Raw genomic sequence first — 57,671 nt, forward strand, 5'->3', positions numbered from 1 at the left:
CCCGGGACACGTGCGAGCCCGTCCGGCACCTCTGAATGCCTACGCGGGCGCAGCTGAGCCCGTCCGGCGATCGAGTGCCGGGGTCCGGGGCAGCGCCCCGGTTCCGGGAAGGGGCGGGCTGGGGACGAGCCCCGCGCAGCGGCCGGCCCCCACCCGCACGACTACGACTACGGCTGCGCCGGCGGCACCGACGCCCCGCCTCCGGGCGCACCGGGCGCACCGGGCGCACCCGGGAACACCCCCCACTCCGGCTCCGGATCCCGCGGCCCGAACAACGCGGTCAGCCCCAGATGCACCGCCATCGCCCCCAGCGGCCACGCCAGCAGTGCCCCCTTCGCCCGCAGCTGGAGCGGCGCGTCGAAGACCACGCCCTTGCCGACCGCCCGCGCGTGCGCGACCACGTCCTGGGTCGGCCCGAGCCACACCCCCAGCCGCCAGGCCAGCAGCGAACCGAGCAGCCCGCCCAGCGCGAGCCCCACCACCAGCGCGATCCCGCCGCGCCGCTGGAACCAGAAGACCAGCGCCGCGGAGACCGCCCCGAAGGCCAGGCCCAGCAGCACGAACGTACCGTCGGCGCCGATCGCCTCCTCGCCCTCGCTGTCCTGCAGGAAGACGGCGGTGCTGTCGGAGATCAGGGGGACCTTCGGTGCCAGCCACACCCAGAGCAGCCCGAGCGCGACACCGGCGACGACGAGGAGCAGGGCGACGACCGCGGCCCGCCGCAGTTCCGGCGCGAGAGCCTTCTCCCCGGGCGCTCCCGGCAGCCCCTTCGGCTGGTGCGCACCGATCAGGTGGGAGCCCCCCGGGCCGCCCCAGTTCGGCGGTGTCTGCCAGGGATCGTTGGACGAGGGCTGGTGAGGCGGTGTCAGAGGTGCGGTCACCGTGCCATCGTGCCAGGCGCCCCCGTACCGCGCCTCACCGGACCGCTGCCCTGCGGTACGCCCAGGTCGCCACGGCCAGCGAGAGGACGCCGACGACGGCACAGACGGCGAGGTCCAGGGCGACGACCGCCCAGTCCGGGTGGGCGTCGAAGGACCGCGAGAGCGCCTCGACACCGTAGGTCGAGGGCAGCAGGTCGCGCGCCCAGTCCACCGGCGCGGGCAGCCGGTCGGCCGGGAGCACACCGAGCAGCAGCGCCGCCGACATGCCCAGCTGGCCCAGGAGCGTGGCCAGCTCCTGCCGGGGGGCGAGCAGCCCCAGCGCCGCGCCCAGCCCGGAGAGCGCCGCCCCGGAGAGCGGGATGACGGCGACGAGCACCCACAGATGCGTCAGCGGCAGCCCGAACAGCGCACTGCCGGCCACGGCCGTGACGATCGTGCCGGGCACGGTGAAGGAGGCGTACGCCCCGGCCGCGCCGAGCACCACCGCGGCGGGCGGCACCGGCAGGGTGGCGTAGTGGTCGAGTCCGCCACCGGCCCGCAGCTGCCCGAAGTACTGGGCGAGGAGATTGAGCGCCACGAAGGCCACGACGAGGACGCTGGAGCCGGCCACGACGGCCCGCGCCTCGGAGCCGCCGTCGACGACCCCGCGCATCAGCACCATGATCCCGACGGACTGGAACGTCGCGACGAAGAGCAGCGGGATACGGGCGACCCTGGCCCTGGAGAGCTGGGCCCGGTAGACGGCCGCGAGCGCCGGGAACAGCCGGGCCCGCGGCGCGAGCGGCGCGGGCGGCGCCCCCTCGTCGGCGGCGCCGTCGCCGGAGGTACCGGCGCGGCCGTCCTCCGCGGCCCGGACGGGTCCGGTCACCGCGTGCGCGGGAACGATGCTCGTCACCTGGCGCTGCTCCTGTTCGCTCCCTGTCCGGCCGCGTGCCCGCACCCGGTCGTCCCGCTCACCGCGGTCATGACTTCACCAGTCCCTTGGTCGCGTCCCCGCCGAGCGCGAGATAGACGTCCTCCAGGCTGGGCGTCGCCAGCGTGAAGTCGTCGAGGGCGGCGAAGGCCGCGCCGCCGGTCACCGCGGCGACCGCCGCCCGTGCCTCGTCGGGGCCGAGCCGCAGCACCCAGCGCCGCCCGGACTCCTGGGCCGAGGCGCGCAGCGCGGCCACCTCGGGTACGTCCAGGGGCGCCCGTTCGCGCCACAGCAGTTCGACCCGGACCTCGCCCGCGACGCGTTCCTTGAGCCCGGCCGGGGTGTCGCAGGCGATGACCCTGCCGCGTTCGATCACGGCGACCCGGTCGAGGACCGTCTCGGCCTCGATGACGTTGTGGGTGACGAGCAGGACCGTCGTACCGCGCTCGGCCCGGCGCCGGTCCACGGCGGCCCAGACGGCACGCCGCGCGACGGGGTCCATACCGGTCGTCGGCTCGTCCAGCACCAGCAGCGGCCGCTCGCCGACCAGCGCGGCCGCGAAGCAGGCGAGCCGCCGCTGTCCCCCGGAGAGCTTCTTCAGCGGGCGCCCCGCGATCTCGGTGAGGCCGAGTTCGTCGAGCACGGCGTCGCGCTCGGCGCGGGCGTCCGCCACCGTGAGGCCGCGCAGCCGCCCGGTGGTCTCGGCGGCGAGCGACACGGTCAGTTCGTCGAGGGCGGTGGACTCCTGCCCGAGGTAGCCGATCAGCCGGGAGGCCCGCTCCGGGTGGCGTACCAGGTCGTGGCCCAGCACGGTGACGCTGCCGGAGTCGGGGCGCATCAGCCCGGTGAGCTGCCGTACGAGGGTGGACTTGCCGGCGCCGTTGGGGCCGAGGAGTCCGAAGATCTCGCCGCGCCGCACGTCCAGGCAGATCCCGTCGGTGGCGCGCACCTCGGGTGTGGCGGGTGCTCCGCGACGGCCGCGGGCGGCGGGATAGGTCCTGACCAGATCCCGCACCGCGCACACGGTCCCGGTCGCCGGCTGCGCCTGTGCTGTGCCCGTACTCACGAGGTACGAGGGTACGGGGTCGGATGCCCCGTAATGCGCCCGGGGCCACCCCGGCCGGCCGGCCGGGGCGTCCGGCGGTCAGCCGGCGGACGGGGTCGTGCGCTCCGCCGCGGGGGTGTGCTCGGCCGCGGCGCGCACATCGATCTCCCGCCAGAACCCCGCCCGGATCGCGTAGCGGTCGTGCTCGTCGATCTGGTCGTCCTTGTGGGCGAGCAGGCCGAACCGTGCCGCGTAACGCAGCAGTTCGCCGTCGATCCGGTGCGGGATGCGCGGATACATGGTCGACAGCTTCTGCAGGTGGACGGTCTCCGGAAGCCGCTCCATCCAGCGACGGGCGAAGACCTGACCCACCTCGAAGGGGTCGCCGCCGACGGTGGTGATGTCCTCCTCGCGGTCCGCCCAGCGCTGCTCGGCGCTGGTGAGCTGGGCCAGCGTCGGCAGGGAGGCCGTCTCGGCGGGCTCGCCCAGCGGTCCGCCGCGGTCCGTCCAGCTCTTGTCGGAGGACCAGCGCAGGGTCGCGCCGGGCTGCGGGAGGTGCCGGTCGGGCTGGATGCCGGGGCCGCGCAGGCTGCCCGCCAGGTCCTTGGGGGTGGGGACGCCCTTGGCGGCGTGCACGGGGCGGTCGGTGGCGGCGCTCTGCCCGGACGGCGGGGCCGCGTCGTCGTCGGCTTCCGCCCGGGCCTCGGCGGCCCGCTCGGCGGAGGCGGCGAGGGCGGCCTCGGGCAGCGGCGCGGAGAGGATCGCGGCGATCTCCGGGCCGGGCGCGGGCGGCGGGGCGCAGACGCCGCCGGTCTCCTTGGGCCGTACGGCCTGGGTGATCCAGGCCCGGTCGAGCACCCTTCGTTCGTCGGCCTCGGCCACCAGGTCCTCGGACTGGTTGTAGTCGCCGTCGGCGGCCTGGACGGCCCACAGGTGGACGGCGACGCCGTGTTCCTTGGCGGACATCAGACCGGGCAGCAGGTCGCCGTCGCCGGTCACCAGCACCACGTCGGAGCAGGCCCGGTTCCTGGCGAGCTCGGTGAGCTCGGCGTGCATCGCGGCGTCGACGCCCTTCTGCGCCCAGCGCCCGTCGCTGCGGGTCAGGGCGCCGAGCCGGACGGTCACCCGGGGCATCACCCGCAGTCTGCGGTGCTCGGGCTGCGGCACGCGGTCGGGGGCGCCGTCGAACCAGTAGATCCGCAGCAGCGGCTGCTGCGTATCGGCCTCGGCGCGCTCGCGCAGGCCCCGGATGAGGGCCGCGTGGTCGACCGTGATGCGGGAACGGGCGGGCTCCCCGGCCAGCAGGCTCGCCGCTGCGCCCAGCAGGTACCCGGCGTCCACCAGAACGACGCAACGGTCCACGCGATCCACCCTCTTCCGGAAGTTCGGGTGCGGTCTTTGCAAAGGGTTTCCTTCGAGTCTGCCCGACCGCGCAGAGGTTGACGTCCGGAACTCGATCATCGGCGTGGCGGATCGGGAAAACGACGCGTCCCGGCCCCTCACTACGCACGGTAATGATCCAAAATGCACGGGTTACCCCGCTATGTGAATCTGAACGCGGTCCTGGCCCCGAGAGTCCCCGTAGGAGGAACACCATGGCCAAGAACAAGAACCGCAAGCAGGGCAGCCGGCAGAACCGCGCGTCCGGTCCGGAGCGCGGCGCGGAAGAGACCAAGACGACCGCGTACGAGTCGCAGATACAGCCTCAGTCGCAGGCCCAGGGCAGCCCTGCCGACGTTGCCCGTAAGCACCAGCGGCGCTTCGGCCACAACTGACCGGAGCCGTCCGCGGTCCGGGCGGTGGCCCGATGACCGAGAGGGGCGCTCCCGCTTTCGCGGGGCGCCCCTCTCGTACGTCCGTGCGGGAGAGCCGGCTCAGCCGGCCAGGCAGGACGGGCCGAGCAGCACCTTCAGGTCACCGAAGAGCGCCGGGTCGGGCTTGACCCGGTGCCGGTCGAGCCGGAGCACCGTGGTCTTGCGGGGGCCCTGGAGCCTGATCCGTACCTCGGTGTCGCCCCGGTGGCTGCTGAGGACCTCGCCGAGGCGGCTGACCATCGGCGGGGTGATCTTGACGGTGGGGATGGTGAGGACCACGGGGGCGTTGGTGCCCGCGTTCGAGATGTCGGGGACCTGCATCTCCATGGCGACCAGCCGGGGCACGTCCTCGCGCTTGTCGAGGCGTCCCTTGACGAAGACGACGGTGTCCTCGACGAGCTGGGTGGAGACCAGCTGGTAGGTGGCGGGGAAGAACATGCACTCGATGGAACCGGCCAGGTCCTCGACGGTGGCGATGGCCCAGGCGTTGCCCTGCTTGGTCATCTTGCGCTGGAGGCCGGAGATGATGCCGCCGACGGTGACGATGGCGCCGTCGGCGTGCTCGCCGCCGGTCAGCTGGGAGATCGAGGAGTCGGCCTTGTCGGACAGCACGTGTTCCAGACCGAAGAGCGGGTGGTCGGAGACGTACAGCCCGAGCATCTCGCGCTCCTGGGCCAGCAGGTAGGACTTCTCCCACTCGATGTCGGAGAACTCCACGTCGAGCCCGAAGCCCGGCTCGTCGCTCTCCTCCTCGCCCATGCCGCCGAAGAGGTCGAACTGCCCCTCGGCCTCCTTGCGCTTGACCTGCACCACGTTGTCGATCATCGGCTCGTGGTGGGCGACCAGGCCCTTGCGGGTGTGGCCCATCTCGTCGAAGGCGCCGGCCTTGATCAGCGATTCGACGGTGCGCTTGTTGCAGACGACCGCTTCGACCTTGTCCAGGAAGTCGGGGAAGGTGCTGTACTTCCCCTTCGCCTTGCGGCACCGGATGATCGAGTCGACGACGTTCTGGCCGACGTTGCGCACGGCGGTGAGGCCGAAGAGGATCACGTCGTCGCCCTGGGCGGCGAAGTTCGACAGGGACTCGTTCACATTGGGCGGCAGCACCTTGATGCCCATGCGGCGGCACTCGTTGAGGTAGACGGCCGACTTGTCCTTGTCGTCCTTGACCGAGGTCAGCAGCGCCGCCATGTACTCGGCGGGATAGTTCGCCTTGAGGTACGCGGTCCAGTAGGTGACCAGGCCGTACGCGGAGGAGTGCGCCTTGTTGAACGCGTATCCGGCGAACGGGACCAGCACGTCCCACAGGGCCTTGATCGCGGCGTCGGAGAAGTCCTTCTTCTTGGCTCCCGCCTCGAAGAGGACGAAGTTCTTCGCCAGCTCCTCGGGCTTCTTCTTGCCCATCACGCGGCGCAGGATGTCGGCCTCGCCGAGCGAGTAGCCGGCGACGATCTGGGCGGCCTTCTGCACCTGCTCCTGGTACACGATCAGGCCGTAGGTGAGGCCGAGTACCTCCTTGAGGGGCTCCTCCAGCTCCGGGTGGATCGGGGTGATCTCCTGGCGGCCGTTCTTGCGCTCGGCGTAGTTCGTGTGCGAGTTCATGCCCATCGGGCCCGGCCGGTACAGGGCCGAGACGGCGGAAATGTCCTCGAAGTTGTCGGGCTGCATCTGGCGCAGCAGGGAGCGCATCGGGCCGCCGTCGAACTGGAACACGCCGAGCGTGTCACCGCGGCAGAGCATCTCGTACGTCTTGGGGTCGTCCAGCGGGAGGCCGAGCAGGTCCAGCTTGACGCCCTTGTTGGACTCCACCATCTTCACGGCGTCGTCCATGATGGTGAGGTTGCGCAGGCCCAGGAAGTCCATCTTCAGCAGGCCGAGCGACTCGCACTGGGGGTAGTCCCACTGCGTGATGGTGACGCCGTCGGTGTGCCGCACCCAGATCGGGGCGTGGTCGACGATCGGCTCGCTGGACATGATGACGCCGGCGGCGTGCACGCCCATCTGCCGGACCAGGCCCTCGACGCCCTTGGCGGTGTCGATGACCTTCTTGACGTCCGGCTCGTTCTCGTACATCCCCCGGATCTCGCCCGCCTCGCTGTAGCGGGGGTGCTTGGGGTCGGTGATGCCGTTGAGGTCGATGCCCTTGCCGAGGACGTCGGCGGGCATGGCCTTGGTGAGCCGGTCGCCCATCGCGTAGGGGTAGCCGAGGACCCGGGCGGAGTCCTTGATGGCGTTCTTCGCCTTGATCTTTCCGTACGTGCCGATCATGGCGACCTTGTCGGCGCCGTACTTCTCCGTCACGTACCTGATCACCTCGACGCGCCGGCGCTCGTCGAAGTCGATGTCGACGTCGGGCATGGAGACGCGCTCGGGGTTGAGGAACCGCTCGAAGATCAGCCCGTGCTCGATCGGGTCGAGGTCGGTGATGCCCATCGCGTACGCCACGATCGAACCGGCGGCGGAGCCGCGGCCGGGGCCGACCGCGATGCCGTTGTTCTTCGCCCACATGATGAAGTCGGCGACGACCAGGAAGTACCCCGGGAACCCCATCTGGATGATGATGTCCATCTCGTACTCGACCTGCTTCTGCCGGTCCTCGGGGACGCCGCCCGGGAAGCGCCGGTCCATGCCGACGCGGACCTCTTCCTGGAACCAGGTGATCTCCGTGTAGCCGTCCGGGATGTCGAACTTCGGCATCAGGTCGCGCTTCTCGAACATGCCGGCGGTGTCGATCTGCTGCGCGACCAGCAGGGTGTTGGCGCAGCCCTCCTGCCAGGCGTCGGAGGAGTCGACGGCGTACATCTCGTCGGTCGTCTTGAGGTAGTAGCCGGTGCCGTCGAAGCGGAAGCGGTCCGGGTCGGAGAGGTTCTTGCCGGTCTGGATGCAGAGCAGGGCGTCGTGCGCGGTGGCCTCGTGCGCGTAGGTGTAGTGCGAGTCGTTGGTAACCAGCGGCGGGATGTTCAGCTTCTTGCCGATTTCGAGGAGCCCGTCACGGACCCGGCGCTCGATCTCGATGCCGTGGTCCATCAGCTCCAGGAAGTACTTGCCCTCGCCGAAGATGTCCTTGTAGTCGGAGGCGGCCTGGACGGCCTCGTCGAACTGGCCGAGCCGCAGCCGGGTCTGCACCTCGCCCGAGGGGCAGCCGGTGGACGCGATCAGGCCCTCGGACCACTGGGCGATGGTCTCCTTGTCCATGCGCGGCCACTTCTGGAGCCAGCCCTCGGCGTACGCGTCGGAGGAGAGCCGGAAGAGGTTGTGCAGCCCGGTGCTGTTCGCCGCCCAGATCGTCTTGTGGGTGTAACCACCCGAACCCGACACGTCGTCGCGCTTCTGGTGCGGCTGGCCCCACTGGATCTTCCGCTTGTGCTTGCGCGACTCCGGGGCGACGTAGGCCTCGATGCCGATGATCGGTGTGACGCCCGCCTTCTGCGCCGAGTGGAAGAAGTCGTACGCCCCGTGCAGGTTGCCGTGGTCCGTCATCGCGATGTGCGACATGCCCATCTCATTACAGGCAGCGAACATGTCCTTGAGCCGCGCGGCACCGTCCAGCAGCGAGTACTGGGTGTGGACGTGAAGGTGCGTGAAAGGCGGCTTGGTCACGGCGCTGTGCCTCCGGGAAACGGACGATGGCGGGCTGGGGGGACAGCGTGGAAGTCTACGTCTTCGAGGTGACGGACGGCGGGCACTCCCGGGTACGGTCGCGCGTTGGAGGGGCGAGGAAGCCCGTCCCATTTGTCATGTACTTCGTCATGCACGCCAGGTACCAGGAGGCACCCAGAGATGTCGGAAGCGCAGACCGGCGCGGCACAGCGCGGAGAGCGGATCCTTGAGGTCTTCGACACCGCGTTCGGGGAGCTGCTGGCCGCCGACCCGGCTGCCTTCCGGGTCAAGTTCCGCAAGATGGCGGGCTCTGCCTTCGCCTTCTACCGGGGCACGGCGTGCCTGTTCTACGACGACCTGGCGCGGGAGCGGCGCGGCGGCCCGTACCTGGACGAGCGGACCGGCCGGGTGTGGATCCACGGCGATCTGCACGCGGAGAATTTCGGCACGTACATGGACGCCAACGGCCGGCTGATCTTCAACGTGAACGACTTCGACGAGGCCTACGTCGGCCCGTTCACCTGGGACCTCAAGCGGTTCGCCGCCTCCGTCGCCCTGATCGGGTACGCGAAGGCGCTCAGCGACGACCAGATCACCGAGCTGGTCCGGGTCTACGCGGCGGCCTACCGCGAGCGGATCCACGCGCTGGCGACGGGCGCCAAGAACGACGAGCTGCCGCCCTTCACGCTGGACACGGCCGAGGGCCCGCTGCTGGGCGCGCTGCGCGACGCCCGGTCGCTGACCCGGTTCTCGCTGCTGGACTCGATGACGGAGATCAGGGACTTCGAGCGCCGGTTCGCCCCGGGCGGCGGCTCGATCGATCTGGACGCGGCGACGCGCTACAAGGTGCTGGCCGCCTTCGACGGCTATCTGGAGACGCTGCCGGAGTCGAGCCTGACCCGCCCCGACTCGTACCGGGTGAAGGACGTCGTCGGCCGTCGCGGCATCGGCATCGGTTCGGCCGGGCTCCCCTCGTACAACATCCTTCTGGAGGGCAACAGCGACGCCCTGGAGAACGATGTGGTGATCTACCTCAAGCAGGCGCAGACCCCCGCCGTCTCCCGGCACATCACGGACGCGGCGGTGCGCGGGTACTTCCAGCACGAGGGCCACCGCACCGTGATCTCGCAGCGCGCCCTGCAGGCGCACGCCGACCCGTGGCTCGGCTGGACCGAGCTGGACGGGGCGGGCCAGCTGGTCGCCGAGGTGTCGCCGTACGCGGTCGATCTGGACTGGTCCGACATCGACGAGCCGGAGGAGATCGCGGCGGTCGTCGCCGATCTGGGCCGGGCGACGGCGACGATGCACTCCGCGGCGGACGACGAGAGCGGCCACTCGCTGGTGCCGTTCTCCACCGAGCGGGCGATCGACGCGGCGATCGCGGCCGACGAGGAGGGCTTCGCCGGTCTGCTGGTGGACTTCGCCCACAGCTACGGCGCCCGGGCCCGCGCCGACCACCAGATCTTCGTGGATCTCTTCCGCAACGGCCGTATTCCGGGGCTGTAGCCCCCTGTTGTCCGTCCCTTTAGGGGTCACTTACAGGTTGGCATGCGACACTCCTCGGCGATGGACATATCCGGGACGCAGCTCAGAGTCGTTCGCGCGGCGCTTTTCACAGCGCTCGTCGTGACGCTCTCCGTCGCGTCCCATGTGCTGCTCTCCCGGGTCCCGCTGCCCCTGACCGCCGTCGCCCTGCTGGCCGGCGCGGTCTTCGCCGTGGCGTACGCGCTGGCCGGCCGGGAGCGCGGCTTCGGGGCGATCGCCGGACTGCTGGTCCCGCTGGAGCTGGCCGCCGACACCTTCCTCACCACCGGTCAGCACGTCTGTTACGGCGCGGCCGGCGGCCCGATAGCGGGGCCGCTGCGCTCGGTCGGCGTCGATGTGCTGTGCGGCGGCGCGATCGGCACCGGGGCGGCCCGGGCGGGTGCCGATGTCACCCCGTTCGCCTCGGTGGCCGACGCCGGACACACCACGGCCGCGCTGCTGGCCTCGCCCGGACCCGCGGTGCCGTGGCTGCTGCTCGCCGCCCATGTGTCGGTCGGGCTGCTCGCCGCGGCCTGGCTCCGGCGGGGCGAGTCCGCGGTGGCCCGTCTGCTGGAGGCGGCCGCCGCCCTGGCGTTCCGGCCGCTGCTGGTCGCGGTCGCCGTGGTCGGGACGGCCCGCCGTCCGGTACGCCGCCGGGTGCGGCCCGCCGGACCCGGCCCGCACCTGCTCGTACACGCCCGTCTGCTCGTGCACTCCGTGGGACGGAGGGGACCGCCGCGCTCGGCCCATGCCTTCGCCTGAGCACGCGGTTCCCCTACGAACACCCCTCACACCATGGAGATACGGACATGAGCAAGCGCAACACCCAGGCCAACAAGGCAGCGGCCCGCGAGCGGCTGCGCGCCGAGCGCGAGCGCCAGGCCAGGAAGGACAAGGCCCGCCGGCAGATCGTCGTCGGCGTCTCGATCGTCGGCGTCCTGGCGGTCGTGGGCCTCGGCACCTGGGGCGTCATGCAGCTGAACAAGCCGTCCCACTGGGAGGCGGCCAAGGACGCGAAGAACGTGACCGAGCCCAAGAACACCTCGGGCGAGGACGGCACCACGGTCGTCATCGGCAAGTCGAGCGCCAAGAAGACCCTGGAGCTGTACGAGGACTCGCGCTGCCCGATCTGCGCCACGTTCGAGCAGGCCGTCGGCGAGACGGTCCACAAGGACGTCGACGCCGGCAAGTACAAGATCCAGTACATCGGCGCCACGTTCATCGACAACGCGTCCAACGGCGAGGGCTCGAAGAACGCGCTGAGCGCGCTCGGCGCCGCGCTCGATGTCAACCCCGAGGCCTTCCTCGACTACAAGTACGCGCTCTACTCCGCGAAGTACCACCCGGAGGAGACCGACGACAAGTTCAAGGACGACTCCTACCTGATCAAGATCGCCGACTCGGTGGACTCGCTCAAGGGCAACGCCGCCTTCCAGAAGAACGTCAAGGACGGCACGTTCGACAACTGGGCCATGAAGATGTCGGCGAAGTTCGACGACAGCGGCGTGAAGGGCACCCCGACCCTGAAGATGAACGGCAAGGCGCTCACCGACGGGCAGAGCGAGAACGCTCCGATGACGGCGGACGCCTTCAACACCGCGATCACGGCCGCGCTGAAGGGCTGACCGGCCGGCGGCCTCACGGCGGCGGCCCCCCGACGGGCAGGCGAACTTCCTTCGTTCGCCTGCCCGTTCGCTTTACCCGCCAGTAGGATTTTTGACCGTGACCAGTCGACAGCGCCTCTCACCGTTCTCCTCCCCCAGCCGCCGCACGGTCGTCAAGGCCGCTGCCGCGACCGTCGTCGCGGCTCCCGTGCTGGGTTCCGCCGCGAGCGCACGCGCCGCGGACGGGCCCGCCTTCCTGCACGGCGTCGCCTCCGGCGACCCCCTTCCCGACGGCGTCCTCCTCTGGACCCGCGTCACCCCGACCCCCGACGCGGTGCCCGGCTCGGGCCGCGGCGCCGATACGGCGGTGCGCTGGGAGGTCGCCGAGGACAAGGAGTTCACCCGGGTGGTGGCCCGGGGCACGACCGTCGCGAAGGCCGCCTCCGATCACACCGTCAAGGCCGATGTGCGGGGCCTGGCCCCCGCCACCGCGTACTGGTTCCGCTTCACGGCGGGCGAGGGCACACCGGCCGTCTCACCGGCCGGGCGCACCCGGACGGCGCCCGCGGCGGGCGCGGCCACGCCCGGTGTGCGGTTCGGGGTGGTGTCGTGCGCCAACTGGGAGGCCGGGTACTTCTCCCCGTACCGCCACCTCGCCGCCCGCGCCGATCTCGACGCGGTGCTGCATCTCGGCGACTACATCTACGAGTACGCCTCGGGCAGTTACCCGGACGCGAAGTACGTCGTACGGCCGCACGAGCCGAAGCACGAGATCCTCACCCTCGCCGACTACCGCACCCGGCACGCCACGTACAAGACGGACACCGACCTCCAGGCCCTGCACGCCACGCACCCGGTGATCGCGATCTGGGACGACCACGAGTTCGCCAACGACGCCTGGTCGGGCGGGGCCGAGAACCACACCCCGGGCACGGAGGGCTCCTGGGCCGACCGGGCCGCGGGCGCCAAGCAGGCGTACTTCGAGTGGATGCCGGTCCGCGCCGCCACCGAGGGCACCGTCTACCGGCGGCTGCGCTTCGGCAGCCTCGCCGATCTCCATCTCCTCGACCTGCGCAGCTTCCGCTCCCGGCAGGCGTCGATCGGCAGCGGGGCGGTCGACGACCCGGAGCGCACCATCACCGGCCGCGCCCAGCTGGACTGGCTGAAGTCGGGGCTGGCCGGCTCGGACGCCACCTGGCAGCTGGTCGGCACCTCGGTGATGATCTCGCCGGTCGCGTTCGGCTCCGTACCCGCCCATCTGCTGGAGCCGCTGGCCGAGTTGCTGGGGCTGCCCAAGGAAGGACTCGCCGTCAACGTCGACCAGTGGGACGGCTACACGGACGACCGCAAGGAGCTGATCTCGCACCTGCGGGACCGGTCGATCACCAACACGGTCTTCCTGACCGGCGACATCCACATGGCGTGGGCCAATGACGTGCCGGTGAAGGCCGCGACGTATCCGCTCTCCGCCTCGGCCGCCACCGAGTTCGTGGTGACGTCGGTGACCTCGGACAACATCGACGACATCCTGCACGTGGCGCCGCAGACGGTCTCGGTGGTCGCGGCCGCCGCGGTCAGGGCCGCCAACCGCCATGTGAAGTGGGTGGACATGGACTCGCACGGCTACGGCGTCCTCGACGTGACCGCCGAGCGCTCCCAGATGGACTACTACGCGGTCTCCGACCGGACGAAGCGGGACGCGACCTCCGCCTGGACGCGTTCGTACCGGACGCTCAGCGGAACGCAGAAGGTCGAGCGGGTGGACAGCCCGGTGCGCTGAGGGATCTTTTTCAGCCACCCCCGCATATGTTGACGGTGCATGACATCGCTACGGCGGGTGGTGTGTCCCACGGCTCGAATGGGGACACACCACCCGCCGGGGTAACGCTTACGTTTACGTCGCCGTCTCAAACTCTGGAATGCGAAGAAAGATTCCTCCCGATTTCCGCCCTTTGGCGAATATCTGATTGGGCCTGATCATTCCTCCTCCAGGGATGACATGCCCACGTAATCTCCCGGCGGCGGGTGAGGAAATACCTCCCCCACACATCCGCGAGGAGTCCCCGTGCGCACTCTTGCCCGTATATCGCCACGTATGCGTAACCGTGCGATCGGCACCGCCGTTCTGGCCGGAACTCTGGCCCTGGCACCGCTCTCCGCTCCCTCCGGCTCCGCCGCTTCCGCCGCCTCCAAGGTCTCCGCCTCGTCCGCCCAGAAGTGCGGGGACGACGCGGGCACCAACGCCACGGCACGGGAGGCCCGCCCCTCGGGCGCCGCCCACACCGACGACCCCAATGAGCTGACCGCGGCCCAGGCCAAGTCCATGGACGCGCAGTTGAAGCAGAGACTCGCGGACCGCCGTCTCAGCGGCCCCTCGCTCGCCGCCGGCGCGACGATCCCGGTCTACTTCCACGTCGTGCACTCCGGGACGACCGGCAAGCTCAGCGCCTCCGCGATCACCAGCCAGATGAACGTCCTGAACGCCGCCTACAGCGGACAGGGCTCGGGCAACACGAACTCCGGCTTCCAGTACACGCTGGCCGGCACGGACTACACGGACAACAGCTCCTGGTACAACGGCGTCTCCCCGGGCTCCGCCGCCGAGACGGCCATGAAGTCCTCGCTGCGCAAGGGCGGCGCCAACGCCCTCAACATCTACACCGCCAACCTCGGCGGCGGGCTGCTGGGCTGGGCCACGTTCCCCAGCTCGTACAAGTCCAACCCCTCGGACGACGGCGTCGTCATCCTCGACGCCTCGCTGCCCGGCGGCTCCGCCACCAACTACAACGAGGGCGACACCGCCACCCACGAGGTCGGCCACTGGATGGGGCTGTACCACACCTTCCAGGGCGGCTGCAATGGAAACGGTGACTACGTCGCCGACACCCCGGCCGAGAAGAGCGCCGCCTACGAGTGCCCGACCGGGCGCGACACCTGCACCAACAAGACCGGGGTCGACCCGATCCACAACTTCATGGACTACACCTACGACTCGTGCATGACCCAGTTCACCGCGGGCCAGGTGCAGCGGATGAGCGACAGCTGGACCGCGTACCGGGGCTGATCCGCCCGAGGGGCCCTGCTCGGTGCGGGGCCCCTGACCGCGTCACAGCGTGGCGAGGAAACCGAGCGCGACCTTCCAGGCCAGCTCGGCCGACGCCCGGTCGAAGTCGGGCAGTTCGGCGTCCGTGAAGAGATGGCCCGCGCCCGGGTAGCGGTAGACCTCGACATCGGCACCGGTCCGCTGCATCTGCAGATACCAGGAGTTCAGCCAGTCGTGCGTCTCGAACGGGTCCGGATCGGCGACATGCAGCTGTACGGGCAGCTCGTCCACGGAGGCGTTCTCGGCGATGTCCGAGGTGCCGTGGAACATCAGCAGGCCGCGGGCCTTCTCGTCGCCGAGCGCCAGGGTCTGCGCGGTGGCGGCGCCGAACGAGAAGCCCGCGTAGACCAGGCCCCGGTCGGAGTAGGGGGCGGCGGCCAGCACGGCCCGCTTGAGCAGCTCGTCCTTGCCGATCTCCTCCTTGAAGGCCAGGCCTTCCTCGACGGTCTCGAACGTGCGCCCCTCGAAGAGGTCGGGCACCTGCACCTCGTGCCCGGCGGCGCGGAGCCGGTCGGCAGCGGCGTGCACCGCGGGGCGCAGACCGTACGTCGAGTGGAAAAGCATGATGTTCATGGGTCCCATGGTGCCAGCTACGGTCAGGGGCATGGAGAACGACGGGATGGAGAACATACTGCGCCCGCTGATCGTCGTCGGCGGCTCGGTCGTGATCACGCTGGTGGTCGGCGCGCTGGTGGATCTGCTGCTCAGACGGGCCGACGGCCGGCACCACGACACCCCGCTGTGGGGGCTGCTGCGGCGCTGCCGGATACCGCTCCAGCTGACGCTCTGCACGGCGCTGCTGCGGGGCTCGTACACCCACACCCGGCTCGAAGTGATCCGGGACCAGCAGGCGGGAATCGGTCAGGTCCTGACACTGGTGCTGATCGGGGCCTCGGCCTGGCTGGTGGTGCGGATCGCGACGGCCGTCGTCGACTCCCTGTTCGCGCGGTACGCCGCGAACACCGCCGACCCGGCGCGGGTGCGGCGGGTCCGCACCCAGGTGACGCTGATCCAGCGGGTGGTCACCGCGATCGTGGCGACGGTCGCCTTCGGTGCGATGCTGCTGACGTTCCCGGCGATGCGGACCTTCGGCACCTCGATGCTGGCCTCGGCGGGTGTGCTCGGCATCGTCGCGGGGGTGGCCGCCCAGTCGACGCTCGGCAATCTCTTCGCGGGGCTGCAGATCGCGTTCGGCGACATGGTGCGCATCGGTGACACCGTGGTGGTGGACGGCGAGTGGGGCACGATCGAGGAGATCACCCTGACCTTCCTCGCGGTACGGACCTGGGACGAGCGGCGGATCACGATGCCGGTCTCGTACTTCACCAGCAAGCCGTTCGAGAACTGGTCGCGCGGCAGCGCCCAGATGACCGGCTCGGTCTTCTTCCACCTCGACCACTCGGCCCCGGTCGCCGCGATGCGCGAGCGGCTGCGGGACGTCCTGGGCGAGTGCGCCGCCTGGGACGGCCGCGACTGGTCCCTCGCCGTCACGGACACCACACCGTCGACGATCCTGGTCCGCGCGGTGGTCACGGCGAAGGACCCGAGCGACATCTGGACGGTGCGCTGTGCCGTGCGGGAGCAGCTCATCTGCTGGCTGCGGGACCATCATCCGTACGCGCTGCCGAGGGTCGCGACGGCGCCCGCGGCACCGCCGCCGCACAGCGAGTGGCCGCATCCGCCCGGCCCCGGGCACGAGAAGCCTTCGGACCGGGTCAGGTCCCCGCGCACGGGACGCGGCTGACCGGGAGGGCGGGGGCGGCGCTCCCCCGCCTCACCGCAGACTGCGGACGTCCAGCTGCCGCAGGACCCGGTCGACGATCTCCGGGTCCGCCCCCGCCTCGTTGCGGGCCGAGAGCACCGCGTGGCGGGCGGCGGACATCATCTCCCGCTGGATGCGGCTGACCGCCTTGAAGCGCTCGGCCCGCTGCGCGTAGGCCTCGCGGCGCTCGTCGTCGACCATGTCGGGGCTGATCCGTGCCCCCACGTCGTACGCCAGCCGGTGCAGCCGCTCGGCGACCTCGTCCGGGAACTCCTCGACCTCCTGGATCTCCTTGAGGCGCTGCTTCGCGGCCTTCGCGGCACGGATCGCGAGGTCCTTCTCCAGCGCCTCCTCGGCGTCCGTGTCCGCCTTGACGCGGAGCCTGCGGACCAGCCAGGGCAGGGTGAGTCCCTGGATGACGAGCGTGGCCATGATCACCGCGAAGGCGATGAAGACGATCTCGTCACGGCCCGGGAACGGCTTCCCGTCGTCCGTCTTCAGCGGGATCGCGAGCGCCAGCGCGACCGAGGCCACCCCGCGCATCCCGGCCCACCACATGACGACGGTCTCCCGCCAGCTGGTGGGGATCTCCTCGCTGACGTCGCGCCGGGTGTGCAGCCTCTTCGCCAGCCAGGTGGCGGGCAGCAGATACAGCAGCCGTACGCCGACGACCACCGCGACCACCGCGAGTCCCCAGCCCAGCATCCGGAGTTCGCGCCCGTCCGCCGTGCCGAAGACGTTGTGCAGTTCGAGGCCGATCAGCCCGAAGGCGACTCCGGTGACGAGCGTGTCGACGATCTCCCAGAAGGTGCGGCCGGTGAGCCGCCCGAGGACGTCGTCGGCGTCGGCGGTGTGCTCGGCGAGGAAGAGCGCGGTGGTGAGGACGGCGAGGACGCCCGACCCCATCAGCTCCTCCGCGAGCACATAGCTCACGAACGGCACCAGCAGGGTGAGGCCGACCTGGAGCGTGGCGTCGCCGAGCAGGCCCATGAGCTTGATGGTGAGCCAGCCGAGCACCAGGCCCACCACCACGGCCACCACCGCGGAGAGGATCAGCAGCCCGAACGCCTCCGGCAGCGAGAAGCTCCCGCTCACCGCGGCGGCGATCGCCACGTGGTACAGCACGATCGCGGTCACGTCGTTGAACAGCCCCTCGCCCTCCAGGATGGAGACGAGCCTGCGCGGCAGCCCGACCGAGCCGGCGACGGCCGTCGCCGCGACCGGGTCGGGCGGGGCGACGAGCGCGCCGAGCGCCACGGCCGCGGCGATGGGCAGCCCCGGGACGATCGCGTTGGCGACCGCGGCGACGGCGGCCGTCGTGATGAAGACCAGCGCGACGGCCAGCAGAAAGATCGGTCGTTTATTGGCGGCGAACTGTCGCCAGGACGTTCGCTGCACGGAGGCGTAGAGCAGCGGCGGCAGCAGCGCCGGAAGAATGATCTCGGGCGGGATCTCCACGTTCGGTACGAAGCTGAGGAACGCCATGCCGACCCCGGCGAGGGTCATCAGCACCGGCGCAGGCAGTCCGAGACGCTCCCCCAGTGGCACCGTGACCACAGCCCCGAGCAACAGCAGGAGGAGCAGTGCCATTTGGTCCACGAGGTGCCTTCCGGAGCGGGCGTCGCCGACGTCCGTGATCGGCGGATCTGGGGTCAAAGCCTGCCACGCAAGGCCCGCAATCCAGACAACACCCCCTCATTCCAGCCTCCCTTTGCAACATTCCTCCGATGTATATGCGGTCGACCCTCTTCCGCTGCCCCCTCGGGGCGGGCAGTATGCGGCGTGCGTGATTCAGGGACAGGAACTCTCACCACATACATGACTGGCAGGAGAGACCACGTGACCCCGTTCTCCCGAAGGCATTTCGTCTCCACGGCCGCTGCCGGAACGTCCGCGCTCTGGATGTCCGGCTCCCCCGTCTCATGGGCGGCGGCCGGCCCCGCACCGGCAAAGCACCCGGGCGGCGACATCCACGAGAAGACCGTCCGCGACGCCGCCATGACCTGGCGCACGCTCCCCGCCGACTGGCAGCAGGCCCCGTTCCTCGCCAATGGCGACCTCGGCGCCCAGCTGTACGCCGGAAAGACCGCGAACACCCTGAAGCTGATGATCAGTCACAGCCGGGTGCAGGACCAGCGCGGCCAGTGGCGCGGCGGCATCGGCTTCTCCCGCCTCCCCATCGGGTACTTCACCCTGACCCTCGCCGGGGAGATCACCGCCGTCGACTGGACCCTGGACCTGTACGACGCCGAGCTGCGCGGCACCGTCACCACCACCCGGGGCTCGCTGGCCTTCTCCGCCCTCGTCCAGAACGACACCGGCGCCCTGCTGGTCTCCACCCGCCCCACCACCGGGGAGGAGTCCGCGGCCTGGTCCTTCCAGTGGCTGCGAGCCGCCACCACCCGTACCAGCGGCAGACCCGAGGAGTACACGCCCAATCCGGATCCCCGGACCGGTGACGGCTTCGTCGAGCAGCCGCTGCTCGCGGGCGGCGGCTGGACCACCGCCTGGCGCGAACGGCGCGAGGGCACCGCCCGGCTGCTCGCCGCACACCTCGTGTACCGCTTCCCCGGCCGGGTGTCCGAGGCGACGGCCGACGCACTGCGGGCCGTGGACCGCACCCTGGCCACCGGCCCGGAGCGGCTGGTGGACCGCCACCGCCGCTGGTGGCACGCGTACTACCGGCGCAGCTTCCTCTCAGTTCCGGACAAGCGGCTGCAGAGCTTCTACCTCATCCAGCTCTACAAGCTCGCCGCGGCGACCAGGGCCGACGGCCCGACGATCTCCGAGTGGGGCCCGTGGTTCCCCGAGGTCGGCAACAACTGGACCGCGGTCTGGTGGAACCTCAACGTCCAGATCGGCATGGCCCCCGTCCACGGCTCCAACCACCCCGAACTCGACTCGGTGACGGGCGCCTTCCGCCGCTTCGAGCACAACCTCCCCGCCTCGGTCCCGGCCGACTACCGCGACGGCGAGAGCTACGCGCTGGGCCACCCCTCCGACTGGCAGCTGCGCGCGGGCGACACCTACGACGTCGGCGCCCCCGGCTCGTCCCGCATCTCCGACAACTTCGGCAACCTCACGTGGGCGCTGCACCACGTCTGGCAGTCCTACCTGCACTCGATGGACCTGTCCGTGCTGCGCGACGTGGTCCACCCGATCCTCGCGAAGGCCGTCAACTTCTACGCGCACTTCCTGTACGAGGGCCCGGACGGCCGGCTGCACCTGCCAAGGACGCGCTCCCCCGAGTACGCCGACGCCGTGGACTGCACCTATGACCTCTCGCTGATCCGCTGGGGCGTGCGCACCCTGATCGCGTCGGCGAAACTCCTCCGGAACAACGATCCGCGGCTGGGGCGCTGGCAGGACATCGAACGGCGCCTGGCCCCGTACGCCGAGGACCCGGCGGCCGGCGTCATGATCGGCAGGGATGTCCCGCTCGCCGACTCGCACCGGCACCACTCGCACCTGCTCTGGCTGTACCCGATGCGTGAACGGAGCTGGGACCGGCCCGGGGACCGCGGGGTGATGCGGCGCTCGATGGACCACTGGGTCTCCATGCAGCAGCTGTGGCACGGCTACAGCTACGCCACCGCCTCGTCCATGTACGCGGTGATGGACGAGCCGGAGAAGGCCCTGGACTTCCTGACCTTCTTCACCGACCTCAACGTGGTCGCGGACTGCCGGATGACGGTCAACACGATGTACCGGGAGGGCAGGAACCTCGCCCTGGAGAGCCCGCTGTCGGCCGCCCAGTCGATGCTCGACATGGTGGTGCAGGGCCACGAGGGGGTGGTGAAGGTCTTCCCGTCCGTCTCGGAGCGCTGGGCCGACGCATCGGTCGCGTCGCTGCGCACCCAGGGCGCCTTCCTGGTGGACGCGGACCGCTCGGACGGCGCGACGCGCTGGGTACGGGTGCGCAGCGAGGCGGGCGCACCGCTGACCCTGGACCACTCGATCAAGGGCCGGATCGAGGTACGGGACGTGCACGGGCGCCCGCTGCGCTGGCGGGAGACGGGACCGGGCCGGATCGCTCTCGCCCTGCCGCGCGGCGGTACGGCGGTGGTCACCCCGCGCGGTTCACGCCGGCCGCGGACGGACCCGCGCGATGTGCCGTCGAACGGCACATGGACCCGGTGGGGCCTGCCGGAGTAGACCGGTGCCGGTCTCAGTCCCGCAGGGTGCGGCGCATCGCCCGGTGGGGCATGCCCGCGTCCGGGAACTCGGGGCCGTACGCCACATAGCCGAGGCGCTCGTAGAAGCCCAGCGCATGGGTCTGGGCGTGCAGGTCGACGGCGGCCAGGCCCAGCTCACGGGCCGCGACCTCGATGGCCCGGACCAGCGCCGCACCGACGCCGAGGCCACGTGCCTCCTTGGTCACCGCGAGCCTGCCGAGCGAGCCGACGGCCGGATCGCCGCCGGTCCTGGCCGCGGCGGCCGGGCCGTGCAGCAGCCGCCCGGTGCCGAGCGGCGAGCCGTCCGCCGCAACGGCGACGACATGCAGGGCGACCGCGTCGTACTCGTCGTACTCGATCTCCTCGGGCACGTCCTGCTCACCGACGAAGACGTCCTTGCGGACCAGGAAGCAGGCCGCGAGGTCCTGCTCGCCGACGGCGGTACGCGTGGTGTACGGGGCGGGTGTGCCGGTCATTCGCTCTCCGCCGCGATCCTGTCCAGGGCCTGCTGGAGGTCGTCCGGGTAGCCGCTGGCGAACTCCACCCAGCTGCCGTCGGACGGGTGCTCGAAGCCGAGCCGGACGGCGTGCAGCCACTGCCGGGTCAGGCCGAGGCGCTTGGCCATCGTCGGGTCGGCACCGTAGGTGAGGTCACCGACGCAGGGGTGGCGGTGGGCCGACATGTGCACCCGGATCTGGTGCGTACGGCCGGTCTCCAGCTTGATGTCCAGGAGGCTGGCGGAGCGGTAGGCCTCGATGAGGTCGTAGTGCGTCACGGAGGGCTTGCCCTCGGCCGTGACGGCCCACTTGTAGTCGTGGTTGGGGTGGCGCCCGATGGGGGCGTCGATGGTGCCGCTCATCGGGTCCGGGTGGCCCTGCACCAGCGCGTTGTACTTCTTCTCGACGACCCGGTCGCGGAACTGCGCCTTCAGCAGCGTGTAGGCGCGCTCGGACTTGGCGACGACCATCAGGCCGGAGGTGCCGACGTCGAGGCGGTGGACGATGCCCTGGCGCTCGGCGGCACCGGACGTCGAGATCCGGTACCCGGCGGCGGCGAGCCCCCCGATGACGGTCGTGCCGGTCCAGCCGGGGCTCGGGTGGGCGGCGACCCCGACCGGCTTCACGATCACGACGATGTCGTCGTCGTCGTGCACGATCTCCATGCCCTCGACGGGCTCGGCGACGATCTGCACCGGAGCGGGAGCCTGCGGCATCTCCACTTCCAGCCAGGCACCGCCCTGGACCCGCTCGGACTTCCCGACCACCGAGCCGTCCACCTGCACCTTCCCGGCGGCCGCCAGCTCGGCGGCCTTGGTGCGGGAGAAACCGAACATCCGGGAGATGGCGGCGTCGACACGCTCGCCCTCCAGACCGTCGGGTACGGGCAGGGTGCGGACCTCGGGATACGTACTCACCGTTCGAGTATGCCTTGCGGCCGCTAGTCCTTGTGCACGGTGCCGTCGGGGTCCAGACCCTTGAAGGAGAGGATCACGATCAGGATGCCGCCGCAGACGATCGCGGAGTCGGCGAGGTTGAAAACGGCGAAGTGCGCGGGGGCGATGAAGTCCACCACCGCGCCCTGGAAGGTGCCGGGTGCGCGGAAGATCCGGTCGGTGAGGTTGCCCAGCGCACCGCCGAGCAGCAGACCGAGCGCGATGGCCCACGGCAGGCTGTAGAGCTTGCGCGCGAGCCTGGCGATCACGACGATGACGGTCGCCGCGATGCACGTGAAGATGATGGTGAACGCCTCACCGATACCGAAGGCGGCACCGGCGTTGCGGATCGCGCTGAGCTGCAGCCAGTCACCGATGAGCTCGATCGGCTCGTGGTGCTCCAGCTTCGCGACCACGATCATCTTGCTGATCAGGTCGAGAAGATAGGCGAACACGGCCACGACGAAGAGCACCATGAGCTTCCGTCTGCCCCGGCTCGGAGCCGTCTCCGCGCTCCGGTCGTCGGCCCGGTCCGCGGCCTCGTCCCCTTCGGTCCCCCCCGTATCGGGGATGTCCGGCGTATCGATGGTGCGCTCCGCCTCTGCCACGTGAATCCCTCAACCTAGGTTCCTGACTGAGGACGAGGGTACGGCACACCCTTCGGGATCAACCGCGTCGCTCCTGCTTCTGTTTGTCCTCGACACAGAGCGTGGCGCGGGGGAACGCCTGCATCCGCGCCTTGCCGATCGGATTGCCGCAGATCTCGCAGAGTCCGTACGTCCCGGCGTCGAGCCGGGCCAGGGCCCGCTCGGTCTGGTCCAGCATCTCCCTGGCGTTGGCGGCGAGCGACATCTCGTGCTCGCGGGTGATGTTCTTGGTGCCGGTGTCCGCCTCGTCGTCACCCGCGCCGTCGCCGGAGTCACGCATCAGCCCGGCGAGCGCGGCGCTCGCGGCCTCCAGCTCACTGCGCAGCCGCATGGCCTCGCTGCTCAGCTCGGTCCGCGCCTCGGCGACCTCCTCCGGGGTCCAGGGGTCCTCGCCCGGCCGGACCGCCAGTTCGCCGGGGGCTGTCGTGGCGACGGCGCCGCCCAGGGGCACGGGCGACACGCCCGTGTCCGCCGTGCGGGTCCGGGCCGCGCTCTTCTTGGCTACCACCGTGTGGGCTCCCGTCTTCTCGGCGGCCTCGGCCGCCCCCTGGGCCGCGGACGCGACCTTCTTCGCAGCCTTCTTGGCCGCGGTCTTCTTCGCAGCCGCCTTCTTGGCCGGCGTCCCGTGCCCGGCGGACGCCGTCTTCCCGGCCGCGGCCTTCTTCGCCGCAGACTTCTTCGCGGCGGTCTTCTTCACCGCGGCCTTCGCCGCACCGGCCTCCGGGACGGTCTCCGTGCCCGCGTCGCCGTCCGGCGCGCCCGTGGATCCGGGCGACGCCTCGTTCTCTGCGGCGGTCTTCTTCGCCACCATGGCCGCGGCCCCTTCACATATTGTGATCTTGCACGCGAATCGTGCTGGGACGATAAATCGACCCCAGCGCCGCGGCAACGGGGCACGCCGCCGAATCGGTCCTCCCCGCGCCCGGACAACGGCCTGCCTGCCTCCGTTGTGCCCAGCTCGCCGCCGGGTAATCCGCCTCCCGGCGCGCCGCCCGGACCCCGTAACCCGTCGTCTGCCCATTCGGGTCACGCCCCGCCCCGCGGGTTAAACCGGTCGGCCGTCCCCCGTACGGGCCCGTACACTGGCCCCAGCGAGAGGCGTGGATGGGACGAGTAGCGTCGTACGCAGCCAGGAGCGACCCGGGGACGGTGGAAGCCCGGGGGCGAGCGCGTCGTGAAGATCACCCGGAGCCGTCGGAAGAAAGCCTTGGACCGTGGGTTCCGCCCACGGGCGCAGGGCGAGTAGAACCGGCATCGCGACCCCAATGAGGGGGTCACGGGCACGCGCCCGGGGCCAAGGAGGGTGGTACCGCGGGAGCCGATGAGGCCCTCGTCCCTCCGACGGAAGTGGAATACGTCCGCCGGAGGAAGTCCGCCCATGACATCGCCGCAGTACCACCAGGTACCCGCCCAGGTCGACCTGCCCGCGCTGGAGCACGCCGTGCTCGATTTCTGGCGCGACAGCAAGGTCTTCGCCAAGAGCCTCGAACAGTCCGAGGGCCGCCCCGAGTGGGTCTTCTACGAGGGCCCGCCCACCGCCAACGGCATGCCCGGCGCCCACCACATCGAGGCCCGCGTCTTCAAGGACGTCTTCCCCCGCTTCCGGACCATGCAGGGCTACCACGTCGGCCGCAAGGCCGGCTGGGACTGCCACGGGCTGCCGGTCGAGCTCGCGGTCGAGAAGGAGCTGGGCTTCAACGGCAAGAAGGACATCGAGGCGTACGGCATCGCCGAGTTCAACGCCAGGTGCCGTGAGTCCGTGACCCGCCACACGGACGCGTTCACCGAGCTCACGACCCGCATGGGTTACTGGGTCGACCTCGACGACGCGTACCGCACGATGGACCCCGAGTACGTCGAGTCGGTGTGGTGGTCGCTGAAGGAGATCTTCGACAAGGGCCTGCTGGTCCAGGACCACCGCGTCGCCCCCTGGTGCCCCCGCTGCGGCACCGGCCTCTCCGACCACGAGCTGGCGCAGGGGTACGAGACGGTCGTCGACCCCTCGGTGTTCGTCCGCTTCCCCCTCACGTCCGGCCCGCTGGCCGGCGAGGCGTCCCTCCTCGTCTGGACGACCACCCCCTGGACCCTCGTCTCCAACACCGCCGTCGCCGCGCACCCCGACGTCAGCTACGTCGTCGCGACGAACGGCGAGGAGAAGCTCGTCGTCGCGCAGCCTCTCGTCGAGAAGGCCCTGGGCGAGGGCTGGGAGACCACCGGCGAGACCTTCACCGGCCGCGAGATGGAGCGCTGGACCTATGAGCGTCCCTTCACCCTGGTGGACTTCCCCGCCGAGGCGCACTACGTCGTCAACGCCGAGTACGTGACGACCGAGGACGGTACGGGTCTGGTCCACCAGTCCCCCGCCTTCGGCGCCGACGACCTCCTGGTCTGCAAGGCGTACGGCCTGCCGGTCGTGAACCCGGTCCGCCCCGACGGCACCTTCGAGGAGGACCTGCCGCTGGTCGGCGGCGTCTTCTTCAAGAAGGCCGACGAGACGCTCACCGAGGACCTGGCCGCCCGCGGCAAGCTCTTCCGGCACGTCCCGTACGAGCACAGCTATCCGCACTGCTGGCGCTGCCACACCGCGCTGCTCTACTACGCGCAGCCGTCCTGGTACATCCGCACGACCGCCATCAAGGACCGGCTGCTCCAGGAGAACGAGAAGACCAACTGGTTCCCGGACTCGGTCAAGAACGGCCGCTTCGGCGACTGGCTGAACAACAACGTCGACTGGGCCCTGTCCCGCAACCGCTACTGGGGCACCCCGCTGCCGATCTGGCGCTGCGAGGACGGCCACCTCACCTGCGTCGGCTCCCGCGCCGAGCTCGGCGAGCTCACCGGCGCCGACCTCTCGGGCCTCGACCCGCACCGCCCGTTCATCGACGAGATCACGTTCACCTGCTCGCACGAGAACTGCCAGCTGGAGGCGTACCGCGTCCCCGAGGTCATCGACGCCTGGTACGACTCGGGTTCGATGCCCTTCGCGCAGTGGGGCTATCCGTACAAGAACAAGGAACTCTTCGAGAGCCGCTACCCGGCGCAGTTCATCTCGGAGGCCATCGACCAGACCCGCGGCTGGTTCTACACGCTGATGGCGGTCGGCACCCTGGTCTTCGACAAGTCGTCCTACGAGAACGTGGTCTGCCTGGGCCACATCCTCGCGGAGGACGGCCGCAAGATGTCCAAGCACCTGGGCAACATCCTTCAGCCCATCCCCCTCATGGACCAGCACGGCGCGGACGCGGTGCGCTGGTTCATGGCGGCCGGCGGCTCCCCGTGGGCGGCGCGCCGCGTCGGCCACAACACGATCCAGGAGGTCGTCCGCAAGACCCTCCTGACGTACTGGAACACGGTCGCCTTCCAGGCCCTGTACGCCCGTACGTCCGACTGGGCCCCCTCCGCGGCCGACCCGGCCCCGGCGGACCGCACGGTCCTGGACCGCTGGCTGCTGAGCGAGCTGAACGCGCTGGTGGACCAGGTCACGCAGGCCCTGGAGGGTTACGACACCCAGCGCGCCGGCAAGGTCCTGTCCGCCTTCGTCGACGACCTCTCCAACTGGTACGTACGCCGCTCGCGCCGCCGCTTCTGGCAGGGCGACAAGGCGGCGCTGCGCACCCTGCACGAGGTCATCGAGACGGTGACCCGGCTGATGGCCCCGCTCACCCCGTTCATCACCGAGCGGGTCTGGCAGGACCTGGTCGTTCCGGTCGCGCCGGACGCCCCCGAGTCGGTCCACCTCGCCGGCTGGCCGAAGGCGGACCCGGCGGCGATCGACCCGTCCCTCTCCACACAGATGGCACTGGTGCGCCGCCTGGTCGAGCTGGGCCGCGCCACCCGCGCCGAGTCGGGCGTCAAGACGCGCCAGCCGCTGTCCCGGGCCCTGGTCGCGGCGGCCGGCTTCGAGTCGCTCTCCCCCGAACTGCACGCCCAGATCACCGAGGAGCTGAACGTCTCCTCGCTGGCCTCCCTGTCCGAGGTCGGCGGCTCGCTGGTCGACACGACGGCGAAGGCGAACTTCCGGGCGCTCGGCAAGCGGTTCGGCAAGGGCGTCCAGGCGGTGGCCAAGGCGGTCGCGAACGCCGATGCGGCGGCCCTCTCGCTGGCCCTGCGCGAGGGCACCGCGTCGGTCGAGGTGGACGGCGAGACGGTCACCCTCTCGCCGGACGAGGTGATCATCACCGAGACCCCGCGCGAGGGCTGGTCGGTCGCGTCCGACTCGGGCGCGACGGTCGCCCTGGACCTGGAGATCACCCCGGAGCTGCGGCGCGCGGGCCTCGCCCGTGACGCGATCCGCCTCATCCAGGAGGCCCGCAAGAACAGCGGCCTGGACGTGGCCGACCGCATCGCCGTCCGCTGGACGTCGGCCTCCCCCGCCACGGTGGAGGCCCTGACCGAACACGCCTCCCTGATCGCGGACGAGGTCCTCGCCCTGGACTACGCCCACGGCGAGGCGGACCCCACGTACGGCGCGCCGTTCGAGGACGAGGGCCTGTCCCTGACGTTCCGCCTCCGCAAGACGGAGCAGTAACCCGCGAACACCAGGAGGGCCCGGCCGGACACCAGTCCGGCCGGGCCCTCCCGCTGTTTCCCCGGTGTCCCGGCGCCGCGATTCCTGCGCCTCCCGCCCTCACCGTCCCAACCCGCCGGCCGCCCCCTTCAGCCCGCCCGGCTTCCCCTTCAGCCCCTCGTGCGGTCGAGGAGCGGGGCCCGGGGCAGAGCCCCGGTCCCGGGAAGGGGCGGGTGGCAGAACAGTCCCCGCGCCGCACACCGCAAAAGGGCCGGGCCCCGGGGAAATCCCCGGGGCCCGGCCCTCAGCCTGCCGACGGCTACGCGCTCACCGCGCGCACCCGGCTCAGTTGTCGTCCTCGTCGATCAGGAACCCGCGCATCGGCGAAGGAGCCTGCTGCATCGGCTGCGGCGCCTGCGGCCGCACCGGCGCCATCGGCTGGGTCATCGCCGGCGACATCTGCTGCTGACCACCGTACGAGGGCCCACCGCCCATGGACGGGGCGCCGCCCATCGGCTGGTTGCCGTGGTTGCCGCCCATGGTGTGGCCCATGGCACCCGCACCGGCCGGAGCCAGCGAGGGCGACGGCGGCAGCGAGGCGGTCGCGGGAGTCCGCGGCGGAGCCAGCGAGTCGTCCGCCTGGGTCTCCAGCTGACGCAGCTGGCTCTCCAGGTAGGACTTCAGACGGGTCCGGTACTCACGCTCGAAGCCACGCAGATCCTCGACCTTGCGCTCCAGCGTCGCGCGGGCCGACTCCAGCGAGCCCATCGCCACGCGGTGCTTCTCCTGCGCGTCCCGCTCCAGGGCGTCCGCCTTGGCACGGGCGTCGCGCTCCAGGCCCTCGGCGCGGCTGCGCGCCTCGCCGACGATCTTGTTGGCCTCGGAACGGGCCTCCGCGATCGCCTGGTCGGCGGTCTGCTGCGCGAGCGAGAGGACACGGGCGGCGCTGTCGCCACCGGGGCCCTGACCGGGCTGCTGCATCTGCGGCTGCTGCATCTGCTGCATCTGCTGCTGCGGGGCGTGACCACCCATGGGGCCGCCCATCGGGCCACCCATGGGACCGCCCTGCATCGGGCCGGGGCCGTGCGGGCCCTGCGGACCGGGGCCGTGCGGGCCCTGGGGACCAGGACCGTGACCGCTGGGACCGGCGGGCAGCTGCGGAGCACCACCGGGCAGCTGGGGGGGACCCATCTGCGGGGGCTGCTGCTGGACCGGCGGACCCGATATGGCGGCGGGCACCGGTGCCCCGGGCCGGTCCTGCGGCTCCGGCTTGCGCATGCCCTGCTGCTGCTGGTTCTGCGCGGCGGCACGCGTGGCGGCGGCCAGCTTCGCGCGCAGGTCCTCGTTCTCACGGAGCAGGCGGGTCAGCTCGGACTCGACCTCGTCGAGGAAGGCATCGACCTCGTCCTCGTCATAGCCTTCTCGGAGGCGGACGGTCGTGAACTGCTTGTTCCGCACGTCCTCAGGAGTCAGCGGCATCTCTTCTTCACCTCTACGTAGTCGTCGGCAGTCGGCAAGACCGTATCGCTCACAGCCTGATCACGATGCTGATCAGGATGTAGACGATGATCATCAGAACGAAGAAGGACAGGTCGAGTGCCACGCCCCCGAGACGCAGCGGCGGGATGAATCGCCGCAGAAGCTTGAGCGGTGGATCGGTGACAGTGTAGGTGGCCTCAAGTATGACCACCATCGGCTTGCCGGGCTGCCATGAACGTGCGAACTGGAAGACGTAGTCCATGACCAGCCGGAAGATCAGCACGATGAGGAAACACATCAGCGCGATATAGACAACCTGCAGTGCGACGCCCATTTCGCGCTTCCCTCTCCCCTGGCTCTCTTAGCTCCGGCCTCGCGGCCGGGTTGTTCCCGGTGTCGTGTTCTCAGCTCTGGTTGAAGAATCCGCCCTCAGCGATGCGGGCCTTGTCCTCCGCCGTGACATCGACGTTAGCAGGCGACAACAGGAACACCTTCTGCGTCACGCGTTCAATGCTGCCATGGAGACCGAAGACGAGTCCTGCGGCAAAGTCGACAAGTCGCTTTGCGTCCGTATCGTCCATCTCCGTGAGATTCATGATCACCGGAGTGCCCTCACGGAAGTGTTCCCCGATGGTACGGGCCTCGTTGTAGGTCCTGGGGTGCAGCGTGGTGATGCGGTAGGGCTCCCGCTCGGACACGACCTTGGGCATGATCACCGGTGCGTTCTTCTCCATGTTCGGGCGTTCAGGTGTGATGGATGCCACGGGTGCGATCCGGGCGGGTCGCTCTCTTTCCACCGGGATCTGAACCGGCTCCCGCTGCGCGGGAGGCTGCACCGCTCGTACCGGTTCGTCCCGTTCCCGCTCCACCTGATGCGCGGGCTGGTGCCGCCGCCGGTCGCGCTCGGGCTCCGGCTCGGGTTCGAATTCGTCGTCGGGGTCGAACCCCGGACCGTCGTACCCATCGTCCTCCACGAGGCCGAGGTAGACCGCCATCTTGCGCATCGCGCCGGCCATGCTCTGAGTCCTCCGCTCTGTGGTGGATCGGCATCTGTCACCAAGTGCCCCGCGATCCACTGAGGCCTGCCCGCCATGGGCGGGAATGACCATATTTTCTGCTGTGGTCCGACCTGCTTGGCGACGTTACCCGAGCCCGGGTCGGACTCCGAGTACCGCCGTACCGACGCGCACATGTGTCGCTCCGGCCGCGACCGCGTCCTCGAGGTCCGCGCTCATCCCCGCAGAGACCATGTTCGCAGCCGGATGGTTCCCGCGCAGGCGTGATGAGAATTCCATCAGCCGGTCGAAGGCGGCCCGTTGCCGTCCCGCGTACGGTCCGGCGAGCGGTGCGACAGTCATCAGACCGCCGAGCCGCAGCCCGGGCGCGGCGTCGACCGCGGCGGCCAACTCCTCGATCCCGTCCGGCGCGACGCCGCCCCGGTCACCCCGCTCGCCGCTCTCGGCGTCGAGTGCCACCTGGATGAGGCAGCCGAGTTCGCGCCCCTCGCGCACGGCGGCGGCCGAGAGCGCCGTGACCAGCCTGACCCGGTCCACCGACTGCACGACATCGGCATAACCCGCCACAGAACGAACCTTGTTCGTCTGCAATTGACCGACAAAGTGCCATGTGAGCGACAGATCCGCACATTCGGCCGCTTTGGGTGCCGCGTCCTGGTCACGATTCTCCGCGACATGACGTACACCCAGTTCGTGCAGAATCCGCACATCGCTCGCCGGGTAGGTCTTGGTGACCACGATGAGGGTCACTTCCTCCCGCCCGCGACCGGCGGCGGCACAGGCGGAAACGATGCGTTCCTCCACCCGCGCCAGATTTTCGGCGAGTTGAGCCTTACGGTCCGTCATGCCCTATCAGTCCAACCAGACATATCCGGCGAGCCGCCCGGTGGTGCGGTCGCGGCGGTACGAGAAGTGGTCACTCGATTCAAGGGTGCAGACCGGCGAGGCCTGCCGGTCCACGACCCCGAGTGCTTCGAGCTGGGCATGGACCCCGGCGGTGACGTCCACGGCCGGGGTGCCCCAGCTGGTCTCGGCCCAGGCGGCCGGGACGCTCCGGGCCACTTCGGCGCGCATGTCGGCCGGGACCTCGTAGCAGCGTCCGCAGACCGCCGGCCCGGTGCGGGCGACGATCCGGGAGGTGTCGGCGCCGAGCCCGACCATGGCCTCGACCACGGCGGGGACGACCCCGGCGACCAGGCCCGGACGGCCCGCGTGCGCCGCGGCCGCGATCCCGGCGACCGGGTCGGCGAGCAGTACGGGGGTGCAGTCGGCGGTGAGGACGGCGAGCGGGAGCCCGCGCCGCGCGGTCACCACGGCGTCCACCGCGGGGATCTCCGAGGCGTCCGTCCACGGCCCCTCGACGACCGCGACGTCCCGCCCGTGCACCTGGTTCATCCAGACGACCCGCGCCGGATCCAGGCCACGGGCCCGGGCGGCGCGTTCGCGGTTGGCCAGAACGGCGGCGGGGTCGTCTCCGACCGCGCCGCCGAGGTTGAGCTCCTCGTACGGAGCGGCGCTCACTCCGCCCCACCTGTCGGTGAAGGAGAAGTGGGCGCCGCCCGCCGAGGACCGTGCGTGGTGCTGAGCTATCACTTCAAGAAGTCCGGAACATCCAGCTCTTCGGCCTGCGAGTCCTGGTACGCGGGACGGGCCGGCGGGACGTGCGGCGCGGTGACCGGAGGCAGGTGGCTCTCGCTCGCCACCGGTACGGACTCCGCCTGGGCCGGCGACTCCTCGCGGATGGGCACGGAGCCCAGTCCACCGCCCTGACGCACGGGCTCCGGGGTCCGGGCCGGTGTGGCGGGCTCCTCGCGCTTGGCGGAGTTGGCGCCCAGGACGTTCTCGCGCCGGGCCGGCGGCTGTCCGCCGTCGAAGCCCGCGGCAATCACGGTGACGCGCACCTCGTCGCCCAGCGCGTCGTCGATGACCGCGCCGAAGATGATGTTCGCCTCGGGGTGCGCCGCCTCGCTCACCAGCTGGGCGGCCTCGTTGATCTCGAAGAGACCGAGGTCGCTGCCGCCGGAGATGGAGAGCAGGACACCGCGGGCGCCGTCGATGGACGCCTCCAGGAGCGGCGAGGAGATCGCCATCTCCGCGGCGGCCACCGCGCGGTCGTCGCCACGGGCCGAGCCGATACCCATGAGCGCCGATCCGGCCTCGGACATGACCGACTTGACGTCGGCGAAGTCGAGGTTGATCAGGCCCGGGGTGGTGATGAGGTCGGTGATGCCCTGGACACCCGAGAGCAGCACCTGGTCGGCCGACTTGAAGGCGTCGAGCACGCTGACCTGGCGGTCCGAGATGGACAGCAGCCGGTCGTTGGGGATGACGATGAGGGTGTCGACCTCTTCGCGGAGCTCGGCGATGCCGTCCTCCGCCTGGTTCGCGCGTCGCCGGCCCTCGAAGGTGAACGGGCGGGTGACCACGCCGATCGTCAGGGCGCCGAGCGAGCGCGCGATGTTGGCGACGACGGGTGCGCCGCCGGTGCCTGTGCCGCCGCCTTCTCCGGCGGTGACGAAGACCATGTCGGCCCCCTTGAGGACCTCCTCGATCTCCTCACGGTGGTCCTCTGCCGCCTTGCGACCGACTGCCGGGTTGGCGCCGGCGCCAAGGCCGCGGGTGAGTTCACGGCCGACGTCGAGCTTGACGTCGGCGTCGCTCATCAACAGGGCTTGCGCATCCGTGTTGATCGCGATGAACTCGACGCCCTTGAGACCGACCTCGATCATTCGGTTGATGGCATTGACACCACCGCCGCCGACACCGATGACCTTGATGACTGCGAGGTAGTTCTGCGGTGCTGCCACGTCGAAGGCCTCTCGCCTCGAGTTACGTGTCGTCGCTTCGCGGTAGTCCCGCCGCGACGACGGATGCCGATTGGGGCGGTCCGAAACGCCGACCCAAACCCTAACGTTGAAGTTTAGGGTTACCAGTGTGTCTGCTTCATGGACTCTTCCGAACAGGACACTAAGTCGACAAGTGGCGCACGTTCAACGAACACGCCGAACCTCCCGTTTTTCTTTTCACCCTATGTGATCACCCGTAGCGCTGACCAACCAGGGTGCTGGCCAGGCCAAATGTGCGTCAACTGCCCGACGCCGCAGGGGCGGTGGGTGCACTCACGTCGAAGTGTCCCGCTTTGGGTGCGGCTTTCATGAGAGCGGTGAGAACTCTCGCCTTCACCGGACCCCCTTCGCCGCTGCCCCAGATCACCGTGCGCCCCCGGGTGAGTTGCAGGGAGATCGAGTCGTACGAGGTGACCCGTACGACCTCGGTGTCCTTGGCGACAGCACCCGGAAGTCCGCCCGCGACCCGGACCGCTTCCCGCACCAGCCGGTCCTTGCCGAAGCGGCGCAGACCGGCGGACTGATCAGGCTTCAGTTCCAGCAGGGGTACGCGCCGGGGCGATTTGTCCACTGTTGCGAAATGCACGCCTTTCGCGTCCACTTCAATGAACTTTGCGCCCTTTTTCACCAACAGGATCGGCTGTCGTTCCGTCACCTTAAGTCCGATTCCGTGCGGCCATGACCGTACGACATCCACGGAATCGATACGAGGCAACTTCTGGCGCAATCGCGCGGCGATGGCGTCGGTGTCGACGGAGATCAGCGGGGCCCCGATCGGGACCTCCGCGGCGGCCTCCACCTCGGCCGGTGTCAGTACGTCGACACCGGTGGTCCTGACCTGTTCGGCCCGGAGCCAGGACGAGCCGTAGAGCGCCCAGACAATGCCGGAGGCGAGCAGCAGCACCAGCACGCCGCTCACGATCAGCGTTCTGCGACTGGGCAGTCGGCGCCCCTGGGGGCGCGGGCGCGGCGGGCGGGCCGGGGAGTCCTTCCGCTGCCCTGTGCCGCGCTGGACGGTCGTCGGTCCGGCCACGCTCGCTCCTTATGCCGGGTCCGGGGGCACCGCCCCCGGACCCGTCCGCCTCACGCGCCTCGGCGTGCGGCAATCGCCTCGTACACCATGCCGACGAGCAGGTCGTCGGCATCCCGGCGGCCGAACTCGGCGGCGGCGCGGGACATCTCGTACAGCCGGTGCGGATCCGCGAGCACCGGGAGGACGTTGCCCTGCACCCACTCGGGGGTGAGCGCCGCGTCGTCCACCAGCAGACCACCGCCGGCATTGACCACCGGCTGGGCGTTGAGCCGCTGTTCGCCGTTGCCGATGGGCAGCGGGACGTAGGCGGCGGGGAGCCCGACGGCGGAGAGTTCGGCGACGGTCATCGCGCCTGCACGGCAGAGCATCATGTCGGCCGCGGCGTACGCGAGATCCATCCGGTCCACGTACGGTACCGGGATGTAGGGCGGCATACCGGGCATGTTGTCGACGCGCGGCAATTCGTTCTTCGGTCCGACCACGTGCAGGATCTGGATGCCGGAGCGCTGCAGCAGCGGAGCGACCCGCTGGACCACCTCGTTGAGGTGACGGGCGCCCTGCGAGCCGCCGGAGACCAGCAGCGTCGGCAGGTTGGGGTCGAGACCGAAGGCGGCACGCGCCTCGGGACGGACCCGGGCCCGGTCCAGGGTGGCGATGGTACGGCGCAGCGGGATGCCGATGTAGCGGGCACCGCGCAGCTTGCTGTCGGGGGTGGAGACGGCGACGCCGTGGGCGTACCGCGAGCCGATCTTGTTGGCCAGGCCGGGGCGGGCGTTGGCCTCATGGACGACGATCGGCACACCGGCCCGCTTGGCGGCGAGGTAGCCGGGCAGGGCGACGTAGCCGCCGAAGCCGACGACGCAGTCCGCCTTGGTGCGTTCCAGGATCTGCTCGGCGGCCTTGATGGTGCCGCGCAGCCGTCCCGGGACGGTGATCAGCTCCGGGGTGGGCTTGCGCGGCAGCGGCACGGCCGGGATCAGGGCGAGTTCGTACCCCCGCTCGGGTACGAGCCTGGTCTCGAGTCCGCGCTCCGTGCCGAGGGCAGTGATTCCCACGGTCGGGTCCTGCCTGCGCAGGGCGTCCGCGAGGGCAAGCGCGGGCTCGATGTGGCCGGCGGTCCCCCCACCGGCGAGTACGACATGCACCGAAATTCACCGCTCTCCGGACGGACGCTTCTTGACGCGCCGTCTCATCGTCTTCCATCTCACCCCGGGCCTCCGCATGGCCAGGGCCGCCTTCGCCGCGGGATCGTCTCGCGCGAACGCGATCAGCAGCCCGACGGCGAACATGGTCGGCAGCAAAGCCGATCCTCCGTAGGAGAACAGCGGGAGCGGGACACCGGCGATCGGCAGCAGGCCGAGCACCGCACCGATGTTGATCACGGCCTGCACCGTGATCCAGGTGGTCACACCTCCCGCGGCGTACCTCACGAAGGGGTCCTCCGTGCGTCCGGCCACGCGGATACCCGCATAGCCTAGAGCCGCGAAGAGGGCGAGTACCGACAGCGTCCCCGCCAACCCCAGTTCCTCCCCGGTGATGGCGAAGATGAAGTCGGTGTGCGGTTCAGGTAGTTGGCCCCATTTTTCCACACTCGCACCGAGCCCGGAACCGAACCATCCGCCGGACGCCAGAGCATAGATCCCGTGCACCGCCTGCCAGCAGGAGTCCCCCGGTCCGGGCTCGCTGGCGCCGATGCAGGCGAGCCTGGACATCCGGTTCGGACTGGTCTTGATCAGTACGAAGGCGATCAGCGCGGCGAAGCCCAGCACCCCTCCGAAGAGCCGGGTGGGCGCCCCGGCCAGCCAGAGCAGTCCGAACAGGATCGCGGTGAGAATGATCGCAGTTCCCATGTCGCCGCCGAGCATGATCAGCCCGAGGAGCATGAAGGCGACGGGGACGAGCGGGACGAGCAGGTGTTTCCACTGCGTCAGCAGTCGCTTGTCCTGTTTGCGGGCGAGCAGGTCCGCGCCCCACAACACCAGGGCGAGCTTGCCGAATTCGCTGGGCTGGAGCTGGAAGGGGCCGCCCAGGTAGAGCCAGTTCTGGTTGCCGTTGACCGACATCCCTATCCCCGGCACCTGGACCAGCACCATCAGGAAGACGGTTCCCATGAGCAGCGGGTAGGCGAACGCCCGGTGCAGTTTGGCGGGCATCCGGGCGGCGAGCGCCATCAGTCCGGCACCGATGACGGCGGCGAGGAACTGCTTGCGGAAGAAGTAGGTACCTGGTTTGTCCAGCTCCAGGGCCTTGATCATCGAGGCGGAGTAGACCATCACGAGGCCGAGCACGGTGATCAGCAGGCCGGCGCCCAGGATCAGGTAGTAGGCGGTCAGAGGGCGGTCCCAGGCCCGGCGCACCCGCTCGTGGATCCGCCGCACGCCACCGCGGGGCGAGCGGGGAGCACGGGGGCCGCCGGCCAGGCGTCCCTTGGAGCGCGGCGCCGTCGGGCGCCGGGAGCCGGTGGCCGCACGGACCCGCAGGACGGGGCCGAGCGCCGCAGGGGCGCCCGCTCCCGCTCCCGCGAGCAGGGGCGGGGCGATGGCCCGGCTGATCGCCGCGGTGGCCCGTGAGCGGTCCCCACGGGGCCCGGCAGAGCTCTCTTCGGCCGGCATTGTCGCTGTCCCCTCCACTGCTCGTGCGCGGAGGCCGGGCCCGTCAGGCGCTCTCGGCAGCGAGCTCGCGGACCGCGTCCGCGAACGCCTCGCCCCGCTTGTTGTAATTGACGAACATGTCCATCGAGGCGCAGGCCGGGGCCATCAGTACGGTGTCTCCCGGCCGGGCGAGCCGTGCCGCCTCGCGGACCGCCTCGGACATCGCCCCAGTGTCGGTCCGGCCGAGGTCGACCACCGGGACCTCGGGGGCGTGTCGCGCGAGGGCTTCGCGGATCAGCTCCCGGTCCCGGCCGATCAGTACGACGCCCCGCAGCCTACCCGCGGCCCCGGTCACCAACTCGTCGAACGTGGCGCCCTTGGCGAGGCCGCCGGCGATCCAGACGATCGGGTCGTAGGCCGCCAGGGATGCCTCGGCGGCATGGGTGTTGGTGGCCTTGGAGTCGTCGACGTACGCGACCCCTGCGATGTCCGCGACGTGCTCGATGCGGTGCGGGTCGGGGCGGAAGGCCCGCAGTCCGTCGCGTACGGCCGCGGGCTCGACACCGAAGGCGCGGGCCAGGGCCGCCGCCGCGAGGGCGTTGGCGATGTTGTGCGGGGCCGGCGGGTCGACGTCCTTGACCTCGGCGAGCTCCTGGGCCTGCTTCTGCCGGTTCGCCACGAAGGCGCGGTCGACGAGGATGCCGTCGACGACACCCAGTTGGGACGGGCCCGGGGTGTTCAGGGTGAAGCCGATGGCCCGGCAGCCCTCCTCGACGTCGGCCTCGCGGACCAGGTCCTCGGTCGCCGGGTCGGCCGCGTTGTAGACGCAGGCGACCTGGTTCCCCTCGTAGATCCGGCCCTTGTCCGCGACGTACGCCGCCATGGAGCCGTGCCAGTCGAGGTGGTCCGGGGCCAGGTTGAGGACGGCGGCGGAGTGGGCGCGCAGCGAGGGTGCCCAGTGCAGCTGGTAGCTGGACAGCTCGACGGCGAGGACGTCGTACTCCTCGTCGCCGAGGACGGCGTCCAGGAGGGAGACGCCGATGTTGCCGACGGCCGCGGTGCGCAGCCCGGCCGCCTGGAGGATCGAGGCGAGCATCCGTACGGTCGTGGTCTTGCCGTTGGTACCGGTGACCGCGAGCCAGGGTGCCGCACCGGGGCCCCGCAGCCGCCAGGCGAGTTCGACGTCGCCCCAGACGGGGACGCCCGCCTCGGCGGCTGCGGTGAAGAGCGGCTTGTCGGGCTTCCAGCCCGGGGTGGTGACGATGAGCTCGGTGGACTGGGGCAGGGTCGCCCCGTCGCCGAGGCGCACGGTGATCCCCTGCGCCTCCAGCTCCGCGGCCTGCGCACGGGAACGCTCGTCGTCCCCGTCGTTGACCACCGTGACGACGGCCCCGAGGCCGCGCAGCACCTTGGCCGCGGGGATTCCGGAGACCCCGAGTCCCGCGACGGTGACGTGCTTGCCCTGCCAGTCCTGGTTGCTCACTTCTCGGCTGCCCATCCCGCGTAGAAGAGTCCGAGTCCGACGATCACGCACATGCCCTGGATGATCCAGAAGCGGACCACGACAAGGACTTCGGACCACCCCTTGAGTTCGAAGTGGTGCTGGAGCGGCGCCATCCGGAAGACCCGCTTGCCGGTCATCTTGAAGGAACCGACCTGGATGACCACGGACATGGTGATCATCACGAAGAGACCGCCGAGGATGGCCATCAGGAACTCGGTGCGGGAGCAGATCGCCAGACCGGCGAGGGCTCCGCCGAGCGCCAGCGAACCGGTGTCGCCCATGAAGATCTTGGCGGGCGAGGTGTTCCACCACAGGAAGCCGAAGCAGGCACCCATCAGCGCGGAGGCGACGACCGCGAGGTCGAGCGGATCGCGTACCTGGAAACAGGCGTTGGGGTTGGTCAGGGTGTCCGCGTTGACGCAGGACTCCTGGAACTGCCACAGCCCGATGAAGGTGTACGCGCCGAAGACCATCACCGACGCGCCGGTGGCCAGACCGTCCAGACCGTCCGTCAGGTTCACGCCGTTGGACATGGCCAGGATCATGAACAGCGCCCAGACGACGAACAGCACCGGGCCGATCGACCAGCCGAAGTCCGCGACGAACGACAGCCTGTCGGAGGCCGGGGTGTTGCCCTGCTTGTCCGCGAACTGGAGCGAGAGCACCGCGAAGGCGATACCCACGATCAGCTGGCCGGCCATCTTCGCCTTGGCCCGCAGACCCAGCGAACGCTGCTTGACGATCTTGATGTAGTCGTCGAGGAAGCCCACGAGGCCCATGCCGGCCATCAGGAAGAGCACCAGCACGCCGGAGAATCGCATCTCCTCGCCGGTGATCAGCTTCGCCGCGAGGTACGCGATGATCGTCGCCAGGATGAAGGCAATGCCGCCCATGGTGGGCGTGCCCTTCTTGGACCCGTGGGTGCGCGGGCCGTCGTCCCGGATGAACTGCCCGTATCCCTTGCGGGCCAGCAGCTTGATCAGCAGCGGAGTCCCGACCAGGGTCAGGAAGAGCCCGATGGCCCCCGCGAAGAGGATCTGCCTCATCGGCCGGTGACCTCGCCCTCGGACGCGTTCTCCAGCAGTGCCATGGCGACCTGCTCCAGGCCGACCGACCGGGACGCCTTCACCAGCACGACGTCTCCCGGGCGCAGTTCACTGCGCAGCAGGTCGACCGCGGCCTGTGCGTCGGACACGTGCACCGACTCCTCACCCCACGAACCCTCGTTGTATGCGCCCAGTTGCAGCCAGGAGGCCTCTCTGCCCCCGACCGCGACGAGCTTGCTGACGTTGAGCCGGACGGCGAGCCGTCCGACCGCGTCGTGCTCGGCGAGCGAGGCGTCGCCGAGCTCGGCCATCTGGCCGAGCACCGCCCACGTGCGACGGCCCTTCCCCATGGCGACCAGCGCGCGCAGCGCGGCTTTCATGGATTCGGGGTTCGCGTTGTAGGCGTCATTGACGAACGTCACGCCGTCCGGACGCTCGGTGACCTCCATGCGCCAGCGGGAGAGGGTGCCCGCCTCGGAGAGCCCTTCGGCGATCTCGTCTGCGGACAGGCCCAACTCATGGGCGACGGCGGCCGCGGCGAGCGCGTTCGACACGTGGTGCTCACCGTACAGGCGCATGGTCACGTCGCTGCACCCGGTGGGTGTGTGGAGCTGGAAAGCGGGGCGTCCGTCGTCGGTGAGACGGACCTTCTCGCCCCGTACGTCCGCTTCCGCGGCTTCCCCGAAGAGCAGCACCCGGGCCTTGGTGCGGGAGGACATGGCGCGTACGAGCGGGTCGTCGGCGTTGAGTACGGCTACGCCGTCCTCGGGCAGCGACTCGACCATCTCGCCCTTGGCCTGGGCGATCTGCTCCCGGCCGCCGAACTCGCCGATGTGGGCGGTGCCGACGTTGAGGACGAGGCCGACCCGGGGCGGGACGAGTCCGGTGAGGTAGCGGATGTCGCCGATGTAGCGTGCACCCATTTCGAGGACGAGGTGGCGGGTGTCCTCGGTGGCGCGCAGCGCGGTGAGGGGCAGGCCGATCTCGTTGTTGAGGTTGCCCGCCGGGTAGACGGTGGGCCCCTTGCGTTCGAGGAGCTGCGCGATGAGGTCCTTGGTGGAGGTCTTGCCCGCGGAGCCGGTGAGCGCGACGACGGTGGTGCCGAGGCGGCCCACGACGGTGCGGGCGAGCGCGCCGAGTGCGGCCACGACGTCGTCGGCGACGATCGCCGGGACACCGACGGGGCGGGTGGCCAGCACGGCTGCCGCGCCCGCCTCGACGGCGCGCTGCGCGTAGTCGTGGCCGTCGACCCGGTCGCCTGCGAAGGCGGCGAACAGACTGCCTTGCTCCACCTTTCGGGAGTCGATGACGACGGGCCCGCTGACGATTGCTGCCGGATCGGGTATGTCGTGCGATTGCCCGCCGACGATTTCGGCGATCTCGGCGAGGGAAAGGGCGATCACTTGGTCATCCCTGACTGTTGTTCTCGTGGGTGTGGGCGCGGTGGTCGGAGCTCTCGGTGGGCTCGTGCCCCGTGGAGCGCTCGATGGCCGCGCGCAGGACCACGCGGTCGTCGAAGGGGCGTACCACGCCGTGGATGTCCTGGCCCTGCTCGTGGCCCTTGCCGGCGATCAGCACCGTGTCACCGGGCTCGGCGCGGGCGACCGCGGCGGCGATGGCGGCGGCCCGGTCGGCGTCGACCAGGACGTCGCCCCGCTCGTCGACGGGCACCTCGGCGGCGCCCGCGAGCATTGCGGCGAGGATTTTGAGGGGGTCCTCGGAACGGGGGTTGTCGGAGGTCAGTACGGCGGTGTCGGCGAGGCGGGCCGCGGCGGCGCCCATCGGGCCGCGTTTGGTCGTGTCGCGGTCGCCGCCGCAGCCCAGGACGATGTGCAGCCTGCCCTTGGTGACCTTGCGCAGGGAGCGCAGCACGGACTCGACGGCGTCGGTCTTGTGCGCGTAGTCGACGACCGCGAGATACGGCTGTCCGGCGTCGACCCGCTCCAGCCGGCCGGGCACGCCCGGAACGGCCGCGACCCCTTCGGCCCCGGTCTGCGGGTCGATGCCCGCGACGGCGAGCGTGACGATCGCGGCGAGGGTGTTGGCGACGTTGAACGGGCCGGGCAGCGGGGCTCTGGCGGCGATCCGCTCGCCCTGGGGGCCGACGGCGGTGAACGTCGAGCCGAGCGGCCCGGTCTCGACGTTCTCGGCCCGCCAGTCGGCGTCCGGGTGGCCTTCGGCGGAGAAGGTGGTGACCGGGACGGACGCCTCGCCGATCAGCCTGCGGCCGTACTCGTCGTCGAAGTTGACGACGCCCCGCCTGCTGCGCCGCGGGGTGAAGAGCTGTGCCTTGGCCTGGAAGTAGTCCTCCATCCCGGAGTGGAACTCCATGTGTTCCGGGCTGAGGTTGTTGAAGACCGCGACGTCGAAGACGCAGCCGTCGACCCGGCCGAGCACCAGGGCGTGGCTGGAGACCTCCATGGTCACCGAGTCGACGCCGCGCTCGCGCATGACGGCGAACAGTGCCTGCAGGTCGGTGGCTTCGGGGGTGGTGCGCTCGGACTTGATGCGCTCGTCGCCGATCCGCATCTCCACGGTGCCGATGAGCCCGGTGGCGCGCCCGGCGCCGCGGAAGCCGCCCTCGATCAGGTAGGCGGTGGTGGTCTTTCCGGAGGTTCCGGTGATGCCGATCTGGAGCAGACCGGCGCCGGGCCGTCCGTAGATCTCGGCGGCGAGCTCACCCATCCGGCCGCGCGGGTCCTCGGTGACCAGCACCGGGAGTCCGGTGGCCGCGGCACGCTCGGCGCCCGGCGGGTCGGTGAGGATCGCCGCCGCGCCGAGACCGGCCGCCTGGGCCGCGAAGTCGGCGCCGTGGAGGCGGGCTCCCGGCAGGGCCGCGTAGAGGTCGCCGGGGCGTACCGCCCGGGAGTCGTGGGTGATGCCGGTGACCTCTCCGGTTCCCGGCGGCTCGACTCCCAGCCGGGCCGCCAGTTCGCCGAGCGAAGTCGGTCCGATCCGGTCCGGGCGGGGCGCTCCCGGGTAGTTCACAGGGGCGGCCTTCTGGGTGGTTTGGAACTGATCAGCGTGGGGCACGGCGGTGAGCGTACCGGGCGCACCCGGCCTCTCGCGAAGTGAGGGGCCGGGGTTCCGGTGGTTCCCGTTCCGGTTCCCGGGATCGGGCGTGATGGTTGTCACTGGATGGTTTCCCCGAGTTCACTCGCCGGGATCGAAGGACACCGGCAGCCGGGCTGGCCTGCTGCCGGACGGTGGGGTCTGGAGGGTCTTGAGCGCGAACTCCATGACCTGCTTGTAGATCGGCCCGCAGATCTGGCCGCCGAAATAGCTGCCCTTGGTCGGGTTCTGGATCGCGCAGTAGACGGTGATCTGCGGGTTGTCGGCGGGTGCGAAGCCCGCGAAGGACGCGGTGTAGCCGTGGTAGCCGCCGCGCACCGGGTCGACCCGGTTGGCCGTACCGGTCTTGCCCGCCACCCGGTAACCCGGGATCTTGGCCTTCGTTCCGGTGCCCTCCTCGTCGCCGACCACCGACTCCAGCATGGCGGCGAGCGACCTCGCGGTCTTCGCGCTGACCACTCTGGTCCGCTCGGGTGGATCGGCGGCCGTGAAGTGGCCGTCGGCGCCCTTGGTGCCGCGTACCAGCGTGGGCGCGACACGGACCCCGCCGTTGGCGATCGTCGAGTAGATGGAGGCGGCCTGCATGGCGTTGAGCGAGAGGCCCTGGCCGAACGGGATCGTGTACTGCTGCGAGGTCGACCAGTCCTGGGGCTTGGCCAGGATGCCGGGGGTCTCGCCGGGATAGTCGAGCCCGGTCGGCGAGCCGATCCCGAACTTGCGCAGGTAGGAGTAGAGGACCTTGTTGGCCTCGGCCTGGGTCCTGCCCAGTTCGCCGGTGGCCAGGATGGTGCCGATGTTGCTGGACTTGGCGAGTACGCCGTTGAGCGTGAGGTACCAGGTGGCGTGGTCGATGTCGTCCTTGAAGAGCCGGTCGCCCCGGTGCAGCCGGTTGGGGACGGTGACATGGGTGCCCGGGGTGGCGGCCCCCTCCTCCAGCACGGCGGCCATCGACATCACCTTGCTGGTGGAGCCGGGCTCGTAGACGTCCTGGAGGGCCGCGTTGCCCAGCGACGCCGCGTCGGCCCGCGAGAGGTCGTTGGGGTCGAAGCCGGGCGCGTTGGCCATGGCGAGGACCTCGCCGGTCCGGGTGTTCTGGACGACGACGTAGCCGCGGTCTGCCCTGGACTTCTTCACCTGGTCGGTGATGGCCTGCTGGGCGGCCCACTGGATGTCGCGGTCGATGGTCAGCTCGATGTCGGCCCCGGGGACGGCCGGGACCTCCTTGGTGCCCGCGGTGGGCACCCGCCGGCCGCCCGCCTGGGCGTAGCTGATCTTGCCGTCCTCGCCCGCGAGCTCCTTGTCCAGCTGCGATTCGAGGCCGCCCGCGCCCTTGCCGTCGGCGTTGACGTAACCCAGTATCCCGGCGGCGAGACCCCCGTTGGGGTAGACCCGTCTGGTGGTCGTCTCCTGGAAGATCCCGGCGAGGACATTGGCTCCTTCACCGCCGCTCGCCCGGGCCTTGCCCGCCTTCTCGGCGAAGACGGACTTGAGGTCCTTGATCTGGTTCCAGACCTGCGGGGTCTGGCGGCGGGCCAGGACGACGTAGCGGCCCTTCCCGGACAGCTTCCGGGTCAGCTCGGTGGCGTCGGTCCCGAGGATCGGGGCGAGGAGCGCCGCCGCCTGCTGGGGCGCGTCGGGGGCCTTGCTGAACTCGGGCGTGAACATCGAGGGGTCGGCGGTGATGTTGTACGCGTCGACGCTGGTGGCCAGGGCGATCCCGCTGCGGTCGGTGATCTCGCCCCGCTCGGCGGAGATCGTGTAACTGAGGTAGCGGTTCACCTTGGCCTTGGCCGCGTACGCGCTGGCGTCGACGGCCTGGACCTGGAGCAGCCGGATGACGAACGCCAGCATGACGAGGGTCAGGGCGAGGCTGACCAGGCGGAGCCGGGGGCGCGGGTTGCCGAGCCGCAGCGTGCGCGTGGACCGGCCGCGGGGCGGGTGGGGGCGCCGTGCCGGGGAGGACGGGCGGCGGGCGGCGGGCCGCGGGCGCCCCTGCCCGCCTGCGCCGCTGCGCGGGCGGGCGGGGCCGGGGACCCGGCGGCGCGGTGGATCCTTGGGCGGCACTGCGTCACCTGCCGGGGCTCGTCGGGGGCTGGTCTGCCGGGGTACGCGGCCCGGCGGGCGGGGTAGCGGAGGTACTGGGCGACGCGGCGGTGCCCGGGGAGCCGGCCGACGGCGACGGGGAGGACGAGGCCGGGACGGTGGCGGGCGGCGCGGTCGCGCGGGGCGCCGCCGGCGCGCTGTTCTTCGCCGGAGGCGGGGCGGGCACGGGCTCGGCGGTGGTCTCGGCGGGTACGCCGCGGACCGTGCCGTCCGGATTCAGGAAGGCGGGGCTGCCGCCGGGCACCATGCCCAGCTCGCGGGCGCGCCGCTCCAGGGCGTCCGGCTTGGAGTAGTTGTCGACGTCGCGCTGGAGGGCCTGCTGCTCGTCGGTGAGCCCGGTGGTCCGCTTCTTCAGCTCGCTCAGCCTGAACGACCCTTCGTTGAGGGCCGAGTTGAGCACCAGGAGCGTGATCAGGCCGCCGCCGAGCAGCACCACGACCAGCAGGACGAAGGGGGTGCGGGCCGCGTTGCTGGGCCCGGCCGGCAGCAGCCGGGCGAGCCGCGCGGCGCGCCCTTTCAACTGCCCGGCCGGTCCGCTCACCGCGGCGCCCCGTGCGCCGCCGGCTTCCGGTTCCCCGGACGCCGGACGCTCATCGCTCCTCCTCGCGGATCCGCTGGGCGCCGCGCAGCCGGGCGGGGGCGGCGCGCCGGTTCTCGGCGACCTCCTCCTCGGTGGGCAGTTCCGCGCCGCGGGTCAGCAGCTTCAGCCGGGGCTGGTAGCGCTCGGGGACGACCGGCAGTCCGGGCGGCGCCGTGGTGGCGGCGCCCGCCGCGAACACCTGCTTGACCAGCCGGTCCTCCAGCGAGTGGTACGACAGGACGGCGATGCGGCCACCGACCGCGAGGCTCTGCACGGCAGCCGGAATGGCCCGCTCCAGGACGGTGAGCTCGCCGTTGACCTCGATGCGCAGCGCCTGGAAGGTCCGCTTGGCGGGGTTGCCGCCGGTGCGCTTGGCGGCCTGGGGCAGCGAGTCGCGGATCAGCTCGACGAGCCGGGCACTGTTGCTGAACGGCTCCTTCTCGCGCTCGCGCACGATCGCCGAGACGATCCGCTTGGCCTGCTTCTCCTCGCCGTACGCCCGCAGGATCCGGACCAGCTCGCCCGGCGGATAGGTGTTGAGCACCTCGGCCGCGCCGATGCCGGTCGTCTGGTCCATCCGCATGTCGAGCGGGGCGTCCTGGGCGTACGCGAATCCACGGTCGGCCTCGTCCAGCTGCATGGAGGAGACGCCGAGGTCGAACAGGACGCCCTGGACCTTCGGGATGCCGAGCCTGTCGAGCACCTCGGGCAGTTCGTCGTAGACCGCGTGCACCAGGGTGGCCCGGTCGCCGTACGGGGCGAGCCGCTCGCCGGAGAGCCGCAGCGCCTCCTTGTCCCGGTCCAGCCCGATCAGCCGTACGGAGGGGAAGGCGGAGAGCAGAGCCTCGCTGTGCCCGCCGAGGCCGAGGGTGCAGTCGACGACCACGGGCGCCTGCGGGCCCGGCGCCTCCAGAGCCGGGGCCAACAGGTCCAGGCACCGCTGGAGCATCACCGGGACGTGTCGGGTCTGGCTCATGTGCCCTCTCAGGCTCAGGTCCCGTGTGGCCGCACGTACGGCCTGGTCCCCGCCCGCTCAGAAGGGGAGGTCGGCAGGCGCCGGGGAAGGAACGCCGCCGGCCGGCGAGCGGGAGAGGGCCGGGCCCGTACGTACGCCGCGCACACAGGGGAAATCTACGGAATGTGCAGGGTGTCGGTAACTTCCCGTCACTTTAGTCCACCCTGCCATTCGATCGATTCCCGATCAATCAACCCGGCTGCGCGTCGCCGGGCCCCGCTGTTCACCCGCCCGGACGCACGGTGTGAGGCTTGTGGGTTACCTCACAACAAGTCTCGTTGACGTTCTTTGTGCCTTCTCGCAGCACGACCGGCACGGGTGCGGAGGCTAACGTCATAGCCATGTCGACTTCCGCGCAATCCCCCGCCGGGCCTGCCTCCCCCGCCCCCTCCGGAGACACGGTCACCGACCGTCTCGTCGAGGCGAACGTCCGGTACGCCGCCGAATTCGAAGACCCGGGCATGGACGCCAAGCCGGTGCTGCGCGTCGCCGTGGTCGCCTGCATGGACGCCCGGCTCGACCTGCACGACGCGCTCGGCCTGGCGCTCGGCGACTGCCACACCATCCGCAACGCGGGCGGCGTGGTCACCGACGATGTGATCCGTTCGCTGACCATCAGCCAGCGGGCCCTCGGCACGCGCAGCGTCATACTCATCCATCACACCAACTGCGGTCTGGAATCGATCACCGAGGAATTCCGCCAGGAGCTGGAGGCGGAGGTCGGCCAGCGTCCGGTCTGGGCCGTGGAGGCGTACAAGGACGCCGACCAGGACGTACGCCAGTCGATGCAGCGCGTGCGTACCTCGCCGTTCCTGCTGCACACGGACGACGTCCGCGGCTTCGTCTTCGATGTGACCACCGGCCTGCTGCGGGAGATCCTCCCCGCCTCCTGACCGGCCGGACAGCGCCCTCCCGGAACCGAAAACCCCACCGAAACCGGCATATCGCCCCCACTTGTCCACAGGCGAGTGACACGAAGCGGTAACGGCAACAAGAATGCCCGTGTGACATCCCCCCGGACGTGTCCGGGAGGGGTGTCCATGTTTCGGGGTGGGCCGGACCGCTGTGTGCGCGCCGGCCCGTGAATGGGGTATCCCCTGCTCCTGGTGAGCGTGGGGCAGGGCCGAGGAGGGCCGGGTGACGACCTATGACGATCGAGCGAGCCTCACAGATCTGACCACGACTGCGGAGCGGGTGCGCAGGTCGGTGGAGAGTGTGATCGAGGGCAAGCCCGAGGTCGTACGGCTTTCGCTGACCGTGCTGCTGGCGGAGGGGCATCTCCTCATCGAGGACGTCCCCGGGGTCGGCAAGACGATGCTGGCCAAGGCGCTGGCGCGGTCCATCGACTGCTCGGTACGGCGCATTCAGTTCACGCCGGACCTGCTGCCCTCGGACATCACCGGTGTGTCCGTCTTCGACCAGCAGCGGCGCGACTTCGAGTTCAAACCGGGCGCGATCTTCGCCCAGATCGTGATCGGCGACGAGATCAACCGCGCCTCGCCGAAGACCCAGTCGGCGCTGCTGGAGTCCATGGAGGAGCGCCAGGTCACCATCGACGGACACAGCTACGAGCTGCCCGACCCGTTCATGGTGGTGGCCACCCAGAACCCGGTGGAGATGGAGGGCACCTATCCGCTGCCGGAGGCCCAGCGCGACCGGTTCATGGCGCGGGTGTCGATCGGCTATCCGACCGCGGAGGCCGAGCTGCAGATGCTCGATGTGCACGGCGGCCTCTCGCCGCTCGACGACCTTCAGCCGGTGGCGCACGCCCACGAGATCGTGAAGCTGATCGACGCGGTGCGGACGGTCCATGTGGCCGACGCCGTGCGGCGGTACGCGGTGGAGCTCGTCGGGGCCACCCGCGGCCATCCCGATCTCCGGCTCGGCGCATCGCCCCGGGCCACCCTTCATCTGCTGCGCGCGGCGAAGGCCTCCGCCGCGCTGAGCGGCCGGGACTACTGCCTGCCGGACGATGTGCAGGCACTGGCGGCCCCGGTGCTCGCGCACCGGCTGCTGCCGACGGCCCAGGCCCAGCTGAACCGTCGTACCGCCGAGCAGGTCGTGCTGGAGATCCTCCAGCAGACGCCGGTCCCGACCGCGAGCGGCGGCGTCACCCAGGTGCAGCCGCAGCACCGGCCGGGCCGTCCGGCGTACGGCCGGCAGCAGCCCGGCGCACGGCGGGTGTGATGACGGCCGGGGGGCCGGCCGCGATGGACGACGGCGATGAGAAGGGCGGTCTGCGGGCCGCTCTGAGCGGGCTGACCACCCGTGGGCGTTCCTTTCTGGCGGCCGGGATCGCCGCGGCGGTCTGCGCCTATGTGCTCGGCCAGGCGGATCTGCTGCGGGTCGGGCTGCTGCTCGCCGCGCTGCCGCTGGTCTGTGTGGTGGTGCTCGTCCGCACCCGCTACCGGGTCGCGGGCACCCGGCGGCTCGCGCCGTCCCGGGTACCGGCCGGCACCGAGGCGCGGGTCCATCTGCGGATGGAGAACGTGTCGCGGATGCCCACCGGGCTGCTGATGCTCCAGGACCGGGTGCCCTATGTGCTCGGGCCGCGGCCCCGGTTCGTGCTGGACCGGGTGGAGGCGGGCGGCCGCCGCGAGGTGTCCTACCGGGTGCGGTCGGATCTGCGCGGGCGCTATCCGCTCGGGCCGTTGCAACTGCGTCTGAGCGATCCGTTCGGGATGTGCGAGCTGACGCGTTCGTTCAACGCGTACGACACCCTCGTGGTCATTCCGCGGACCGAGCCGCTGCCGCCGGTGCGGCTGGCCGGCGAGGCCTCGGGGTACGGAGAGGGACGGCAGCGTTCGCTGGCGCTGGCCGGTGACGACGACGTGATCCCGCGCGGCTACCGGCACGGCGACGACCTGCGCCGGGTCCACTGGCGCTCGACCGCGCGTTACGGCGAGCTGATGGTGCGCCGCGAGGAACAGCCGCAGCGGGCCAGGTGCACGGTGCTGCTGGACACCCGGCGGACCGCCTACCAGGGGACGGGGCCCGACTCCGCCTTCGAGTGGGCGGTGTCCGGGGCCGCGTCCGCGCTGACGCACATGCTGGAGCGGGGTTTCGCCGTCCGGCTGCTGACCGACGACGGGAACGCGGTCCCCGGCGAGGGCGCGGGCGGTTTCGCCGGTTCGACGCAGGAGTCCGCCGAGTCCGCGGGTCTGATGCTGGACACCCTGGCGGTGGTCGACCACTCCGACGGCGGCGGTCTGTCGCGCGCGTACGACGTGCTGCGCGGGGGCAACGAAGGGCTGCTGATCGCCTTCTTCGGTGATCTGGACGAGGAGCAGGCGGCGGTGGCGGCGCGGATGCGGCAGCGCAGCGGCGGCGCCGTCGCCTTCGTGCTGGACAGCGCGGACTGGCTGCAGGGCGATGTGCCGCGCGCGGGGGCGCGGGAGGCTTCCGAGCGGCGGCTGCGGCTGCTGCGGGAATCGGGCTGGACGGCTGTGGCGGTGACGCCCGGGACCGGTCTCGCCCGCTACTGGCAGCAGGCGGGGCACCAGGACGTGGCGGCGCAGTCCGCCGCCGTCGGCGGCGCCGCGGACGGCACGACAGGTTTCTCCGGGGGATGGTCATGAGCGGTCGTGGTCGGCTGGCGCTGTGCGCCTTTGCGGCGACGCTGATGGCGGCGGCCTCGATGCTGCCGCTGGTGGAGCCGGCCGGATGGATCCTTCAGGCGGCGTTCCTGCTGGCGGTCCAGAGCGGGACGGGGGCGCTCGTGCGCCGGGCGCCCGTGCCCCGTCCGCTGACAGTCGCGGCGCAGGCGCTGGTCACGCTGGTCCTGTTGACGGTGGTCTTCGCCAGACAGCAGGCGATGGCCGGTCTGCTGCCGGGCCCGGAGGCCGTCCAGCGGCTCGCGCATCTGCTGACGTCGGGTGCCGAGGACGTCGGAAGGTATGCCGCTCCGGCTCCCGTGACGGACGGCATCCGGCTGATACTGATCGGCGGTGTGCTGCTGATCGGGCTGGCGGTGGACGCCCTCGCGGTGACGTTCCGCAGCGCGGCCCCGGCCGGTCTGCCTCTCCTCGCGCTCTACTCGGTGGCCGCGGGGCTGTCCGAGGGCGGGGCGGACTGGCTCTGGTTCCTGCTGGCGGCCGGTGGCTACCTGCTGCTTCTGCTGGCCGAGGGCCGGGACCGGCTCTCCCAGTGGGGCCGGGTCTTCAGCGGCGCGGCCGCCAGGTCCCCGGGGGGCCCGGCGGTCGGTGCGGCGCTTGCGGGCGGCCGGCCGACGGCCCCGGTCCGCACCGGGCGCCGCATCGGCGCACTGGCGCTGGGCGTCTCGCTGGTCGTACCGGCGGCGCTGCCGGGACTCGGCGGCGGTCTGCTGACGGGTACGGGAGGCGGCGGGAACGGCAAGGGGGGCGGCGGCACCATCTCCGCGGTGAACCCGCTGGTCTCGCTGCAGGACAACCTGAACCAGCCGGAGAACCGGCAGGTGATGTCCTACCGCACCAATTCCGGCGCCCCGCAGGACTTCTATCTGCGGATTCTGGCCCTGGACCAGTTCAACGGGAGCGAGTGGCGCCCCTCCACGCGCCGTCTGAGGGACGTGCCGAAGCGGCTCCCCGATCCGGCGGGCCTCGGCCCGGACGTGGCGGTGACGGAGGTCAGGACGAACATCTCCGCCTCCGGCTCCTACCAGCAGACCTATCTGCCGCTCCCCTACCCGGCGACCGAGGTCAGGATCAACGGCCGCTGGCGGTACGAGCCGGAGGGGCGGACGCTCGTCGGTGACCGCGGGGAGACGACCCGCGGGGCGCAGTACCAGGTCTCCAGTCTGGTGGTCGAGCCGACCGCCGAGCAGCTCTCCGCGGCGCCGCCGGCGCCGGCCGCCCTGCGGCACGAGTACACCCGTGTGCCCGCCTCCCTGCCGAAGGTGGTCCAGGAGACCGCGGACCGGGTGACCAAGGGTGCCGCCAACGACTACGAGCGCGCGGTGAAGCTGCAGGACTACTTCGCCTCGGACGGCGGCTTCACCTACAACACCTCGGTGAACTCGGGCACCGGGAGCGCGGCGATCAGCCGGTTCCTCAAGGACAGGCAGGGCTTCTGCGTCCACTTCTCGTTCGCGATGGCGGCGATGGCACGGACGCTGGGCATTCCGGCCCGGGTCGCGGTGGGCTTCACCCCCGGCACCGGGCAGTCGGACGGTTCGGTCTCGGTGGGGCTGCGCGACGCGCATGCCTGGCCCGAGCTCTACTTCGAGGGCATCGGGTGGACCCGTTTCGAGCCGACTCCGACGCGGGGCAGTACCCCGTCGTACACCCAGCAGGCCGTTCCCACGGGTGACACGGACGTCCCGGCCCCGCCGGAGAAGGGCTCCTCGGCCGCTCCCTCGGCCGCGCCGTCCGTCCCCGACAGCTGCCCGGCACAGATGCGCAAGCAGGGCGAGTGCGGCAGCACTGCGGCGCCCGGGGCGACGGCTCCGACGGACTCCGGGACACCGACGGGCACGGTCGTCGGTCTGGCCCTGCTCGCCGTGGTGGTCCTCGCGCTGCCGTTGCTGCCGCTGTTCTGGCGGCTGCGGGCCCGCAGGCGCAGGCTGGATCTCTCCACCGGGCGTACGTCGCCCACCGGGCGGGACGCCGACGGCACCGGCCCGGGCCACGGCGCCGGACCGGGCCGCGTGCCGGTGCACGCGATGTCCGGCACGCTCGCGGCCTGGCAGGAGATCACCGATACGGCCTGGGACCACGGCATCGAGCCCGACGACTCCCGGACCCCGCGCAAGGCGGCGGACCGAGTGGTGCGGCTGGGTCAGCTGGGACCCGACGCGGCCGCCGCGGTGCACCGGGTCGCGGGCGCGGTGGAGCAGGTCCTCTACGCCCCCGAGCCGCGTCCGGGCACCGGACTGGCCGAGGATGTGGAGACGGTACGAGCCGGTCTGCGGGCGTCTGCCGACCGGCTCACCCGGATCCGGGCCGTCGTGGCACCGCGCTCGGCCGTTCGGGTGATCTGGGCGGCCTCGGACCGCTGGGCGGCGATCACCGGCGGCTGGACGGCGCTCCGGCGCCGGGTCCGCTGGACGGGCCTGCTGCGGAGGCCGTCGCGCCAGCAGGGGTGACCGCCCGGGGGCGCGGCCCTCGCGAAGGCGTGCAGGAACACGGCGACGCCGCTCGTGAGGGCCCGCCCGCAGGGAAGTCAGGGCCCCGCGGTGGCCGCCTGCGGTGGCCTGGACCAGGCGCAGGCCACCGCCGGTGGCCTGCGCCGGGCACGCATGAGGGGCGGCCGCGAAGACGCGGCCGCCCCTCATCCAAGTGTGTCCGGGGACCTACTGACCCTGCTCGTCACGGCGGCGCTGCCACCGCTGCTCGATGCGGTTCATCACGGTCCGGCGCTGCCTGGGCCGACCGCGCTCACCGGCGGCTCCGGCTGCCGGATGCTCGCCCGGTTTGGGTGCTTTGCGCCAACCTGTGACCGCAAGGACCGCACAGCCCAGCATGACGAGAAATCCCACCACGCTGATCCAGATGAGCTGGGCGACCATTCCGGCCATGAGGAGCGCGATACCCACCAGGAAGCCTGCGACCGCCTGGTAGACCCGTCGCCGGGTGTACGTACGCAGCCCGCTTCCCTCGAGCGCTGTCGCGAACTTGGGATCTTCGGCGTACAGCGCTCGCTCCATTTGCTCGAGCATTCGCTGCTCGTGCTCCGAGAGCGGCACGGAGTCCTCCTCGTCGTCGGCCGCGGGGGGCGGCCGGTATGCGGCCCTTCCAGGATAGGCAGGGAATCGCCCCCGTGAAACCCGCCTTCTTGCCCATCAGCCAGTCCGGGCCGCCACAACGGCTCAGCTGCTGAGGCGTTGATTCCCCAACCTCCGATCCGTCATGCCGGATGGTGTCCCCCGATCATACGGGGCGAAGCGCCCGATCGGGGGGCCCGGTGCGTACTCCGTCTGCCGCTGCGCCGCTGATCAGCCGTGCTGTGTCCGGAGCCGCCGGACCGGACCGGCTCGCGCTCAGGCGCGCTTCGTGCCCAGGACGTGCAGTTGCGTCGCGACCGAGTGGAAGGCGGGCTGTTCGGCCACGGCGGCCTCCAGCTTGAGCAGGGCCTCCATGGCACCGGGCTCCGTGTCCACCAGGACGCCCGGTACCAGGTCGGCGAAGACCCGTACGCCATGGACCGCGCCGACCTCGACATCGGCCCCAGAGACCAGCTCGGTGAGCTGTTCCGCGGTGTAGCGCCGGGGCATCGGGTCACCCTCGCCCCAGCGGCCCGCCGGGTCACCGAGCGCCTGCCGGGCCTCGGTGAAGTGACCGGCCAGCGCCCGCGCCAGGACGGCGCCGCCGAGCCCGGCGGCGAGCAGGCTGAGCGCACCGGACGGCCGGAGCGCCTCCACCGCGTTGCGCACTCCCTCGGCGGGGTCGTCCACGTACTCCAGGACGCCGTGGCAGAGCACCGCGTCGTACCCACCGCGCTCGACCACCTCGAACAGACCGTGGATGTCGCCCTGGACGCCGCGGACGCGGTCGGCGACCCCGGCCTCGGCGGCGCGGCGCTCCAGCGCGAAGAGCGCGTTGGGGCTGGGGTCGACGACGGTGACGCGGTGGCCGAGGCGGGCGACCGGCACCGCGAAGTTCCCGGTGCCGCCGCCGGTGTCCAGGACGTCCAGGGCGTCCCTGCCGGTCACCTTCACCCGGCGGTCGAGGGCGTCCTTGAGGACCTCCCAGACCACGGCGGTACGGAGGGAGGCGCGGGGGCGCAGCGGGTCCGACACGGCAGATGACTCCTCGGCACGGTGCCGCCTCTGACGGCGGAGCGTGAACAGTGCAGGTGGTACGAGCGCTGCCCACCCTATTGCCTCGCGCCGCCGCTGCCGTCATCCCGCGTCGGACCGCTCCCTCCTGGCCTGCGGGAGCACCGGCTGGAGCACCAGCAGCCGCTCGACCAGACGCAGGAACATCGCCGCGTCACGCAGCAGGTCGTCGGCGTCCCGCCGGCTGGCCGCACCGGGGATCCCGGCTTCGGCACGGGCCCTGCGGCGGGCACCGGAGGCGAACAGCGCGCTCCATTCGGTCAGCTCGGGGGCTATTTCGGGCAGGACCTCCCAGGCACTGCGGATGCGCTCCCGGCGCCGCCTGGACGTCTCCGGGCGGCCCCGCGCGGCGAGGACCGCGGCCGCGGTGCGCAGCGCTGCGAGGTGAGCGGTGGCATACCGCTCGTTCGGCACATCGAGAACGGCGGCCTCGTCGAGGCCGGTCCGGGCCTTGGCGAGCAGATCGAGGGCGGCGGGCGGCGCCGCGGTGCGGCGCAGAACGGGGTGGACATCGCTTGCCGGGCCGGTCAGTGAGGGGGCAGGGCCGTCTGTGCGGCGCCGGGATGCGGCTGCTGCGGACGAGTGGGCCATGACGAAACCTCCTGTCTCGTGTAACGGCTCCGTGGCCGTATGCATCCATCGTGAGGGGCACCACTGACAATCGATCCGGACCCCCCTCCGACCTGCGCTTTTGCTTCGTTCGCAAGTTCGGGCTACCTTTTTGCACTGACCGGTCAGTTCAAAACAAGGGGGAGTCTGTGGACAGCCCGCACGGGGCATCCGTCACAGCCGAGGACTTCGGGCTCAAGGGGCCGCGCGGCTGGGCCTTCCGGGGCCTGGACATCGACGCCGGACCCGGCTCACTGGTGGCGATCGAGGGCCCGTCCGGCTCGGGCCGCACCTGCCTGCTGCTCGCTCTCACCGGCCGGATGCGCCCCACCGAGGGCCAGGCGAAGGTCGGCGGGCTGCGTCTGCCGCGCAAAATGGCCGCCGTACGCCGCATCGCCGCGCTGGGCCCGGTCCCCGGCGTCAGCGAGCTCGATCCGGCCTTCACCGTCGACGAGCACCTGCGCGAGCGGGCCCTGCTGCAACGCCGCTTCGACGGCTCACTGCGCGCCCTGCTGCGGCCGCGTGCCGAGCGGGTCGCCACCGCCCGGGCCCGGATCGACGCGGCGCTGGACGCCGCCGGACTCGACCCGGACACCCTGCCCAAGGCCGGGCGGACCTCCGTACGGGATCTGGAGCGGCTGGAGGCGCTGCGGCTCTCCGTCGCCCTCGCACTGATCGGCACTCCGCGGCTGCTCGCGGTGGACGACACCGATCTCAAGCTCTCCGACGCCGAACGCGCCGAGGCCTGGGACCTGTTGCGGTCCGTCGCGGACAGCGGCACCACCGTGCTCGCCGTCTGCAGCCAGGCGCCCGAGGGCGCGATCATCCTGCGCACGGAGGGCACGGACGACGCGGCCGGCACGGACGCGAGGACCGCTGCTGTCGAGAACGCGACCGGGGAAACCACGACCGAGGAAGGAACGGCCGATGCGTTCGCCGAGACTGGCCGCGCTTGAGCTCAAGCGGTTCGGCAGGGGAAAGCTCCCGCGCGCGGCACTGGTCGCGCTGCTGCTCCTGCCGCTGCTGTACGGCGCCCTGTACCTGTGGTCCTTCTGGGACCCGTACGGCCGCCTCGACAAGATCCCCGTGGCGCTGGTCAACAACGACAAGGGCGCCACCGCGGCCGGCAAGCACATCGCGGCCGGTGACGAGATCACCGGCAAGCTCCTGGACTCCAAGGTCTTCGACTGGCACGAGGTCAGTTCCACCGAGGCCCACAAGGGCGTCGAGGACGGCACGTACTACCTCTCGCTCACCATGCCGTCGGACTTCAGCAAGCGGATCGCGTCCAGTTCGGGCGACTCCCCCGAGGCCGGCGCCCTCCAGGTGCGGACCAACGACGCCAACAACTACATCGTCGGGCAGATCTCCCGCTCGGTCTTCTCCGAGGTGCGCACCGCCGCCTCGACCAACGCCTCGCGCGGCTTCTACGACCGGATCTTCATCAACTTCTCCGACCTCCACGACGCGACCGCGAAGGCCGCCAAGGGCGCCGACGACCTCAAGGGCGGCATCGGCAAGGCCAAGAAGGGCTCGCAGGATCTCGCGGACGGGCTGAAGGACGCCAAGGCCGGAAGCAACAGGCTGGCCGACGGGATCGTCAAGCTGAACAAGGGCGCGAGCGACCTCGGAACCGGCTCCCGGCAGGTGGCCGACGGCACACAGCAGCTCGCCGACAAGGTGAACGGGGTGGCCGCCGACGTCCGCCCGTTCCTGAAGGACAACGGCAAGTCGATCGGCGACACCGCCCGGCTGGTCTCCGACTCCTCGAAGACCGTGCGGGACAACCTCGACCTGCTGGTGAAGGCGGCACCCACCGCGGCCACCGCCGCCCGCACCGCCTCCGACGACCTGGCCGAGATCTACCGCACCAGTTGCACACAGGAGCCGGTCCCCGACTCCACGGTCTGCCCGCCGCTGAAGCGCGCCAGGACCGCGGCGGCCGATGTCGCCGGCGTGGCCGACGACGTGAACGTACTGGTCACCAACCAGAACGGCGATCTGAAGAAGCTGCGCACCCAGCTGACCACCCTTCAGCGACAGGCCGACGACCTGGCCGAGCGCGCGCCGCACCTGGACGAGGACCTGGAGTCCGCCGTCAAGAAGGTCAACGCACTCAACACCGGTGCCCACAAGGTCGCGAAGGGGGCCGACGATCTGCACACCGGCCTGGTCACGGCCAGGACCGGCTCCGCCGACCTGGACAGCGGCGTGGGCAACCTCAAGAAGGGCGCGGCGAATCTGGACGGCGGGCTGATCCGGCTCGGCGACGGCTCGGCCACCCTCGCCCAGGGACTCAACGACGGCGTCGGCAAGATCCCCGACTACGACAAGAAGGACCGCGACGCCCGGACCGGAGTCATGGCCGACCCGGTGCAGCTGGCCTCCCAGTCGCTGCACACGGCTCCCAACTACGGCACCGGTTTCGCGCCCTACTTCATCCCGCTCTCCCTCTGGGTCGGCGCGATGGTGGCCTACATGCTGATCCAGCCGCTCAACCGGCGCGCGCTCGCCGCCGGGGCCTCCGCCTGGCGGATCGCCTTCGCGGGCTGGCTGCCGGTGGCCGCGATCGGCCTGCTCCAGGTGGCCGCCCTGATGTCCGTACTGCACTGGGGGCTCGGTCTGCAGATGGCCCGCGCCGCCGGGACGGTCGGCTTCCTGGCGCTGGTGACCTGCTGCTTCGCGGCGATCGTGCAGTGGCTGAACGCCCGGTTCGGAGCCGCGGGACGGATTCTCGTACTGGCGGTGCTGATGCTCCAGCTGACCTCGGCCGGGGGAACGTATCCCGTCCAGACCAGCCCCGGGTTCTTCAACGCGATCCACCCCTACCTGCCGATGAGCTACATCGTCGAGGGGCTGCGCCGGCTGATCACGGGCGGCGGCCTGGGACCGGTCTGGCAGGGCAGTGCGGTCCTGCTGGCCTTCACGGCGGGGGCGCTCGCGCTGACCGCGGTGGCCGCACGCCGCAAGCAGGTGTGGACCCTGGACCGGCTCCACCCGGAGCTGAGCCTGTGAGCACGCCGGAACCTGTGAGAATCAGGGGCATGGAAAGCAGTAGCACCACGCGTCGCCGGGCCACCCGGCAGAAGCTCTACGAAGCGGCCGTGACCCTCATCGCCGAGAAGGGCTTCTCGGCGACCACGGTGGACGAGATCGCCGAGCGCGCCGGCGTCGCCAAGGGCACGGTCTACTACAACTTCAAGAGCAAGACCGAGCTCTTCGAGGAGCTGCTGCGCCACGGCGTCGGCCTGCTCACGGCCTCGCTGCGCACCGCGGCCGAGGAGACCGGGGAGCGCGGCGGCACCCGGGTCGAGGCCCTGGACGCGATGATCCGGGCCGGTCTGGTCTTCATCGACCGCTACCCGGCCTTCACCCAGCTGTACGTCGCGGAGCTGTGGCGCACCAACCGGGCCTGGCAGGGAACCCTCCTGGTGGTGCGTCAGGAGGCGGTCGCGGTGGTCGAGGGGGTGCTGCGCGAGGGCGTGGGCAACGGTGAGCTCAGCGAGGAGATCGACATCCCGCTGACGGCCGCCGCACTCGTCGGCATGGTGCTGGTGGCGGCCCTGGACTGGCAGGCGTTCCAGCCGGAGCGTTCGATCGACGATGTGCACTCGGCGCTCTCGCTGCTCCTGCACGGGCGGGTCAGCGGGCGCTGACCGTCCGGGACCCGGGCCCGGCAGCAGAAAGACGCCGGTCCGGCGAGGCTCGATCCCCCCCGAGCCTGCGCCGGACCGGCGTCTTCCGCACTGCCGGAGAGCCTTCCCCCGTGACCTTCGTTCCCCCGTGGTCCCCCGGGCCCTCCTTCGTGCTCCCCCGATCCGGAGGGAGCGCCGCGACCGTTCCGCCGCCCCGTGCCGGCGGTGCGGAGCCGCGCCCCTCTCCGTGCGTTCCACTCTTCCGTCCGCACAAGTGGAAGCCCATCCGCGTACCTACTCATCTCATCGCCTAGGTACGGATACTCAGAGCTGCGCACCCGACCGGGCCCCGGGCGTTGCTCCGTCTGGTTACGATCGC

46 protein-coding genes are annotated in these 57,671 nt (G+C 71.0%); 16 read left to right on the top strand and 30 right to left on the bottom strand.

The features are described 5' to 3' along the window. Positions 1 to 167: 167 nt before the first annotated feature. The 4 genes from AB0D53_RS11770 to AB0D53_RS11785 all read right to left on the bottom strand — a co-directional run bounded on the left by AB0D53_RS11770 (position 168) and on the right by AB0D53_RS11785 (position 4,210). On the bottom strand, positions 168 to 881 hold the full coding sequence (locus AB0D53_RS11770; protein ID WP_362443683.1) for an ABC transporter permease: 714 nt from the start codon (positions 879 to 881) through the stop codon (positions 168 to 170). A 34-nt stretch (positions 882 to 915) separates the two neighbouring features. Continuing rightward, the gene (locus AB0D53_RS11775) at positions 916 to 1,644 is read right to left on the bottom strand and encodes an ABC transporter permease (RefSeq protein WP_362443935.1); all 729 of its coding nucleotides are present in this window, start codon (positions 1,642 to 1,644) and stop codon (positions 916 to 918) included. Between the two features lie 199 nt (positions 1,645 to 1,843). Beyond that, positions 1,844 to 2,818, bottom strand: a complete 975-nt coding sequence (locus tag AB0D53_RS11780; RefSeq protein ID WP_362443938.1) for an ABC transporter ATP-binding protein — start codon at positions 2,816 to 2,818, stop codon at positions 1,844 to 1,846. A gap of 120 nt (positions 2,819 to 2,938) precedes the next feature. Then, positions 2,939 to 4,210 (bottom strand): NYN domain-containing protein, encoded by a 1,272-nt coding sequence (locus tag AB0D53_RS11785; protein ID WP_362443686.1) that lies wholly within the window; start codon positions 4,208 to 4,210, stop codon positions 2,939 to 2,941. Between the two features lie 224 nt (positions 4,211 to 4,434). On the opposite strand from AB0D53_RS11785, the gene AB0D53_RS11790 reads away from it, so the two are divergent. Continuing rightward, the gene (locus AB0D53_RS11790) at positions 4,435 to 4,614 is read left to right on the top strand and encodes a hypothetical protein (RefSeq protein ID WP_356480354.1); all 180 of its coding nucleotides are present in this window, start codon (positions 4,435 to 4,437) and stop codon (positions 4,612 to 4,614) included. Between the two features lie 99 nt (positions 4,615 to 4,713). Here AB0D53_RS11790 and dnaE read toward each other — a convergent pair whose 3' ends face one another. After that, a complete protein-coding gene (dnaE, locus tag AB0D53_RS11795) occupies positions 4,714 to 8,253 on the bottom strand; it encodes a DNA polymerase III subunit alpha (RefSeq protein ID WP_362443689.1) in 3,540 nt (1,179 codons plus the stop codon). A gap of 180 nt (positions 8,254 to 8,433) precedes the next feature. On the opposite strand from dnaE, the gene AB0D53_RS11800 reads away from it, so the two are divergent. The 5 genes from AB0D53_RS11800 (at position 8,434) to AB0D53_RS11820 (ending at position 14,445) form a co-directional block, all read left to right on the top strand. After that, entirely contained in the window at positions 8,434 to 9,759 is a 1,326-nt protein-coding gene (locus tag AB0D53_RS11800; RefSeq protein WP_362443693.1) for a DUF2252 domain-containing protein, read from the top strand. Between the two features lie 60 nt (positions 9,760 to 9,819). After that, positions 9,820 to 10,539 carry a hypothetical protein gene (locus AB0D53_RS11805; protein WP_362443696.1) on the top strand — a complete coding sequence of 240 codons (720 nt, stop codon included), beginning with the start codon at positions 9,820 to 9,822 and terminating at the stop codon, positions 10,537 to 10,539. A gap of 47 nt (positions 10,540 to 10,586) precedes the next feature. Continuing rightward, positions 10,587 to 11,402, top strand: a complete 816-nt coding sequence (locus tag AB0D53_RS11810) for a DsbA family protein (protein WP_362443699.1) — start codon at positions 10,587 to 10,589, stop codon at positions 11,400 to 11,402. Positions 11,403 to 11,499: 97 nt separating this feature from the next. Further along, positions 11,500 to 13,161, top strand: a complete 1,662-nt coding sequence (locus AB0D53_RS11815) for an alkaline phosphatase D family protein (protein WP_362443702.1) — start codon at positions 11,500 to 11,502, stop codon at positions 13,159 to 13,161. A gap of 315 nt (positions 13,162 to 13,476) precedes the next feature. Continuing rightward, on the top strand, positions 13,477 to 14,445 hold the full coding sequence (locus AB0D53_RS11820; protein ID WP_093543459.1) for a zinc metalloprotease: 969 nt from the start codon (positions 13,477 to 13,479) through the stop codon (positions 14,443 to 14,445). Positions 14,446 to 14,487: 42 nt separating this feature from the next. Here AB0D53_RS11820 and AB0D53_RS11825 read toward each other — a convergent pair whose 3' ends face one another. After that, positions 14,488 to 15,066, bottom strand: a complete 579-nt coding sequence (locus AB0D53_RS11825; RefSeq protein ID WP_362443705.1) for a dienelactone hydrolase family protein — start codon at positions 15,064 to 15,066, stop codon at positions 14,488 to 14,490. A 37-nt stretch (positions 15,067 to 15,103) separates the two neighbouring features. Between AB0D53_RS11825 and AB0D53_RS11830 the strand changes: the two genes are divergently transcribed. Continuing rightward, a complete protein-coding gene (locus tag AB0D53_RS11830) occupies positions 15,104 to 16,228 on the top strand; it encodes a mechanosensitive ion channel family protein (protein ID WP_362443940.1) in 1,125 nt (374 codons plus the stop codon). Positions 16,229 to 16,258: 30 nt separating this feature from the next. On the opposite strand, the gene AB0D53_RS11835 is transcribed toward AB0D53_RS11830, so the two are convergent. Further along, positions 16,259 to 17,845: a Na+/H+ antiporter gene (locus AB0D53_RS11835; RefSeq protein ID WP_362443708.1), complete on the bottom strand. Its 1,587-nt coding sequence runs from the start codon at positions 17,843 to 17,845 to the stop codon at positions 16,259 to 16,261. Between the two features lie 240 nt (positions 17,846 to 18,085). On the opposite strand from AB0D53_RS11835, the gene AB0D53_RS11840 reads away from it, so the two are divergent. Continuing rightward, positions 18,086 to 20,401: a glycoside hydrolase family 95-like protein gene (locus AB0D53_RS11840; protein WP_362443711.1), complete on the top strand. Its 2,316-nt coding sequence runs from the start codon at positions 18,086 to 18,088 to the stop codon at positions 20,399 to 20,401. Positions 20,402 to 20,414: 13 nt separating this feature from the next. Here AB0D53_RS11840 and AB0D53_RS11845 read toward each other — a convergent pair whose 3' ends face one another. Genes AB0D53_RS11845 through AB0D53_RS11860 form a run of 4 tightly spaced genes read right to left on the bottom strand, consistent with a single transcriptional unit; the run spans position 20,415 to position 23,311 of the window. Beyond that, complete coding sequence (locus AB0D53_RS11845; RefSeq protein WP_362443714.1) at positions 20,415 to 20,897, bottom strand: GNAT family N-acetyltransferase; 483 nt, start codon at positions 20,895 to 20,897, stop codon at positions 20,415 to 20,417. Beyond that, positions 20,894 to 21,835, bottom strand: coding sequence for an RluA family pseudouridine synthase (locus AB0D53_RS11850; protein WP_362443717.1), 942 nt, complete (start codon positions 21,833 to 21,835; stop codon positions 20,894 to 20,896). The genes AB0D53_RS11845 and AB0D53_RS11850 overlap by 4 nt, the downstream gene beginning before the upstream one ends. 23 nt (positions 21,836 to 21,858) lie before the next feature. Further along, positions 21,859 to 22,461, bottom strand: a complete 603-nt coding sequence (lspA, locus tag AB0D53_RS11855) for a signal peptidase II (RefSeq protein WP_362443720.1) — start codon at positions 22,459 to 22,461, stop codon at positions 21,859 to 21,861. A 58-nt stretch (positions 22,462 to 22,519) separates the two neighbouring features. Next, complete coding sequence (locus AB0D53_RS11860; protein ID WP_362443723.1) at positions 22,520 to 23,311, bottom strand: TraR/DksA family transcriptional regulator; 792 nt, start codon at positions 23,309 to 23,311, stop codon at positions 22,520 to 22,522. A gap of 567 nt (positions 23,312 to 23,878) precedes the next feature. Between AB0D53_RS11860 and ileS the strand changes: the two genes are divergently transcribed. Next, positions 23,879 to 27,028, top strand: a complete 3,150-nt coding sequence (gene ileS, locus AB0D53_RS11865) for an isoleucine--tRNA ligase (RefSeq protein ID WP_362443726.1) — start codon at positions 23,879 to 23,881, stop codon at positions 27,026 to 27,028. 324 nt (positions 27,029 to 27,352) lie between these two features. On the opposite strand, the gene AB0D53_RS11870 is transcribed toward ileS, so the two are convergent. The 16 genes from AB0D53_RS11870 to rsmH all read right to left on the bottom strand — a co-directional run bounded on the left by AB0D53_RS11870 (position 27,353) and on the right by rsmH (position 45,253). Continuing rightward, the gene (locus AB0D53_RS11870; protein WP_362443729.1) at positions 27,353 to 28,486 is read right to left on the bottom strand and encodes a DivIVA domain-containing protein; all 1,134 of its coding nucleotides are present in this window, start codon (positions 28,484 to 28,486) and stop codon (positions 27,353 to 27,355) included. 49 nt (positions 28,487 to 28,535) lie between these two features. Further along, the gene (locus AB0D53_RS11875; RefSeq protein ID WP_072483208.1) at positions 28,536 to 28,820 is read right to left on the bottom strand and encodes a YggT family protein; all 285 of its coding nucleotides are present in this window, start codon (positions 28,818 to 28,820) and stop codon (positions 28,536 to 28,538) included. 70 nt (positions 28,821 to 28,890) lie between these two features. Beyond that, complete coding sequence (gene sepF, locus AB0D53_RS11880; RefSeq protein ID WP_317866304.1) at positions 28,891 to 29,502, bottom strand: cell division protein SepF; 612 nt, start codon at positions 29,500 to 29,502, stop codon at positions 28,891 to 28,893. 126 nt (positions 29,503 to 29,628) lie between these two features. Next, on the bottom strand, positions 29,629 to 30,348 hold the full coding sequence (locus AB0D53_RS11885; protein WP_362443732.1) for a YggS family pyridoxal phosphate-dependent enzyme: 720 nt from the start codon (positions 30,346 to 30,348) through the stop codon (positions 29,629 to 29,631). A 6-nt stretch (positions 30,349 to 30,354) separates the two neighbouring features. Then, entirely contained in the window at positions 30,355 to 31,095 is a 741-nt protein-coding gene (pgeF, locus tag AB0D53_RS11890; protein WP_362443735.1) for a peptidoglycan editing factor PgeF, read from the bottom strand. Further along, a complete protein-coding gene (gene ftsZ, locus AB0D53_RS11895; protein ID WP_362443738.1) occupies positions 31,092 to 32,309 on the bottom strand; it encodes a cell division protein FtsZ in 1,218 nt (405 codons plus the stop codon). Before ftsZ ends, pgeF begins: the two co-directional genes overlap by 4 nt. A gap of 277 nt (positions 32,310 to 32,586) precedes the next feature. Then, on the bottom strand, positions 32,587 to 33,381 hold the full coding sequence (locus AB0D53_RS11900; protein ID WP_362443741.1) for an FtsQ-type POTRA domain-containing protein: 795 nt from the start codon (positions 33,379 to 33,381) through the stop codon (positions 32,587 to 32,589). 50 nt (positions 33,382 to 33,431) lie between these two features. Continuing rightward, complete coding sequence (gene murG, locus AB0D53_RS11905) at positions 33,432 to 34,526, bottom strand: undecaprenyldiphospho-muramoylpentapeptide beta-N-acetylglucosaminyltransferase (protein WP_124718176.1); 1,095 nt, start codon at positions 34,524 to 34,526, stop codon at positions 33,432 to 33,434. Positions 34,527 to 34,532: 6 nt separating this feature from the next. Further along, positions 34,533 to 35,993, bottom strand: coding sequence for a putative lipid II flippase FtsW (gene ftsW / locus AB0D53_RS11910; RefSeq protein ID WP_362443744.1), 1,461 nt, complete (start codon positions 35,991 to 35,993; stop codon positions 34,533 to 34,535). A 43-nt stretch (positions 35,994 to 36,036) separates the two neighbouring features. After that, positions 36,037 to 37,470 carry a UDP-N-acetylmuramoyl-L-alanine--D-glutamate ligase gene (gene murD / locus AB0D53_RS11915; RefSeq protein ID WP_362443747.1) on the bottom strand — a complete coding sequence of 478 codons (1,434 nt, stop codon included), beginning with the start codon at positions 37,468 to 37,470 and terminating at the stop codon, positions 36,037 to 36,039. Further along, a complete protein-coding gene (gene mraY, locus AB0D53_RS11920) occupies positions 37,452 to 38,522 on the bottom strand; it encodes a phospho-N-acetylmuramoyl-pentapeptide-transferase (RefSeq protein WP_093894950.1) in 1,071 nt (356 codons plus the stop codon). Before mraY ends, murD begins: the two co-directional genes overlap by 19 nt. After that, positions 38,519 to 39,925 (bottom strand): UDP-N-acetylmuramoyl-tripeptide--D-alanyl-D-alanine ligase, encoded by a 1,407-nt coding sequence (gene murF, locus AB0D53_RS11925; protein ID WP_362443751.1) that lies wholly within the window; start codon positions 39,923 to 39,925, stop codon positions 38,519 to 38,521. Before murF ends, mraY begins: the two co-directional genes overlap by 4 nt. A gap of 4 nt (positions 39,926 to 39,929) precedes the next feature. Then, positions 39,930 to 41,657 carry a UDP-N-acetylmuramoyl-L-alanyl-D-glutamate--2,6-diaminopimelate ligase gene (locus AB0D53_RS11930; protein ID WP_362443754.1) on the bottom strand — a complete coding sequence of 576 codons (1,728 nt, stop codon included), beginning with the start codon at positions 41,655 to 41,657 and terminating at the stop codon, positions 39,930 to 39,932. Positions 41,658 to 41,675: 18 nt separating this feature from the next. Further along, a complete protein-coding gene (locus AB0D53_RS11935; RefSeq protein WP_362443757.1) occupies positions 41,676 to 43,658 on the bottom strand; it encodes a penicillin-binding transpeptidase domain-containing protein in 1,983 nt (660 codons plus the stop codon). A 4-nt stretch (positions 43,659 to 43,662) separates the two neighbouring features. Further along, positions 43,663 to 44,238 carry a septum formation initiator gene (locus AB0D53_RS11940; protein WP_362443760.1) on the bottom strand — a complete coding sequence of 192 codons (576 nt, stop codon included), beginning with the start codon at positions 44,236 to 44,238 and terminating at the stop codon, positions 43,663 to 43,665. Positions 44,239 to 44,287: 49 nt separating this feature from the next. Then, a complete protein-coding gene (gene rsmH / locus AB0D53_RS11945; RefSeq protein ID WP_189540817.1) occupies positions 44,288 to 45,253 on the bottom strand; it encodes a 16S rRNA (cytosine(1402)-N(4))-methyltransferase RsmH in 966 nt (321 codons plus the stop codon). A 380-nt stretch (positions 45,254 to 45,633) separates the two neighbouring features. Here rsmH and AB0D53_RS11950 point away from each other — a divergent pair, with 380 nt between their 5' ends. The 4 genes from AB0D53_RS11950 (at position 45,634) to AB0D53_RS11965 (ending at position 51,356) form a co-directional block, all read left to right on the top strand. Further along, complete coding sequence (locus tag AB0D53_RS11950) at positions 45,634 to 46,185, top strand: carbonic anhydrase (RefSeq protein ID WP_362443764.1); 552 nt, start codon at positions 45,634 to 45,636, stop codon at positions 46,183 to 46,185. Between the two features lie 244 nt (positions 46,186 to 46,429). Beyond that, entirely contained in the window at positions 46,430 to 47,479 is a 1,050-nt protein-coding gene (locus AB0D53_RS11955) for a MoxR family ATPase (RefSeq protein ID WP_362443767.1), read from the top strand. Then, on the top strand, positions 47,479 to 48,870 hold the full coding sequence (locus AB0D53_RS11960; protein WP_362443770.1) for a DUF58 domain-containing protein: 1,392 nt from the start codon (positions 47,479 to 47,481) through the stop codon (positions 48,868 to 48,870). Before AB0D53_RS11955 ends, AB0D53_RS11960 begins: the two co-directional genes overlap by 1 nt. After that, the gene (locus AB0D53_RS11965) at positions 48,867 to 51,356 is read left to right on the top strand and encodes a DUF3488 and transglutaminase-like domain-containing protein (RefSeq protein ID WP_362443773.1); all 2,490 of its coding nucleotides are present in this window, start codon (positions 48,867 to 48,869) and stop codon (positions 51,354 to 51,356) included. The genes AB0D53_RS11960 and AB0D53_RS11965 overlap by 4 nt, the downstream gene beginning before the upstream one ends. A gap of 207 nt (positions 51,357 to 51,563) precedes the next feature. On the opposite strand, the gene AB0D53_RS11970 is transcribed toward AB0D53_RS11965, so the two are convergent. The 3 genes from AB0D53_RS11970 to AB0D53_RS11980 form a co-directional block, all read right to left on the bottom strand. Further along, complete coding sequence (locus tag AB0D53_RS11970) at positions 51,564 to 51,956, bottom strand: DUF3040 domain-containing protein (protein ID WP_362443776.1); 393 nt, start codon at positions 51,954 to 51,956, stop codon at positions 51,564 to 51,566. Positions 51,957 to 52,250: 294 nt separating this feature from the next. Then, complete coding sequence (locus AB0D53_RS11975; RefSeq protein ID WP_329815390.1) at positions 52,251 to 53,009, bottom strand: methyltransferase; 759 nt, start codon at positions 53,007 to 53,009, stop codon at positions 52,251 to 52,253. Between the two features lie 102 nt (positions 53,010 to 53,111). Continuing rightward, a complete protein-coding gene (locus AB0D53_RS11980; RefSeq protein ID WP_362443780.1) occupies positions 53,112 to 53,639 on the bottom strand; it encodes an SAV_6107 family HEPN domain-containing protein in 528 nt (175 codons plus the stop codon). Between the two features lie 167 nt (positions 53,640 to 53,806). Here AB0D53_RS11980 and AB0D53_RS11985 point away from each other — a divergent pair, with 167 nt between their 5' ends. The 3 genes from AB0D53_RS11985 to AB0D53_RS11995 are packed head-to-tail and all read left to right on the top strand — an operon-like array spanning position 53,807 to position 57,313. Continuing rightward, complete coding sequence (locus tag AB0D53_RS11985) at positions 53,807 to 54,613, top strand: ATP-binding cassette domain-containing protein (protein ID WP_362443783.1); 807 nt, start codon at positions 53,807 to 53,809, stop codon at positions 54,611 to 54,613. Beyond that, a complete protein-coding gene (locus tag AB0D53_RS11990) occupies positions 54,585 to 56,672 on the top strand; it encodes a YhgE/Pip domain-containing protein (RefSeq protein ID WP_362443786.1) in 2,088 nt (695 codons plus the stop codon). Before AB0D53_RS11985 ends, AB0D53_RS11990 begins: the two co-directional genes overlap by 29 nt. A 29-nt stretch (positions 56,673 to 56,701) precedes the next feature. Beyond that, a complete protein-coding gene (locus AB0D53_RS11995) occupies positions 56,702 to 57,313 on the top strand; it encodes a TetR/AcrR family transcriptional regulator (RefSeq protein ID WP_329815393.1) in 612 nt (203 codons plus the stop codon). The last annotated feature ends 358 nt before the right edge of the window (positions 57,314 to 57,671 follow it).

The organism is Streptomyces sp. NPDC048295, from assembly GCF_040652135.1.
GTDB lineage: Bacteria > Actinomycetota > Actinomycetes > Streptomycetales > Streptomycetaceae > Streptomyces.

What these genes read in the sequence shown, in the direction of transcription:
- AB0D53_RS11790 (WP_356480354.1), top strand. Translation starts at nt 4,435, where the DNA reads ATGGCCAAGAACAAGAACCGCAAGCAGGGCAGCCGGCAGAACCGCGCG.
- AB0D53_RS11800 (WP_362443693.1), top strand. Translation starts at nt 8,434, where the DNA reads ATGTCGGAAGCGCAGACCGGCGCGGCACAGCGCGGAGAGCGGATCCTT.
- AB0D53_RS11805 (WP_362443696.1), top strand. Translation starts at nt 9,820, where the DNA reads ATGGACATATCCGGGACGCAGCTCAGAGTCGTTCGCGCGGCGCTTTTC.
- AB0D53_RS11810 (WP_362443699.1), top strand. Translation starts at nt 10,587, where the DNA reads ATGAGCAAGCGCAACACCCAGGCCAACAAGGCAGCGGCCCGCGAGCGG.
- AB0D53_RS11820 (WP_093543459.1), top strand. Translation starts at nt 13,477, where the DNA reads ATGCGTAACCGTGCGATCGGCACCGCCGTTCTGGCCGGAACTCTGGCC.
- AB0D53_RS11825 (WP_362443705.1), bottom strand. Translation starts at nt 15,066, where the DNA reads ATGGGACCCATGAACATCATGCTTTTCCACTCGACGTACGGTCTGCGC.
- AB0D53_RS11830 (WP_362443940.1), top strand. Translation starts at nt 15,104, where the DNA reads ATGGAGAACATACTGCGCCCGCTGATCGTCGTCGGCGGCTCGGTCGTG.
- AB0D53_RS11845 (WP_362443714.1), bottom strand. Translation starts at nt 20,897, where the DNA reads ATGACCGGCACACCCGCCCCGTACACCACGCGTACCGCCGTCGGCGAG.
- AB0D53_RS11860 (WP_362443723.1), bottom strand. Translation starts at nt 23,311, where the DNA reads ATGGTGGCGAAGAAGACCGCCGCAGAGAACGAGGCGTCGCCCGGATCC.
- ileS (WP_362443726.1), top strand. Translation starts at nt 23,879, where the DNA reads ATGACATCGCCGCAGTACCACCAGGTACCCGCCCAGGTCGACCTGCCC.
- AB0D53_RS11870 (WP_362443729.1), bottom strand. Translation starts at nt 28,486, where the DNA reads ATGCCGCTGACTCCTGAGGACGTGCGGAACAAGCAGTTCACGACCGTC.
- AB0D53_RS11875 (WP_072483208.1), bottom strand. Translation starts at nt 28,820, where the DNA reads ATGGGCGTCGCACTGCAGGTTGTCTATATCGCGCTGATGTGTTTCCTC.
- sepF (WP_317866304.1), bottom strand. Translation starts at nt 29,502, where the DNA reads ATGGCCGGCGCGATGCGCAAGATGGCGGTCTACCTCGGCCTCGTGGAG.
- AB0D53_RS11885 (WP_362443732.1), bottom strand. Translation starts at nt 30,348, where the DNA reads ATGACGGACCGTAAGGCTCAACTCGCCGAAAATCTGGCGCGGGTGGAG.
- ftsW (WP_362443744.1), bottom strand. Translation starts at nt 35,993, where the DNA reads ATGCCGGCCGAAGAGAGCTCTGCCGGGCCCCGTGGGGACCGCTCACGG.
- murD (WP_362443747.1), bottom strand. Translation starts at nt 37,470, where the DNA reads ATGGGCAGCCGAGAAGTGAGCAACCAGGACTGGCAGGGCAAGCACGTC.
- mraY (WP_093894950.1), bottom strand. Translation starts at nt 38,522, where the DNA reads ATGAGGCAGATCCTCTTCGCGGGGGCCATCGGGCTCTTCCTGACCCTG.
- rsmH (WP_189540817.1), bottom strand. Translation starts at nt 45,253, where the DNA reads ATGAGCCAGACCCGACACGTCCCGGTGATGCTCCAGCGGTGCCTGGAC.
- AB0D53_RS11950 (WP_362443764.1), top strand. Translation starts at nt 45,634, where the DNA reads ATGTCGACTTCCGCGCAATCCCCCGCCGGGCCTGCCTCCCCCGCCCCC.
- AB0D53_RS11960 (WP_362443770.1), top strand. Translation starts at nt 47,479, where the DNA reads ATGACGGCCGGGGGGCCGGCCGCGATGGACGACGGCGATGAGAAGGGC.
- AB0D53_RS11965 (WP_362443773.1), top strand. Translation starts at nt 48,867, where the DNA reads ATGAGCGGTCGTGGTCGGCTGGCGCTGTGCGCCTTTGCGGCGACGCTG.
- AB0D53_RS11980 (WP_362443780.1), bottom strand. Translation starts at nt 53,639, where the DNA reads ATGGCCCACTCGTCCGCAGCAGCCGCATCCCGGCGCCGCACAGACGGC.
- AB0D53_RS11990 (WP_362443786.1), top strand. Translation starts at nt 54,585, where the DNA reads ATGCGTTCGCCGAGACTGGCCGCGCTTGAGCTCAAGCGGTTCGGCAGG.
- AB0D53_RS11995 (WP_329815393.1), top strand. Translation starts at nt 56,702, where the DNA reads ATGGAAAGCAGTAGCACCACGCGTCGCCGGGCCACCCGGCAGAAGCTC.